Annotated in this window: 61 protein-coding genes and 2 pseudogenes (1 of these 63 running past the window's edge); 14 read left to right on the forward strand and 49 right to left on the reverse strand. The window is 39.6% G+C overall.

Annotation, left to right across the window (positions count from 1 at the left end):
* Together AB5706_RS03905 and AB5706_RS03910 are read left to right on the forward strand one after the other, a co-directional pair.
* Window positions 1-266: hypothetical protein (locus tag AB5706_RS03905; protein WP_368361945.1), on the forward strand; the 266-nt coding region annotated here is incomplete at its 5' end.
* Between the two features lie 81 nt (window positions 267-347).
* The gene (locus AB5706_RS03910) at window positions 348-563 is read left to right on the forward strand and encodes a hypothetical protein (RefSeq protein ID WP_148462095.1); all 216 of its coding nucleotides are present in this window, start codon (window positions 348-350) and stop codon (window positions 561-563) included.
* 293 nt (window positions 564-856) lie between these two features.
* Here AB5706_RS03910 and AB5706_RS03915 read toward each other — a convergent pair whose 3' ends face one another.
* The 4 genes and pseudogenes from AB5706_RS03915 to AB5706_RS03930 all read right to left on the reverse strand — a co-directional run.
* A complete protein-coding gene (locus AB5706_RS03915; protein ID WP_148462094.1) occupies window positions 857-1,195 on the reverse strand; it encodes a TfoX/Sxy family protein in 339 nt (112 codons plus the stop codon).
* Between the two features lie 33 nt (window positions 1,196-1,228).
* A complete protein-coding gene (locus tag AB5706_RS03920) occupies window positions 1,229-1,612 on the reverse strand; it encodes a VOC family protein (protein ID WP_173772009.1) in 384 nt (127 codons plus the stop codon).
* Window positions 1,613-1,929: 317 nt separating this feature from the next.
* Window positions 1,930-2,670 carry an ABC transporter permease gene (locus tag AB5706_RS03925; RefSeq protein ID WP_148462092.1) on the reverse strand — a complete coding sequence of 247 codons (741 nt, stop codon included), beginning with the start codon at window positions 2,668-2,670 and terminating at the stop codon, window positions 1,930-1,932.
* Window positions 2,667-3,119, reverse strand: a pseudogene (locus AB5706_RS03930) (ATP-binding cassette domain-containing protein); the annotation flags it as partial. The gene AB5706_RS03925 and the pseudogene AB5706_RS03930, both read right to left, overlap by 4 nt.
* A 77-nt stretch (window positions 3,120-3,196) precedes the next feature.
* Here AB5706_RS03930 and AB5706_RS03935 point away from each other — a divergent pair.
* A complete protein-coding gene (locus AB5706_RS03935) occupies window positions 3,197-3,718 on the forward strand; it encodes a hypothetical protein (RefSeq protein ID WP_148462090.1) in 522 nt (173 codons plus the stop codon).
* Between the two features lie 83 nt (window positions 3,719-3,801).
* Here AB5706_RS03935 and AB5706_RS03940 read toward each other — a convergent pair whose 3' ends face one another.
* The 5 genes from AB5706_RS03940 to AB5706_RS03960 all read right to left on the reverse strand — a co-directional run bounded on the left by AB5706_RS03940 (window position 3,802) and on the right by AB5706_RS03960 (window position 10,461).
* Window positions 3,802-5,175, reverse strand: a complete 1,374-nt coding sequence (locus AB5706_RS03940) for an MATE family efflux transporter (protein WP_368365907.1) — start codon at window positions 5,173-5,175, stop codon at window positions 3,802-3,804.
* 164 nt (window positions 5,176-5,339) lie between these two features.
* Window positions 5,340-7,367: an alpha-xylosidase gene (gene yicI / locus AB5706_RS03945; protein WP_173736502.1), complete on the reverse strand. Its 2,028-nt coding sequence runs from the start codon at window positions 7,365-7,367 to the stop codon at window positions 5,340-5,342.
* 25 nt (window positions 7,368-7,392) lie between these two features.
* The gene (locus AB5706_RS03950; protein ID WP_118580283.1) at window positions 7,393-8,226 is read right to left on the reverse strand and encodes a carbohydrate ABC transporter permease; all 834 of its coding nucleotides are present in this window, start codon (window positions 8,224-8,226) and stop codon (window positions 7,393-7,395) included.
* Window positions 8,223-9,119, reverse strand: a complete 897-nt coding sequence (locus tag AB5706_RS03955) for a carbohydrate ABC transporter permease (protein ID WP_118580286.1) — start codon at window positions 9,117-9,119, stop codon at window positions 8,223-8,225. Before AB5706_RS03955 ends, AB5706_RS03950 begins: the two co-directional genes overlap by 4 nt.
* A gap of 94 nt (window positions 9,120-9,213) precedes the next feature.
* Window positions 9,214-10,461: an ABC transporter substrate-binding protein gene (locus AB5706_RS03960; protein WP_173717309.1), complete on the reverse strand. Its 1,248-nt coding sequence runs from the start codon at window positions 10,459-10,461 to the stop codon at window positions 9,214-9,216.
* A gap of 209 nt (window positions 10,462-10,670) precedes the next feature.
* Between AB5706_RS03960 and AB5706_RS03965 the strand changes: the two genes are divergently transcribed.
* A complete protein-coding gene (locus tag AB5706_RS03965; RefSeq protein WP_118580292.1) occupies window positions 10,671-12,431 on the forward strand; it encodes a sensor histidine kinase in 1,761 nt (586 codons plus the stop codon).
* On the forward strand, window positions 12,418-13,176 hold the full coding sequence (locus AB5706_RS03970; protein ID WP_118580295.1) for a response regulator transcription factor: 759 nt from the start codon (window positions 12,418-12,420) through the stop codon (window positions 13,174-13,176). The genes AB5706_RS03965 and AB5706_RS03970 overlap by 14 nt, the downstream gene beginning before the upstream one ends.
* On the opposite strand, the gene AB5706_RS03975 is transcribed toward AB5706_RS03970, so the two are convergent.
* From AB5706_RS03975 to AB5706_RS04015, 9 genes are all read right to left on the reverse strand, one after another.
* Window positions 13,169-14,032 (reverse strand): YitT family protein, encoded by an 864-nt coding sequence (locus AB5706_RS03975; protein WP_148462085.1) that lies wholly within the window; start codon window positions 14,030-14,032, stop codon window positions 13,169-13,171. The genes AB5706_RS03970 and AB5706_RS03975 overlap by 8 nt on opposite strands.
* A 231-nt stretch (window positions 14,033-14,263) precedes the next feature.
* On the reverse strand, window positions 14,264-15,259 hold the full coding sequence (locus AB5706_RS03980; RefSeq protein WP_330602695.1) for an ABC transporter ATP-binding protein: 996 nt from the start codon (window positions 15,257-15,259) through the stop codon (window positions 14,264-14,266).
* Between the two features lies 1 nt (window position 15,260).
* Window positions 15,261-16,313: a FecCD family ABC transporter permease gene (locus AB5706_RS03985; RefSeq protein WP_118580301.1), complete on the reverse strand. Its 1,053-nt coding sequence runs from the start codon at window positions 16,311-16,313 to the stop codon at window positions 15,261-15,263.
* Window positions 16,314-16,658: 345 nt separating this feature from the next.
* Complete coding sequence (ltrA, locus tag AB5706_RS03990) at window positions 16,659-17,954, reverse strand: group II intron reverse transcriptase/maturase (RefSeq protein WP_118580340.1); 1,296 nt, start codon at window positions 17,952-17,954, stop codon at window positions 16,659-16,661.
* Window positions 17,955-18,672: 718 nt separating this feature from the next.
* Window positions 18,673-19,965: an IS110 family RNA-guided transposase gene (locus AB5706_RS03995; RefSeq protein ID WP_148462084.1), complete on the reverse strand. Its 1,293-nt coding sequence runs from the start codon at window positions 19,963-19,965 to the stop codon at window positions 18,673-18,675.
* A 100-nt stretch (window positions 19,966-20,065) separates the two neighbouring features.
* Entirely contained in the window at window positions 20,066-20,242 is a 177-nt protein-coding gene (locus AB5706_RS04000) for a hypothetical protein (protein WP_173736147.1), read from the reverse strand.
* A 114-nt stretch (window positions 20,243-20,356) separates the two neighbouring features.
* The gene (locus AB5706_RS04005; RefSeq protein WP_117854347.1) at window positions 20,357-20,920 is read right to left on the reverse strand and encodes a hypothetical protein; all 564 of its coding nucleotides are present in this window, start codon (window positions 20,918-20,920) and stop codon (window positions 20,357-20,359) included.
* The gene (locus AB5706_RS04010) at window positions 20,896-21,069 is read right to left on the reverse strand and encodes a hypothetical protein (RefSeq protein WP_173736148.1); all 174 of its coding nucleotides are present in this window, start codon (window positions 21,067-21,069) and stop codon (window positions 20,896-20,898) included. Before AB5706_RS04010 ends, AB5706_RS04005 begins: the two co-directional genes overlap by 25 nt.
* Before the next feature lie 439 nt (window positions 21,070-21,508).
* Window positions 21,509-22,201 (reverse strand): hypothetical protein, encoded by a 693-nt coding sequence (locus tag AB5706_RS04015; RefSeq protein WP_117854346.1) that lies wholly within the window; start codon window positions 22,199-22,201, stop codon window positions 21,509-21,511.
* Between the two features lie 276 nt (window positions 22,202-22,477).
* Between AB5706_RS04015 and AB5706_RS04020 the strand changes: the two genes are divergently transcribed.
* From AB5706_RS04020 to AB5706_RS04040, 5 genes are all read left to right on the forward strand, one after another.
* Window positions 22,478-23,140: a hypothetical protein gene (locus AB5706_RS04020; protein WP_148462083.1), complete on the forward strand. Its 663-nt coding sequence runs from the start codon at window positions 22,478-22,480 to the stop codon at window positions 23,138-23,140.
* Window positions 23,127-23,492 carry a helix-turn-helix domain-containing protein gene (locus AB5706_RS04025; RefSeq protein WP_117854344.1) on the forward strand — a complete coding sequence of 122 codons (366 nt, stop codon included), beginning with the start codon at window positions 23,127-23,129 and terminating at the stop codon, window positions 23,490-23,492. Before AB5706_RS04020 ends, AB5706_RS04025 begins: the two co-directional genes overlap by 14 nt.
* Window positions 23,493-24,170: 678 nt before the next feature.
* Window positions 24,171-24,767 (forward strand): TIR domain-containing protein, encoded by a 597-nt coding sequence (locus AB5706_RS04030; protein WP_226815536.1) that lies wholly within the window; start codon window positions 24,171-24,173, stop codon window positions 24,765-24,767.
* A gap of 85 nt (window positions 24,768-24,852) precedes the next feature.
* Window positions 24,853-25,359, forward strand: a complete 507-nt coding sequence (locus tag AB5706_RS04035) for an IS66 family transposase (protein WP_237963662.1) — start codon at window positions 24,853-24,855, stop codon at window positions 25,357-25,359.
* Between the two features lie 134 nt (window positions 25,360-25,493).
* Window positions 25,494-26,420 carry a hypothetical protein gene (locus AB5706_RS04040; protein WP_117854342.1) on the forward strand — a complete coding sequence of 309 codons (927 nt, stop codon included), beginning with the start codon at window positions 25,494-25,496 and terminating at the stop codon, window positions 26,418-26,420.
* Window positions 26,421-26,562: 142 nt separating this feature from the next.
* Here the strand turns inward: AB5706_RS04040 and AB5706_RS04045 are convergent, their stop codons facing one another.
* The 15 genes from AB5706_RS04045 to AB5706_RS04115 all read right to left on the reverse strand — a co-directional run bounded on the left by AB5706_RS04045 (window position 26,563) and on the right by AB5706_RS04115 (window position 38,565).
* Window positions 26,563-27,933 (reverse strand): KAP family P-loop NTPase fold protein, encoded by a 1,371-nt coding sequence (locus AB5706_RS04045; protein WP_173717314.1) that lies wholly within the window; start codon window positions 27,931-27,933, stop codon window positions 26,563-26,565.
* Between the two features lie 50 nt (window positions 27,934-27,983).
* The gene (locus AB5706_RS04050; RefSeq protein ID WP_117854339.1) at window positions 27,984-28,847 is read right to left on the reverse strand and encodes an HNH endonuclease; all 864 of its coding nucleotides are present in this window, start codon (window positions 28,845-28,847) and stop codon (window positions 27,984-27,986) included.
* Window positions 28,847-30,364, reverse strand: coding sequence for an AAA family ATPase (locus AB5706_RS04055; RefSeq protein ID WP_368365908.1), 1,518 nt, complete (start codon window positions 30,362-30,364; stop codon window positions 28,847-28,849). The genes AB5706_RS04050 and AB5706_RS04055 overlap by 1 nt, the downstream gene beginning before the upstream one ends.
* Before the next feature lie 204 nt (window positions 30,365-30,568).
* Window positions 30,569-30,751, reverse strand: coding sequence for a helix-turn-helix domain-containing protein (locus AB5706_RS04060; RefSeq protein ID WP_226815537.1), 183 nt, complete (start codon window positions 30,749-30,751; stop codon window positions 30,569-30,571).
* Between the two features lie 906 nt (window positions 30,752-31,657).
* Window positions 31,658-31,834, reverse strand: a complete 177-nt coding sequence (locus tag AB5706_RS04065; protein WP_148462081.1) for a tyrosine-type recombinase/integrase — start codon at window positions 31,832-31,834, stop codon at window positions 31,658-31,660.
* Window positions 31,835-31,890: 56 nt separating this feature from the next.
* Window positions 31,891-32,088 carry a helix-turn-helix domain-containing protein gene (locus AB5706_RS04070; protein ID WP_148462080.1) on the reverse strand — a complete coding sequence of 66 codons (198 nt, stop codon included), beginning with the start codon at window positions 32,086-32,088 and terminating at the stop codon, window positions 31,891-31,893.
* Between the two features lie 30 nt (window positions 32,089-32,118).
* Window positions 32,119-32,661 (reverse strand): hypothetical protein, encoded by a 543-nt coding sequence (locus AB5706_RS04075; protein WP_148462079.1) that lies wholly within the window; start codon window positions 32,659-32,661, stop codon window positions 32,119-32,121.
* A 197-nt stretch (window positions 32,662-32,858) separates the two neighbouring features.
* A complete protein-coding gene (locus AB5706_RS04080) occupies window positions 32,859-33,383 on the reverse strand; it encodes a hypothetical protein (RefSeq protein WP_148462078.1) in 525 nt (174 codons plus the stop codon).
* An 81-nt stretch (window positions 33,384-33,464) separates the two neighbouring features.
* Window positions 33,465-34,526, reverse strand: a complete 1,062-nt coding sequence (locus tag AB5706_RS04085; protein WP_148462077.1) for a DUF4179 domain-containing protein — start codon at window positions 34,524-34,526, stop codon at window positions 33,465-33,467.
* The gene (locus AB5706_RS04090; protein ID WP_148462076.1) at window positions 34,516-35,079 is read right to left on the reverse strand and encodes an RNA polymerase sigma factor; all 564 of its coding nucleotides are present in this window, start codon (window positions 35,077-35,079) and stop codon (window positions 34,516-34,518) included. The genes AB5706_RS04085 and AB5706_RS04090 overlap by 11 nt, the downstream gene beginning before the upstream one ends.
* A gap of 134 nt (window positions 35,080-35,213) precedes the next feature.
* Complete coding sequence (locus AB5706_RS04095) at window positions 35,214-35,492, reverse strand: hypothetical protein (RefSeq protein WP_148462075.1); 279 nt, start codon at window positions 35,490-35,492, stop codon at window positions 35,214-35,216.
* A gap of 20 nt (window positions 35,493-35,512) precedes the next feature.
* A complete protein-coding gene (locus AB5706_RS04100; RefSeq protein ID WP_148462074.1) occupies window positions 35,513-35,977 on the reverse strand; it encodes a hypothetical protein in 465 nt (154 codons plus the stop codon).
* Between the two features lie 165 nt (window positions 35,978-36,142).
* Complete coding sequence (srtB, locus tag AB5706_RS04105; protein ID WP_148462073.1) at window positions 36,143-36,874, reverse strand: class B sortase; 732 nt, start codon at window positions 36,872-36,874, stop codon at window positions 36,143-36,145.
* 68 nt (window positions 36,875-36,942) lie between these two features.
* A complete protein-coding gene (locus tag AB5706_RS04110; protein WP_226815538.1) occupies window positions 36,943-38,046 on the reverse strand; it encodes a cysteine peptidase family C39 domain-containing protein in 1,104 nt (367 codons plus the stop codon).
* Window positions 38,047-38,055: 9 nt separating this feature from the next.
* The gene (locus tag AB5706_RS04115; protein WP_148462072.1) at window positions 38,056-38,565 is read right to left on the reverse strand and encodes a hypothetical protein; all 510 of its coding nucleotides are present in this window, start codon (window positions 38,563-38,565) and stop codon (window positions 38,056-38,058) included.
* Window positions 38,566-38,775: 210 nt separating this feature from the next.
* Between AB5706_RS04115 and AB5706_RS04120 the strand changes: the two genes are divergently transcribed.
* A complete protein-coding gene (locus AB5706_RS04120; RefSeq protein WP_148462071.1) occupies window positions 38,776-38,961 on the forward strand; it encodes a hypothetical protein in 186 nt (61 codons plus the stop codon).
* A 28-nt stretch (window positions 38,962-38,989) separates the two neighbouring features.
* On the opposite strand, the gene AB5706_RS04125 is transcribed toward AB5706_RS04120, so the two are convergent.
* From AB5706_RS04125 to AB5706_RS04140, 4 genes are all read right to left on the reverse strand, one after another.
* A complete protein-coding gene (locus AB5706_RS04125; RefSeq protein ID WP_118330790.1) occupies window positions 38,990-39,979 on the reverse strand; it encodes a phosphatase PAP2 family protein in 990 nt (329 codons plus the stop codon).
* On the reverse strand, window positions 39,969-40,682 hold the full coding sequence (locus AB5706_RS04130) for a DUF975 family protein (RefSeq protein ID WP_117676027.1): 714 nt from the start codon (window positions 40,680-40,682) through the stop codon (window positions 39,969-39,971). The genes AB5706_RS04125 and AB5706_RS04130 overlap by 11 nt, the downstream gene beginning before the upstream one ends.
* Before the next feature lie 131 nt (window positions 40,683-40,813).
* Entirely contained in the window at window positions 40,814-41,317 is a 504-nt protein-coding gene (locus tag AB5706_RS04135; protein WP_226815539.1) for an RNA polymerase sigma factor, read from the reverse strand.
* A complete protein-coding gene (locus AB5706_RS04140; protein ID WP_173736149.1) occupies window positions 41,307-42,245 on the reverse strand; it encodes a hypothetical protein in 939 nt (312 codons plus the stop codon). Before AB5706_RS04140 ends, AB5706_RS04135 begins: the two co-directional genes overlap by 11 nt.
* 279 nt (window positions 42,246-42,524) lie before the next feature.
* On the opposite strand from AB5706_RS04140, the gene AB5706_RS04145 reads away from it, so the two are divergent.
* Together AB5706_RS04145 and AB5706_RS04150 are read left to right on the forward strand one after the other, a co-directional pair.
* Window positions 42,525-43,853 (forward strand): GHKL domain-containing protein, encoded by a 1,329-nt coding sequence (locus tag AB5706_RS04145; protein ID WP_173736150.1) that lies wholly within the window; start codon window positions 42,525-42,527, stop codon window positions 43,851-43,853.
* Between the two features lie 15 nt (window positions 43,854-43,868).
* Window positions 43,869-44,582: a LytR/AlgR family response regulator transcription factor gene (locus AB5706_RS04150; RefSeq protein WP_173718912.1), complete on the forward strand. Its 714-nt coding sequence runs from the start codon at window positions 43,869-43,871 to the stop codon at window positions 44,580-44,582.
* A gap of 46 nt (window positions 44,583-44,628) precedes the next feature.
* Here the strand turns inward: AB5706_RS04150 and AB5706_RS04155 are convergent, their stop codons facing one another.
* Genes AB5706_RS04155 through AB5706_RS04185 form a run of 7 tightly spaced genes read right to left on the reverse strand, consistent with a single transcriptional unit; the run spans window position 44,629 to window position 52,659 of the window.
* On the reverse strand, window positions 44,629-45,972 hold the full coding sequence (locus tag AB5706_RS04155; RefSeq protein WP_148462066.1) for an ATP-grasp domain-containing protein: 1,344 nt from the start codon (window positions 45,970-45,972) through the stop codon (window positions 44,629-44,631).
* Window positions 45,973-45,994: 22 nt separating this feature from the next.
* Window positions 45,995-47,779, reverse strand: coding sequence for an ABC transporter ATP-binding protein (locus tag AB5706_RS04160; RefSeq protein ID WP_148462065.1), 1,785 nt, complete (start codon window positions 47,777-47,779; stop codon window positions 45,995-45,997).
* A complete protein-coding gene (locus tag AB5706_RS04165; protein WP_173717340.1) occupies window positions 47,776-49,518 on the reverse strand; it encodes an ABC transporter ATP-binding protein in 1,743 nt (580 codons plus the stop codon). The genes AB5706_RS04160 and AB5706_RS04165 overlap by 4 nt, the downstream gene beginning before the upstream one ends.
* Complete coding sequence (locus AB5706_RS04170; RefSeq protein ID WP_148462064.1) at window positions 49,515-50,384, reverse strand: ATP-grasp domain-containing protein; 870 nt, start codon at window positions 50,382-50,384, stop codon at window positions 49,515-49,517. The genes AB5706_RS04165 and AB5706_RS04170 overlap by 4 nt, the downstream gene beginning before the upstream one ends.
* Before the next feature lie 35 nt (window positions 50,385-50,419).
* A complete protein-coding gene (locus AB5706_RS04175) occupies window positions 50,420-52,144 on the reverse strand; it encodes a GH3 auxin-responsive promoter family protein (protein ID WP_148462063.1) in 1,725 nt (574 codons plus the stop codon).
* A 27-nt stretch (window positions 52,145-52,171) separates the two neighbouring features.
* Window positions 52,172-52,474 carry an STAS domain-containing protein gene (locus AB5706_RS04180; RefSeq protein ID WP_148462062.1) on the reverse strand — a complete coding sequence of 101 codons (303 nt, stop codon included), beginning with the start codon at window positions 52,472-52,474 and terminating at the stop codon, window positions 52,172-52,174.
* Window positions 52,475-52,494: 20 nt separating this feature from the next.
* On the reverse strand, window positions 52,495-52,659 hold the full coding sequence (locus AB5706_RS04185; RefSeq protein WP_173717341.1) for a hypothetical protein: 165 nt from the start codon (window positions 52,657-52,659) through the stop codon (window positions 52,495-52,497).
* A gap of 691 nt (window positions 52,660-53,350) precedes the next feature.
* On the opposite strand from AB5706_RS04185, the pseudogene AB5706_RS04190 reads away from it, so the two are divergent.
* Window positions 53,351-54,240, forward strand: a pseudogene (locus AB5706_RS04190) (transposase).
* Between the two features lie 157 nt (window positions 54,241-54,397).
* Here the strand turns inward: AB5706_RS04190 and AB5706_RS04195 are convergent.
* The 5 genes from AB5706_RS04195 to AB5706_RS04215 all read right to left on the reverse strand — a co-directional run.
* Window positions 54,398-54,961, reverse strand: a complete 564-nt coding sequence (locus AB5706_RS04195) for a DNA polymerase Y family protein (RefSeq protein WP_306467748.1) — start codon at window positions 54,959-54,961, stop codon at window positions 54,398-54,400.
* 304 nt (window positions 54,962-55,265) lie between these two features.
* Complete coding sequence (locus AB5706_RS04200) at window positions 55,266-55,664, reverse strand: arsenate reductase ArsC (RefSeq protein WP_173718909.1); 399 nt, start codon at window positions 55,662-55,664, stop codon at window positions 55,266-55,268.
* 25 nt (window positions 55,665-55,689) lie between these two features.
* The gene (locus tag AB5706_RS04205; RefSeq protein ID WP_173718908.1) at window positions 55,690-56,346 is read right to left on the reverse strand and encodes a thymidine kinase; all 657 of its coding nucleotides are present in this window, start codon (window positions 56,344-56,346) and stop codon (window positions 55,690-55,692) included.
* Window positions 56,347-56,408: 62 nt separating this feature from the next.
* Window positions 56,409-57,341 carry a DUF1848 domain-containing protein gene (locus AB5706_RS04210; RefSeq protein ID WP_173717344.1) on the reverse strand — a complete coding sequence of 311 codons (933 nt, stop codon included), beginning with the start codon at window positions 57,339-57,341 and terminating at the stop codon, window positions 56,409-56,411.
* Window positions 57,342-57,385: 44 nt separating this feature from the next.
* On the reverse strand, window positions 57,386-57,671 hold the 3' portion of the coding sequence (locus tag AB5706_RS04215) for a pyridoxamine 5'-phosphate oxidase family protein (RefSeq protein ID WP_173772015.1). The gene runs 194 nt beyond the window's last position; only the last 286 of its 480 coding nucleotides appear in the window; its start codon lies off the right edge, out of view; it ends in the stop codon at window positions 57,386-57,388.

The raw sequence follows: 57,671 nt of genomic DNA on the forward strand, positions 1-57,671 counted from the left end.
TATTAGACTCAACTGACGGAACAGCAGGTCTTACACCTTACGGTAAGACAATAAATGTAGTGACTTTCAAGTCACACGAAGCAATTCGCATCACTATGCAATATTATACGTTCCACATCCTTCACATTCTCGAACATTTGTTCTTTCTCGTTTATTATAGCCATTTCAAACCAGAATGTAAAGTGGTAATCTTCACCAGAGCATTTTTACCCCCAAATATCGGGACGAAACTTCCTCTTTTATACTTAAAACTGCCCCAGTTTTAACAAGGAAATTTGCCCCACCTGCTAGAGAACGATACACTTCTCTCTGTATGCACCAATACAAGAGAGGAGGTTTGAAAGAAGGTGTATGATTTGCAAGATTGGGCAGCTGTTCAGCGAGTTTATAAACAGACAAGATCAAAACGAGCAACTGCAAAAATACTTGGAATGTCCAGAAATACTGTTAGGAGTCTTTTAGAAGAAAAAGAGACATCTGTGTATAAACGTCCAGTTTATAATAGCAAGATTGATGATTTCAAAAACAGATCATCGAATGGCGATGCGAACCGTTTCTTTTAAATGGAACACGGATCTTTAGAGAATTGAAAGCAAGAGATTATACAAGAAGCATTAGTCCCGTTTATCGGTATCTGTCGAAAATTGATGAGGATTTCAAAGACCACATCAGTTCCAAAGCTAACTGTTAGACATGCCCTGCTTATGGCAAGACATCTGGGAACAGAACTTAATGCTTGTCCCTGCTACTGACCGCGCAAGAGATAAAAATCAAGAGACCATTCAACTAAATCAAATTTGCTCATTCTTTTTTCTCCTTTTCAGTAGCGGCAGTGTCAAATTTTACTACCCCACAATTACAGAGTATCCATAGATTTCTTTTTATTGTTTGATTTATGAACCGGCAATTCATCATACATTGCCTTGAAGAGTCCAGCCAGGTATTCTTTACTGTCCACGTTTTCTACTAACAGCATCTCTTTTGCCCCTTCATATGGTAATTCATAAATCGCAGTTGTCATATAAGAAACTGCAGATTTTGTCGGTTTCACAAGTAACCTGTCATCGTATATGCCTCCGGCAATTCTGCCCCGATAATATATGATATACTCTCCCATCATTGCACGATAATTAATTTCTTCTAAACCAGATAACTGCTCTAATATAAATTGTAAATATTCTTTGCTAGAAGCCATGTTTTTGTCCTTTCAAATACCTGCATTTTCCCATTATACCGTAATCTCAATTTGATTATCCTCAACCGCAACAATGCAGCTTTCGTAATATCCGTCCCCCGTAGTCCGAGGTCCACTAATAACCTCATAACCATCCGCTTTTAGTTCTGCCGTCAATACATCCACTTTTTCCATACTTCCTACGCTAAAAGCTATATGTGAATATCCAGTACGAGCTAGTTTCTTCGGCAAATCAGCCAGTTTCGGTATATGCATGATTTCAATACGTGCACCATCATCAAATGTAAGAAAATAAGAACAAAAGCCTGTTTTCTGATTATGATATCCATCATTTGATTTTGCTCCCAGATATTCCATAAAGATTTTTTTTGTCTTTTCCAGATCATTTACATAAAGTGCAACATGTTCAATTCTCATGATGATTCCTCCAATTCTGCATTGATAACTTTCCATGCGTCATCAGTAGCGGTATTCTCGTTTATCAAAGTTTTTTTGTCCTCTGAGGTATCCTCACCAGACGAAATCCCCGTATCCGTGGAAGGGATAATCTCAACCGATTCCAACGAATTTTCTATGTTAGAAGTGTTTTGTCCATCTTTATTAGAAGACGGCAATTTTCCACAGGCTGAAAGGGAAAATGACAACATTGCTATGGTAAGTGTTTCTTAATAATATCGCCCCCTTTCATGAGAAATTTTTATTTAACATACAGCTTATCTCTTAGATAAGAATGCTTATTCCCAACGGAAGAAGCACACAGCAAGAATCGTGCACAGTGCGGCAACTCCAACCATTACACAAATTGGTAGTAAGGTGCTTCCCGTACTGATACCCAAAAATGTATTCTTCATTATGGTAAGTCCCTGTGTTAACGGAAAAACACTGACAATCTTCTGCATTGCATTCGGCATGACCTCAATCGGCAGGGTTGTGCCAGAAAAGATCAGCATCGGGAAATAGAGAATCGAAGCAATGACACTGGCCTGCTTGGTATCCTTCGCCACGTCGCCTGCCAGCATACCGATAGATTGCGTTGAAAGCATGGTAAGTGCCCAGCTTCCAAGAAAAGCAAGAAGTGAGCCGCGTAGCCGCACTCCCCACAAAAGCGCTACAACTGACAGTGTTGCAAGAGACACAGCACAGTAGACAATATACATGGACAATTCGACACCCAAAACGAACACCGGGCTGACCGGTGTGACACGTAGCCGTTTAAGAATCTTCATTTCTCGTAAGCCCGATACGGCTAACGGCAGCCCCATCAATCCACTTGCACAAATGGCAATCGCGCTGACTGCTCCGAAAGACTGTTCCAGGAATGTATAGTCTGCACCGTCATAGGCAGGCTTTGTTCCGTAAATGATGCCAAGGATGATAAAGATCACAAGCGGCATAATGACGGCGAAAATCACCATATTCATATCCCGCACGCTGAGCTTCAGCTCCGTTTTAAGATATGTAAAAAAGCGTTTCATGCGTCCACCTCCTCATCCGAAAGTTGCAAATAAGCATCCTCAAAGTGTTCGCAGCCACATTGCTGCTTTGCCTGCTCCACGGTTCCGCGGAAAACGGGCGTACCCTTTTTCAAAATGCAGATTTCATCACACAACGCCTCTACTTCATCCATAAAATGGGAAGTCAAGAAAATCGTAAGCCCCTGTTCTTTCAAGGATTTAAGTGTTTTCCACACACCGCGCCTTGCTTTCGCATCAAGACCAGTAGTCAATTCGTCAAGAAACACAAGATCCGGCTGTGGAATCAGTGCCAGCACGATAAAAAGTCGCTGACGTTCGCCACCCGATAGACCTTTAACCGGCGTGTTTTCCTTATCACCAATACCGAACTGCTCACATAACTTGTGCCAATCGGCAGGATTGCGATAGAGGCTTGCAGTTTCATCGCAAAGCTCGGAAACTCTGATCTCCTTATTGCTTTTAACCAAATATCATTCTATAATGAAAATTATCAATTACCATATATATGTTATGGAGGGTGCGGATTATGAACGAAGAATTATTTAACGAAGCAACGAAATCAAATGTTCTCACGAAGAAACTGATTGACCAGCTTCTGGAGAGCATGACCTACAGCAGCATCTCTTTTATCAACTGGACCATTGAGACCTTGTCACTGATCAAGGCCCGTCTGCAGCGCGGGGACCGGATCACAGACGAAGTCAGCGGGGAAGTTTACACCTTGTATTCTTTCCAGCAGTTTGTGGAGAAGAATTTCTCTTCTTACATAGCAAGCCAGGTGTTTAAAGAGACTTCTAAGCCTGAGAAAATTTACTTCTCACTGAAACCATGTGAAGAAGGCTACTCTCTGATGGCAGCTGACTCAGACAGCAATAAGACATATGCCTGGATTTCCAGCCTGAGCAAACGATTCTCACTGGTAGAAATGATCGCTACCGGAATTGTATATGTGAAAGATACTCGTACCAATACCTATCAGCCATTTATTTCCGGAAAGGGGAAATATTGTAAGTATGATAAGGAAAAGGGAATTCTGGTAGAAATCTAACCAAAATGGACACAGATCACAATGCCATTACTGGAGGTTCAGTAATAAAGACATTGCAGTCTGTGTCCATTTTTCATCAGATCCTATTGTTCAAAAATATCTTCCCGGGTAATATTTTTCGCCCACTCTCCCTTTCGGTAATGATGGAAAACCCAGGGCCATTTCACGAATTCGTCTGTACAGAGCAGAAAGTAAACCCACAACACTGGAAGCTTCAGTACAAAGGCAGCGAAGAAACCTAGCGGCACCGCATATACCCACATATCTACCGTGTCACAGATTAAGCCAAATTTCGTATCGCCCCCTGCCCGAAAGACACCTGCAATCAGCGCAGTATTTACTGCGGATCCCATAATATAGTAGGTGTTAATGAGAAGCATGTATTTCAGATAATGCATAGCGGTGTCATTCAGGGAAGCAAATTTCATCACAAAAGGAGTGATGGCAAGGACGATCAGCCCTCCAAGTGCACCGGTGATCACAGTCAGCTTCAGCATTCTGGAAGCGTATCGTCTGGATTTTTCCAGGTCTCCTTTTCCCATGATCTGCCCAAGAAGAATGGTTCCCGCACTTGCAATGGCAAAACAGAATACAGAGCCAATGTTCCGCACCACAGTAACCAGGGAATTAGCGGCCACCGCGTCAGTGCCAAGGTGTCCCAGGATTACAGAATACATGGAAAAAGCAACGCTCCAGGACAGGTCGTTTCCAAGTGCCGGAAGTGACAAACGGATAAAGTCCTGAAACAATACTTTACTGCGAAGGAACATATATGCCAGATTCAGCTTCACATTTTTACTAAAGGAAGATACAACCACACAGCCAATCAGCTGGATCAGTCTTGATGCAGCGGTGGCGATTGCAACGTCGGTTGCACCAAGCTTCGGAGCACCGAACAGGCCGAAGATAAAAACTGCATTTAGGAATATATTCAGAATAAATGCCAGCATATTCAGCGCCATACTGATGGTTACTCTTCCAATACTTCGAAGAACTGCCAGATAGATCTCCGAGATTCCCCAGCAGATATAGGTAACGCCCATAATGCGGATATAGGAGGAACCAATGGTGATCAGCTCAGGATCATTGGTAAATAGCCTCAGCATCATCTGAGGCGCAGTAAATGCAACCAGGGCAACCAACAGGGAAATCAACACAGAGAAACGAAGTGCGATTCCCTCTACTACATGAATCGCCTGAAAATCCTTTTTACCGGCATATTGGGAGCACAAAAGAGAGGCTCCGGTACCGATGCCATAATACACCATAAATAAAATATTGGAATAATTGGCTGCCAGGGATACCGCCGAAATAGCGGACTGCCCCACGTAATTCAACATGATCACATCCGCTGAATTCACAGCCGCACTGAGCAGATTCTGTATAATAATTGGAACCGCCAGCCGGAAAATCTGCGGATAAAAATCATCTTTTCCAATTGAAAGTATTCTTTTCATTTTCCCTCCTTAGTAAATACCTATATTTAAATAAACTATTTGGTATTATACTGTTTTTCTGTCCCAAAAGCTATCCCTTTTCTGACAGAAAATAACAATATTTTGACATTAAAAAGGCACTGTCTGGGACAAACATGCCAGACAGTGCCTGTAAAATCTTTCTATTAAATAACTTTTAGTAAAGGATCTCCTTCTCTTACATACAATGGCAGACTGAAGTAATCAAAGGTTCCGGTATGCCACTGGTTTCCCTGTGCAGGTTCTTTGGTAAGAAGATGTACCCAGTTTCCTTCTGGAAGATAAAAATCCTGTTTTCCATCTGAGGAAAATACAGGTGCAACCAGAATGCGGTCTCCCAACATATATTGCTGATCCAGATATGCGCAGTTTCTGTCTTTTGGGTATTGCATGTGCATTGGACGCATTACGGGAAGCCCTTTTTCATGGGCAGTCTGTGCAAGGCTGTAAATATAAGGCATAAGCTTCCATTTCAGCTCGGTAAAGTATTTCAGAACCTCACAGGCCTCTTCATCATAATTCCATGGAACACGATAAGAACTGGATCCGTGTAAACGACTGTGGGAAGATAAAAGTCCGAAAGCCACCCACCTTTTGTACAGATCAGCTGAGCCATCATCCTCGAAGCCGCCAATATCGTGGCTCCAGAAGCCAAAGCCGCTGTCCATAAGGGAAAGCCCGCCCCTTAAGGTTTCGGCCATGGAAATATACTGGCTGGTTGAATCTCCGCCCCAGTGTACTGGAAATTTTTGTCCGCCTGGTGCTGCACTTCGTGCAAAAAGAACAGCTTCGCTTTCTCCTTTTTCTTTTTTCAGAAGCTCAAATACGCACTGGTTATAAAGATACGTGTAATAATTATGCATTTTTTCCGGATCAGAGCCGTCGAACCATTTTACATTGGTAGGAACACGTTCTCCGAAATCTGTTTTGAAACAATCCACTCCCACATCCAGAAGTGCTTTCAGCTTACTCTGGTACCAGCTGCATGCATCTGGATTGGTAAAGTCTACCAGTCCCATACCAGCCTGCCACATATCCCACTGCCAAACTCTTCCATTGTCTTTCATCAGAAGATAGCCCTTTTCCATGGCTTCTCCAAACAGAGGCGACTTCTGTGCAATATAGGGATTGATCCAAACACAGATTTTTAAGCCTCGCTTATGAAAACGTTCCAGCATACCTGCCGGATCCGGGAACATATCTTTATCCCAGGTGAAGTTGCACCATTCGAAGCCTTTCATCCAGAAACAGTCAAAATGGAAAACAGAAAGAGGAATATGGCGCTGTTCAAATCCATCAATAAAGCTGTTTACCGTAGCCTCGTCGTAGTTGGTGGTAAAGGATGTGGTAAGCCATAAGCCAAAGGACCACTTAGGCGGCAATGCCGGTCTTCCGGTAAGGGCTGTGTATTTTTCTATAATTTCCAAAGGGGTAGGACCATAAATAACAAAGTATTCCAGTTCCTCATCTTCTACAGAAAACTGTACGGTTTCCACCTTCTCACTACCTACCTCGAAGCTGACACGTCCCGGATGATTGACAAAGACGCCATAGCCTTTGGTCGTATAATAGAACGGAATATTCTTATAGGAAATTTCACTGGCTGTACCGCCATCCTCATTCCAGATATCCACGGTCTGGCCATTTTTTACCATAGGGGTAAACCGTTCCCCAAGGCCATAAACCAGCTCGCCAACACCTAAATTAAGTCCGGAGACCAGATAGTTCATGCCTTGTTTGTGATGCATCATTCCCGTAGTTTTGCTCTTGATACAGGTAAGCTCCCTTCCATCTCCATAAAACTTCATTTCAGGGGAACCAGTTTCAAATTCCAGGGAAAGCTTTCCTGACTTTAACGTCCATTTTTCTTTGCCGGAAGCTTTCTCACATTTACGTTCCGGACTTTTATCTAAATCACCATACAATTCAAATGATGGGCTTTTTACGTAATTTCCAGCGTGATTTACCATGTGGATTCCCAAAATGTCCTTTGCTGGTGCGGTGAAGGTATAGGTCATCATTCCAATGTTTAAGGTATCCCCGCGTCCCTGGATTTGTTTATAGGGGGCAAAAGCCAGGAGTTCGTTTTCCCGCTCTTCTACCTCATAAATGTCTCTTACATAATCAGCCTGAAATTCATCTCTCACAAGCCAGAAGCCATTGGTAAACTTCATCTTCCATTCCTCCTTTGAAAATCGGTCAGCCTTTTACGGCTCCAGCTACAACACCCTTGATAATAGATTTCTGGAAAATCAGATACAGGATCAGCGCTGGGATAATGATCAGGATCGCAGCAGACATAATGTTCTGCCATTCCATTTTGTACTGTCCCATAAAGCTGTAGGCTGCAAGCTGCAGGGTTTTGCTGCTCTTTCTTCCGCCCAGCATAAGAAGGGGAAGAAGAAAGTCATTCCAGATCCACATTACATTGATGATCGTAACCGTCGCAGTACAGGATTTCAGCATTGGAAAAATAATACGGGTAAAAAGCTGAAACTGGTTGCAGCCGTCAATAAGTGCGCTCTCTTCCAGTTCCAGGGGAATGCCCTTGGCAAAGCCCTGATACAGGAAAATACTCATTGGGGCACCAAGCCCCCAGTAAATAATGGCAAGTCCCCATATTTTCCCATTGATATGTAAAGTGGTGGCTACATTTACCAGAGTAAGCATAAAGGACTGGAACGGGATCATCATAGGCGCAATGCAGAACAGGAAACAGAAACGGCTGTAGCGTGTTTTCACACGTGCCATTTTATAGCCTCCCATGGAAGCGATCACGATAATGCCGAGAGTTCCTATTACTGTGGCGATGAGTGTATTCAAAAAAGTAGCTGGATATTTCATATCATGAAATACATTTTTTATATTGTCAAGAGTAAAAGCAGATGGAAGGCTCATAACATCTGTCATGATTTCCTGATAGCTTTTAAAGGCATTGATTCCCACCAGGAAAAGAGGGGAAAGATATAAAAGCAGAAAAAGGATCAGGAATAACTGTATCACACCGTGAAGTGCTTTGCTTTTTTTACTCATGCCTCTACCTCCTTGCCTTTAAAGAAATTAACCTGAATTACGGAGATCACCAGAACGATGATAAAAAGAATTACACTTTTGGCGCTTCCATATCCATAGCGGCTGTTGTTAAATGCAGTGTTGTAAATATCAAGTGCAATTGACGTAGTAGATGTTCCCGGACCGCCGCCTGTCAAGCTGAAGATCAATTCAAACATTTTTAAGGAATTGGCAACAGAATGGAACATGCAGAAGGAAATGGACGGCATGATCAGCGGGATAGTAATTGAGAAAAATCTGCGGACTGCTCCTGCCCCATCCAGGTCTGCGGATTCATTTAGTTCCGTTGGTACTCCCTGCATACCTGCAACGTAGATCAGGATATAAAAGCCAAGGCTCTGCCAAACAGAAACAATGATGGTGGAGAACACAGCCAGTTGGGAGTCTCCCAGCCAGCTAAGACCGAAAATTCCCCATCCGGTTATGGACATAAGTGCTTCAAATACTCTGGTACAGATAAATTTCCAGATAAATCCAATGATAACAAGGCTTATGATATTGGGAATATAAAAAGCGGCTCTGAAAAATCCTCTGCCTTTGATCTTGGATTCCAGAAGTGCGGCAAAAAAAATGGCAAGTACATTTACGATCAGTACTGTTCCAATGGCATAGATAAAGGTATATTTCAGCGCACTGACAAAGGCTGGATCATTGGTAAAAAGCCGGATATAATTTTCGAGTCCGATAAATTCCGATGTTTTTCCAATACCGTTCCATTTACGGAAGGAATAATAAATACACATAACGAAAGGAATTCCTACAAACAGCGTGATGAAGAAAACTGCAGGGGCTACATATCCTGCGAATTCCAATGCTGTTTTTCTGGCCCTTCGTTTCTGGCTGTTTGCCTGCATAAAGAAACCTCCTGTCCTTTTCGGAAAAACAGGGCTGCCGAAATTGTCAGCCGCCCTGTTTTCGTTTTTATTCACGCGATCATTTTATAATAAATTACATTGCATCGTAAGCATCAACAAATAACTGGGTAAGAACCTCTTTTGTCTCGTCGCGGTCTGCATTTCCTGCAACATAGTTCTGGAATGCGGTACCAAATGGCTCTTCTACACCTTCTGGTCCTTTAAAGATCCACCATGGACATGTTACGGAATTATCCTGTGCAGCTGCTGTTTCTGCTGCAAGCTGTGTATCAGGTGCATCTGCTCCGGTAAGTGGGGAGATATCGCCGATAACTGATGGAACCCAGCTTCTTCCATAATCAGAAGTACACATGTAGTTCAGGAAATCAAGAACCGTATCAAGATTTTCGGAATCTTTTGCTACACGGAAGGTAAGGTTGGACTCAACTGCGAGAACTGCTTTTTCGTCCATGCGGGGCATATAAACATAACCCATATCAATATCAGGGGCAATGGCGCGGATACTTGCCTCGTCCCAGGAGCCATTGTGGATCATGGCAACTTTTCCTGTTGCAAAATCGGAGCACTGAAGATCATTGGTGGACTCCATTGGCTTGTCACCGCTGTACTCCTTGATCAGATCCAGAAGATCAAGTGCAAAATCAACCTGCGGAAGCTCGCCGAATTTCAGATCTCCGTTTTTCACATCTTCAAAGAGCTTGTCATAATCGCCGTCATAGGCATCACTCATGGACGGATAAACGGTCTGTGGAAGGATCCACCACTCACCAAATCCGGAGCTGAATGGCTGAATACCTGCATCTGTCAATTTCTCACAAACGGTGCGAAGCTCGTCTAAGGTAGTTGGAAGTTCTGTGATTCCAGCCTGCTCAAATAATGCTTTGTTATAGATAAAGCCATGGGACTGAACCAGGAATGGCATTCCTGTAATATGGCCATCTTCTGTTACAGATGTAAGGGTTGTCTCGGAAAAGTTCTTCATAAACTCTTCGTCATCCAGGTTATAAATATAATCTGCATATAAAGTATTGTCGCTGTATGCACTGGAAAGAAACAGGTCCGGAACCTCACCGGAATTTAATCTGGAACGGAGTACAGTCTGGTAATCATTCTGAAGGACTTCCAGCTCAATGGATACATTTGGATGTTCTTCTGTATAATGATCGATCAGATCATGGTAAGCGTCTGTGTATTCCGGACCATTAAACATGAAATAAAGCTCTACCGGATCATCGTCTGCCATTACGGTTACAGAACCCATTGTAAGAGAACTGACTGTCATTAAACCGGCCATTAATAAAGCGATTTGTTTCTTATGCATATGCATATCCTCCTTCTTTTTGCTGCTGCCCGTTTCGCCCACGGCAGCCTGCTTTGTTTTTGATAATCTAATCATACACTATGCAATATTACAAATAAATAGAAAAAATCAAACTGTTTATGGTAAAAGTTTGATATCTATAACCTGTTCTATTGTGAATGAATACAACAAGTTGTATAATATTGCCATAATAAAAAGGAGCTTTATGTATGAAAAAGAAAATAGAAAATTTATCCATGCAGACGCAGCTGACAGTTGTGATCCTGTCTGTGATCGTTCTTGCATTTGGAATTATTTTATATAGTGGTTATTCTGGTCAGGCAAGGTCTTTTGCAGAGGAATATACTTCTTCCACACAGACTATTCTGGAGATGGATGTGGCAAATCTGGATCAATATATTCAGGGTCTGCGGATCTTTTGCGTACAGCCCTGCCTGAATGTATCTGTCTATAATTCCCTGCTGAAGAGAAAACCTCTTTCCTCTTCTGAGATCAGTGACATAAAACAGGAAATCCAGTCTTCCTATCATAGCAGAACAGATATCCGTTCTTATTCCATTACAGCAATGAATCAGGATTTATGTTTTGAGCGGAATGCAGGGGTTGGGGGACAGCATATTTTATCGACCCCTGTAAAAGATACTGAAATATCCAGACCTTATATTGCCTGTGGAAGCAATGACAAATATGAATATCTGGCGCCCCCGGATTCAGAAGATGTGTTTTTCCGGTATTATCACTACCTGATCCGCCTGAGAAACCGGGAACCAGTCAGTTTGTCTTATGTGGATGTAGATACTACACAGCTGCGGCTGCTTATGAAAAACCATCAGGATTATGGGCAGATCTTATGCCTGTATAATTCAGATGGTGAACTTTTATATTCCAGTTCTGAGGATATCCGAAATCAGGAAGAAAAAGAAAAAAAGCAGCTTTTTGGGCTTCATTCAGATGTTGAAAATGTAAATATCGGTGGAATTTCTTATCTTGCACTTCGCAGGACCAGTGAAGAGACGGGCATTGTCCTGCTTTCCCTGCTTCCTAAAAGCGCCTGGGATGACCGGGCAAGGGACTTTTTGCTTCCTCTGGTAATGCAGATTGCAGTGATCACTATCTGTCTGATCATTATTGTTACGCTCATGATCCGGATGATCACAATTCCATTGAAGAGGCTGTCTTACCAGATGGGAAAAATGGGTGAAGGAGACTTTTCTCCCACAGCTTTTGGCGGAGGCTGTAAGGAAACCTGTGCATTAACAGAAAGCTATAACGACATGGCAGCCCACATTAATGAATTGATCGAGACCAACTATATTTCCAGCATCAATGAGAAAAATTCCAGGCTCCAGGCGTTGGAGGCCCAGCTGAATCCCCATTTTCTCTATAACACTCTTCAGGCGATTGCTACAGAAGCATTGCTTGCAGACTGTCAGGAAATTTATGATATGATTGTGTCTTTGTCTGCAAATCTTCGTTATACCATTAAAGGCGGAGAACTCGTCCGCTTGCAGGAGGAACTTGATTATGTAGACCGGTATATTCTTCTGCAGAAAACAAGACTAGGCGGGCGCCTGGAAGTGACGAAGAAAATTAATCCAAAGGTAAATCTGGCAGTGATTCCAAAAATCAGTATTCAAATGCTGGTAGAAAATGCCATTATACACGGAATGCCGGAGAACGGAGCTGTTCTTCACATTATCATCCGGGTATGTATGGAAAATAACCGGCTGCTCATCAGTGTATATGACGATGGAAAGGGAATTCTCCCAGAAAAAGTGAAAGAACTGAATGATATTTTTTCCGGAAAATCAGCAGATACTGGCAATTCCATCGGACTTCCCAATCTTGCAAGCCGTCTGAAAATACTTTATCAGGGAGAGGCTGGTCTGTTTCTGGAATCACAGGGCGATCAGTTTACAGAAGTAAAAATGGAACTTCCAATCAGAAAGAGGGAAAATGAAAATGTATAAAGTACTGATTATTGACGATGAGGCACCTGCTAGAATTGCAATAAGCAGGCTTGGTCACTGGGCAGATTATCATATTACAGAGCTTTATCAGGAAACCAACGGTGCTGCAGCTTTAAAAACCATGCGGGAAATAAAGCCCCAGATTGTTTTTGTAGATATGCAGATGCCGGTTATGAATGGCATGGAATTTCTGGAAAAGGCTTCCCATGAATTTAGGGATACCTGTTTTATTGTAATCAGTGGGTATGATTATTTTGATTACGCAAAGGCAGCTTTGAAATGTGGTGCCATTGATTATCTGTTAAAACCAATTGCACGGGAAGAATTGAATGCTGCCATTGATAAAGCAGTCCAGACATTGGGAAATACTGGTACCTGTTTAGAAAAAGAAGCGCCAAAGCTTTCCCCTGATGAAGTTGTCGCCAGGATCCGGCAGGACATTGACCAGAACTATCCACAGCCCCTTAAGGTCAGCAGTTATGCGAAGAAGTACTTCTTTACCCAGGAGTATCTCACACGCCTTTTTCGCCAGCATTATGAGATGACCATTCAGGAATACCTCCTTATGGTCAGAATGACCCGGGCGAAAGAACTGCTGGAGAATCCTTCTATTAAGATCCAGGAAGTTGCTGCCCGGGTTGGATATTCCGATAATAACTATTTCAGTAAGGCATTTCGGAATTTCTTTGGAATTACGCCCACAGATTGCAGAAATAAGTGTTTCGTGAGCAGAAATACTAAATAGACCGAAAGCCTTTTCCAATGATCTCACTGCTGTTTACAATGGTAATGAAAGCGTGGGGATCAATCTGTCTTAAATGAATGCGAAGGCGGTTGGTCTCGCTTCTGGTGAGAACAGTCATCAGTACCTTCTGCTCCTGTTTGGTATAAACACCGAAGGCATTTTGCTCAGTTGCAGAACGGTGAAGATCGTTGATAATAAAGTCTTCCACCTGATCTGGGTACTTGCTGATAATGGTACAGACTTTTCGCAGGTTCAGGCTTTCAATGGCACTGTCTACAACGGTACATTTCAAGATCATTCCCAGGATACAGTAAAGTCCGGTCTGTGCACCGTAAAGGTAAGCGGCGATCAGTACGATTCCAAGATCGCTGACCAGAAGGGCGCGTCCAATCTCCAGACTGGTATATTTATGCAGGATCATGGCTACAATATCGGTACCACCAGTGGAAGCGCCTACGTTAAATACCATGGCCGCTCCTACTGCTGGCAGGATAACCGCAAAGCACAGCTCCAGGAATACATCATGTGTCAGCGGGAAACTAAGCGGATAGATCACTTCACAGGCACTTACATAAAAAGACAGGGCAAAGGAGGAATAAATAGTCCAGCCCATAGAACGGATTCCCAGAAAGAAAAATCCGAGTACAACCAGCGCTGCGTTGACGATCCACATGAATGCGCCTACATTCCACTTCGGAAACAGGGTAGACAGGATAATGGACAAACCGGATGTACCGCCAAATGCGAAGTGATTTGGCGTTTTGAAAATGGAAATTCCAACTGCTGTAAAAATTAATCCCAGATTCAGAATTAAAAAGAAAATCAGGTTATCTTTTGTAAAAATCTTCTTTTTCATAAGTTATTTTATCTCCTCCCTTCAGTAAAATTAGTATAGCGCAAAACGTGTGTTCTGTATAGAGCGTTTTTTTCTATTTTTTATATAATGAGCTTAAAATCCCTCACTGCTTTTGATATAGAGTTTTTTCTTTATACAAACTGCACTTTTCTGCTTTTCTTTGCTGCCTCGATAAGCTCTCCCAGCCGCTTATTGCAGCTTCCAACAGGTACGCTTGTACAGATAACCCTGTCACAGCTTTCCATGGCTTTTAAAGCTTTCTGGAAGGTTTCCCCGCTGATTTAAGGGTTTCTCTGTGATCACCTGATCGGCCAGCAGTCTTGCCAGGCGGTAATCCACATCATTGGTGTATAGAACACCTGCAATAAAAGGAGTATGCACCTTCTGAAGCTGCCGGAATACGGGAATACCAGTGCCGTTTCCACAGATCACAAAAGTTTTCGCTTCACCTTCCGGCTTTGGAAGTTCAATGCTCCCAAACAGCGGATCAAAAAAGCCGTTGTTGATTTCATAAAGCTCCCGGATCATATTTTCCTCGAAAATTTCCTCAGGTTTTCCAAAATGGGAAATGGTATCTCCCTTTACACAGATGATCTTATCCGCAATCTTCTGTGCAAGGTCAATTTCATGAAGAGACATGATAACAGTTATCTGCTTTTTCTTCGCCATATCCCGAAGAATAGATAAAAGATCCAGCTTATGTTTAATATCCAGGAATGAAGTAGGCTCATCCAGAATAATAATATCTGGTTCCTGGCAGATCGCGCGTGCAAGAAGCACCCTCTGGCGCTGTCCATCACTGATGTTGTTAAAATCACGGCTGCCAAGAGCTTCTGCATGTACCGCCTTCATAGCTTCTTCTACCTTTTCTTCATCTTCCCTTGTAAGAATGCCAAGCCTTCCTGTATAAGGATAACGGCCGGTTGCTACAATGTCATGGCAGGTCATCAGCTCCGGCTTCATTCTCTCAGTAAGAACTACAGCCATACGGGTAGACAGATCCCGAAAGGTAAAGGACAACAGATTCTGGTTGTCAAAATAGACCTTTCCGCCAATGATCTGCAGCTGTCTTGTAATACTTTTTAAAATAGTAGATTTTCCGGAACCGTTAGGACCAATGAGAGTTACGATCTCTCCCTTTTTTATTCCAATACAGATATCGTGGATCAGTGCCTTTCGATTGTAACCAACAGAAAGGTTGTCCATATGAAAATAATAATTGTCCATTTTAATTTCCTCTCTTCTTTCGCAACATCATGAATATAACTACTGGTGCTCCAAAGATGGAGGTAACGGTGCTGATGTTCAGCTCCAGAGGCGCGAACGCCATTCTGGCGATCAGGTCACACATCATACAGAAAACAGCACCTCCCAGGAAGGTTCCCGGAATGATGATCAGCGGTCTGGATGTACCAAAGCTTCTTTTCATTAGAAATGGAACTGCAATTCCAACAAAGGAAATAGGTCCTGCAAAAGCAGTTACTGTTGCAGACAAAATGCTGGAAAGCAGGATTAATGCAACACGGAAAAACTTAATATTCACACCCATGCTCTGCGCATAAGCTTCTCCCAGCTGATAAGCTCCAATGGGCTTTGACAACAGGAACGTAAGGAGCAGGGTGACACCTATAACTGCACAGGAAATGTAAACATTACTCCAGCTCATACCAGAGAAGCTTCCCTGTGACCATCCATGAAGATTTACAATATTTGAGTCATCTGCAAAGGTTACCACGAAGTCTGTAACTGCGGAACAGATATATCCGATCATGATTCCGGCAACCAGAAGGGTAGCCATGTGCTTGATCCTTTTGGAATTCAAAAGAATAAATCCAATGGAAATCAAGGAACCTATAAAGGCAGCGATGATCAAAGTATAAGAGGTTACATTCTGGGCGATTTCAAGATAGTAGATCATAGTAAGTGCAACTACCATTTTGGCACCGGAGGAAATTCCCAGAACAAAAGGTCCTGCAATGGGATTTTCAAAAAAGGTCTGAAGAAGAAAACCAGATAAAGATAATGCACCTCCAAGGATGGCTGCCATCAGGATCCTGGGAAGACGGATCTTCCAGATGATGCTGTATTCCTTGGTGTCAGTGGCTTTTTTCAAAAGGATATTTACGATCTCAGACAGGGAAATATGAACATTTCCTGTATTGATATTCAAAACTGTGATCAGGCCAAACGCCAGGATCAACAGAACAAAAACCAATGTATAGCGAGATCTTCTCTTAAAGTTCTCCATGTGGAAACTGGTTCCATCGGATTGTCTGTTCATTCTAATTATACTCCTCATATAATTAAGTGTTTTTTATTGAAAATTCAAGGTTTTTCAACCTTTCATATCTCAGTGAATAAGCCACAGCTATGAGCATTTCGATGTATCAGGTACTGAAATAGCGGTTGAATGGTATACGAAATAAAACGTCATTGATTTTCGCTTTACTGGCCTTGTGTATACCCTTCCCTCTATGGCAGCTAACCTCCTATATCCACCAGGATCATCTCTGTCTCCAGAGGTCCTAACTTGTCGGGTAGAAACACCTATTACTAGGTATATCCCCCACAGATCCGTACGTGCCCAATTCAGGCATACGGCTCTTCACGACACTTATGCCTCAGATTATCCATATAGGCTCACATAAATACGTGGTCTTACTATAGGATGCTCCTTCAAAAACTGATTGAATCCATCCCATGTATAACTTTTCCTCTGACTACGCCTATTCATCCAAAAATAAAGAATCTGAATAACTCTCTTACGGAAGTTATCCATCATTTGATAGTTATCACTTATTCCATAATAATGGTAATACCCGATTAAAATCTGATTTACTTTTGCAAGAATATATTTCTTCTTTTCAAATCTCATGTCGCGTATAGTGATATTCATCTGTTTACATTTCTTCCGATATTTCTTATTGGCAGTTTTATGTTTTACTCTGAAATTACCGTTTCGGCTTTTGGAACAATAATGAGTGAATCCTAGGAAGTCAAATGTTTCTGGTTTGTTCCCCTGTCTTTTAAGGTTATCAGCAGCGAATCGACCAAAATAAATTAATCGAGTCTTTGATTCCTCTAAGGACAGTCCGAAGTGATTCATCCTTCTCTTAAGATGTTCATAAAAGAGTTCTGCGTCATTCTTATATTGAAAGCAGCACACAAAATCATCCGCATAGACAACTATGTCTGCATATCCTTTTAGCAGTGGTCTTATTTTCTCATTAAACCACCATACAAGAACATAATGCATATATATGTTCGCAATTATTGGTGAACATACGCTTCCCTGCCCGGCACCGAATTCGTTAACATAAAATTCTCCATTCTTAAGAATACCTGCTTTGAGCATCTTTTCTACCAGTCGGAGCACACTGTTATCTGTAATTCGTGATGAAATAAATTTCATTATCCAGTCATGATTCAAATTATCAAAGAAGCCTTTTATATCGGCATCCAGTATATAATTCGTCTTATGTCCTTCAATCATGTCATTTAGTTTTCTTATAGCTCCATGGCAGTTGCGGTTTGGTCTGAAGCCGCACATATTGCTGTAGAAATGGGGCTCAAAGACCGATTCCAAAACTTTCCTAAGTGCTTCCTGAACCAGTTTATCTTCATATGAATAGATACTAAGAGGTCTGGTTTTACCATTCTCTTTTGGTATTTCCACTTTACGTGCTGGTTTAGGTCGATAACTTTTATTCTTAAGCTTCTCCACTAGCTGTTTTAGATTGTTATCAAGATTTGAGTTATATTCTTCTTTTGAAATGCCATCAATCCCGACCGCTTTTCTGCCATCCATTTTGTAGTGGCATTCTTTAAGCATCTCAATGTTAATCAAATGCCCAATAGAATTAAATTTCATTTCTGGATGTTGTTTTGATAATTCTGAGATTCTCTCAAGTTTTGTTGTCATTATTTGTCCTACCTCTGAGTGTAGATAATGTTTCCCTTTTGATATGATGTCGTGTGGCTGGATATATGTTATCCGTTCTCGACTTCCCTCCAGTGGCATTACCCACCTTCATTAGTACTATTCGGCCATCCGACTACCTATACTCCATTTGATTTCCTTTTCTCATTCGTACGTCATACCTGTTAACACAGGAAAGTATAGGTTCTCCCCAGGTAACATACAGACATTGTAAAACATGGCTGGCTCTCAGACTCCGCCGTAGCATATGCTTCCTAACCCAAACAGAAACATACGTATTGTCTTCCGCCCGAAAGAAAACGTCGACCTACGGGTTACGTAGATTTCGGAGCTCAATCACTTTCAGCCCTATTTCCTAACTGTTTACACTTAGAATACATCGTTACCTCTGTATCCCCCAAACTCGCTACCAGTGGTGCGGCTACACCTTACTGGATGAGATTTCCACTCATTAATCTGTATGCCCTTCTGGGCGTACCCTTCGTCCTGCCTGCCCATAACCAGGGTGTCAGCTATGCTCCTTAACGGGGTCATGTGCCCCATGGTGACTATTTCTGCCGACTACTGGCTCATTCTTTGTATTGTTGATTACTGACTTGCTTCCTGTACCAGCACTGTGAGCAGTGGACGTTATCTGTTACATTCTGCTTGATTCAGTGGCTGTCCACATGACAGCCTCCACTATAGTTACTTGTCTTTCTTACGCAGCCTGTAGATAAACTGCCGGTCTCTTGATGTCACTGACCATTTTTTTCGGATCATAATCCACACCTTTAGTCAGCATCGCATAAAAGACACGTATCAACTTGGCTGCAATCGCCATAAGTGACTGCATTTTTTTCAACGGATTCAGCCTTCTGGTTGTGTAATAATTATGGAGTTCCCTGAACTCCTGGTTCTTCGACACAAGTGACATTGCAACCTCAAAGAGCAGATATCTGAGTCTCTTTCGACCTCGTCTGCTTATTGTTGTCTCGCCTTTGTGCTTTCCCGAACTATTTTCAACCAATGCCAATCCTGCAAGCTTCTGCAGTTCCTTCGGATTATTGAAGCGGCTGATATCACCTACTTCTGCAAGGAACCCTGACACTGTCCTGATTCCCACTCCTTTGATCTCTAACAGCTTTTCAGCCATCGGAATCTTTCTTACCAGTTCTTCAATTAGAACCATAACTTCTTGTAGACGCGTATTTCTGGATTCATAGTCCTCCAGAAGCATTCGGATTTCCATTCTTGCAGACACCGCACCTTCTTTGCTTCCAACGCTGTGCTCTGCAGCTTCTATCAGGGTCTTTGCCCTCGCTTTTCCAACTGCTCTTAACTTCGCATCACGCCAGATTTGGTTCACTCCATCGATACCTAACGTCAGGATATCTTCAGGGAGTGGTGCTGTTTTAAGGATGAGTATTCCGCTCTTGGCATCCGGCTTTCCATATACCGTCTTATATTCAGGAAAATATATATTGAACCAACGACTGATCCTGTTTTGAATTCTTGTAAGTTCCGCCTGTAACTGGAATCTTATGTTTGATGCTGTTCTAAGATCAGCGTAAACACCATCCGGCAGGTATGGGATCATGTAACGTCCCTCTCTAACTAATCCTGCTATAACTTTCGGATCCTTACGGTCATTTTTAGTCGGATTATTGTCGTCGAGTTCTTTTGATTTTTTCACATGGTGAGGATTTACAAGAACCGGTTTCATTTCATTATCATGTAGAAACTTTCCAAGATTGAACCAGTAGTGCCCGGTCGGTTCCATACCTGGAACCACCTTATCCTTCTCATGTCTTTCTTTGAGGTCCAGGATCCATTCCTTAAATGTCACAAATCCAGCCTCTGTGTTGCTAAACTTAAATGGCTTCTTCGAATACTCGATTCCTCTGTAATCAAAAGCTCTGGCATAGTGCGTTTCACTTCCGACATCAATTCCGAGTACCAAAGTTTTTTCTGTAATAGCTTCAATTTTTGCGTTCTGTGTGTTAGACTTCATTGTAAATACCTCTCTGTATAATAAGATTTTTACTAACCTGCCAGTCAGTAGTCTTATTGTACTCTGAGGTATTTTTAATTTTCAACATCCACGTTTTTTATTATACAGGAAGCTCCATATACGAAATTCTTCTATTAGTTGTCCTATAATATTTTCCTTCATACTCAATCACTTCTTCCAATTCCCCTGGCAGTGTATCTAAAATTTCTACTCCAGAATTGAATTCACAGTTTTCTGTTTTCATCTGCTTATTACCGGTATCAACTGAAATAATCATTTGTTTTTTCTCCCTTCAAAACCAAATGTAAAATTACTATACGCCTTGTATGCGTCTCTGCAATTTCACTATAGTGATTTTGGAAAATCTGTGTCAATAGGATTTCTGAAATAGTTATTTTTCTTCATAATCTTTGCATATCAGTTTTAATATGCGCTCGCTTTCCCCTTCATAGCCCCATAATATGCTTCCAACAGCTTCAAAAGCCTGTTCTCTCCAACGGAAGTATGTAGTTCTATGGATTCTGGTATATTGCGGAAAATGAGGCTCCAATTTATCTAATATTTCTTCTACATTTTCCAGTTTTGTTGAGGATAGATAGCTGTAATAGAGCACCCAATAGTATCGCTCGCCTTGCGGATGATACCTTCGCATAAGATCGACTGCTTCATCAATTAAACGTAGATACTGGTTTGATCGGCTGATTGCCTCTACCCGTTCTTTCTCGGATGCTAAATCTCTTTCCACATCCATTCCAGCCTGATAAATGGTGTCTAAGAATTCATCCACATCTGTGCCATACTCCATATGGAATCTTCTTTTTACCTGGCTGATTTTAATTTGCATTTGCCAGTTTACCACCCGGTATATCTTAAATAACTTTATTACATCATGATATGCGGTATTATCTTCCCCCTTATACTCCTTTGAAATTACTCCTGATCTTCCCCTTGCCACAGCTTTGTCTCATCCTTTCTTTTTTCATTTAGTTTTCTAAATGCCTCATCCATCTCATCGTCCATTTTTTCAGCTCTAACAAGGCAGCAATACATTAGTACAATAACCACTGCCAGCAAGGCCAAGAAAAAGAGCCAAAAATGCCACATTTTCGCTTCCTCCGTTTCTGAATTATAGAGTGGTACTATACTCTCCTATTATAAATAATGGAAAAAATTGTCGAAATGTGTAAAAAAATAAAAAAAATTGGGATTTATTTAAGATTTTTTCAATAGAAAAAGAAATTATTATAAGACACTATTGAGATTTCAATTTTATCACAAAAGTTTACTGCGCCATATAAATATAATCACAACAAAGCCAATGCTAAACTTATATCAACATTGCCGAATAGATTTATTTTTCATTTTGCGCAAAAATACGATAAACTATACCATTTACGCAATGCTCATTTTATATATCAGCATAAGATATCCTTGATTTTACTAATATTTCAAGCACTGCAAAGTAAACTTCGGTGAAGTCAGTACATACTCAGTTGCTTTGCAACTTATTTGTGAATAGCCTTTCATGTTCAGAGCAATTCTATCAGACAAAGAAATCCTTCATAAACGCATTCTCTTCACTAAAATTTTGAATCAGCACACTTGACAGATTTTCTAACAAATGCAATGGCTCCTTTTTTTTGTTTAATTCCGGATTTAATCTTTCAATTAAATATGCTTCCATTTCGCTCAAATACCTTTCAGCTCTACTATAAGGCGAAATAAATTCAAGTGGCACATATTCCTTGTCATCACTTAGAAACATAACCGTTCCAAAATATACTCGCTTATTGTAACCATTATAAATGGGATTATGTAATTTTAATGCTGCCAAATGACCATTAGAAAATCGACTTTTTTTAGAATCCGTCTTTCCTATATATACCAGTTTTTCTTCATGTTCATTATAAATAGTAATAAAATAAATATTATAGCAGCCAAATGGAGGTTCACCTATTTCTTGTAACACCCACCACTTTTCTTCCCTATCTAAATCATATCCGTTTTCTTCATCGATACCTGTTAATAAACAGACTTGCTCTATATATTCATGATGTTCATTCCAAGACTTTTTTAAATAACCCGTATCTATAGTATTCGCTTTATACAATTCCACTGCAATATCCAAAGAAATCCAAGCTCCATATTCTAAATTGGGCAATGCATTTGAAAAAAAATTATTTGGTGTTATACTTTCATTTCCTTTTATCCATGGTTTCAGCGGTTGATTTTTCATATTTTCTAATTCCTGTTATCTCACAATTTTTACTCTACTAATATTATATATCTTCCAACTTATTTCAGCAATCCATTTTTAAACCATGGATATATTTCCTAAAATAAAATTGTGTATTCTCTTTCCTCTTTAGTATGCTTAGATTTTCTGTTATAATAAATACACCGAATTATTCCTTCGCATGACCTAATTTTAAAGGCCTTAAATTCAAAAATAGGAGGTGTTTATAAGTAGAGGATAAACGGAATATTCAAAAAAGAGGTGATTATTATTTCAGTGAGTATAAAAAAACCGGATGGCATACAAATAGAATTAGATTCGACCAAGATTGTTGATGCCATCAGCAAATCAATCATTCGTGAAGAAGAAAAGAAGAATGAGAAAAAGTTGCGTAATTTTACAATATTAGCTACTGGAAATGTACGGGCTAGTCGGTATATAAAAGAGCCCAAAATAAACATGTCGAAACTATTCTCTGGTATTTTCACCAGTATATGTTTCTGCAATTTTTTACAAGATTACAATGAGCGCAATATTTCTGTTACCTACATTCCAACGACAGATTACGAAAAAACAATAGTAGTTACGGCAGATTTTGTTGATACTACTATATTCGGTATGCCTGTTACAGTAAAACGTTCAACACAATTTGGTTTATTCTATGATTATTTTCAATATGATTTGAACATAGAGGAACTCTACCACGAATACGAAAGACTACTGCAGCGCAGAAAAGAACTGCGTGAATTAAGAAAATTGAAAATAAAACGTGTCAGTGAGATGATACGAGCTGCATGGTTGAACAGAAATACAAATGTAGGGAGAAGTAATACGGGCAGTGTAACTGATTCGATGCTTCTTTCACTTCCTACTCCTCCGACTTCTACTGCTATTTTTAGCAGTCTGGAGTCCGGGGGTGTTGTGAGTGTTATCGGATGATGAGCTGAAAAGATACCGTGAACTACTTAACGCCCAGAATGATAGTACATATTTCAAAAAAGAAATCGGTGCTAATCTAAAAAATGCGAGGGCTAACACCCCGCTAACCCAAGAAGATGTCGCTGAAATCTTTGACTGCGATCCAAGAAAAATTCGGCGTTATGAAAATGGAGAAGTCATGTGTTCATTAACACAGCTTATTAGCTTCTGTAAGGTTTACAAATGTACGTTGGAAGATTTGATGCCAGCAGAGACTATTTCTTATGTAAGCAGTTTAGCTGGAATGGACACAGAAATGCTGAAATCAATGATGAATGTTTTTAGAAAAACTGTTGGGCTAAAAACTGCGTAAGTAATTACCTATAGTCAGTGGTTGTGCCATTCATGGTATTATCTTCCAAGAGACAAATATTCACTTTCTGTATCCTTACGATATCTTGAGGTACTGTGATTTAAACTGAAAATATATAAGTAACCATACTATGCACAAGCTTAACAAAGAGAAAGAAATCACCCCAAAAGCAAAATCATATTAAGAAAAACTGAAAATATTTTTGAAAAATCGGACATGCCGTGTCCTAGGTAAACAGATAACTACTTCACGGTATGTCTGTTTTTTATTATTTTGGAGCTTGTTAAGCGATGAAATACCCGAAAAAAGCAGGTAAAGAATGAAAATTTAATTACCATGCCATGTCCTGTTAAGGCACATAATTTTGAATTATTATAAGCTTGCCTCAAGGGAACAAAGACATGAGATATCACAATGCCACACACTCTCTAAAAGATGCATTATAACATGCCCTGCCTTGAAGACTAATAATATCTCAAAGTCGGATGCATACGACAGTGGAAGTTTATAACAATTCAGCACTTAGACAGTAAATTACATGATAACAGCAAGTCTGATGAGCGGATTGTGTAGACACCCCTTGTCTGTGTGTTTTTTTCTTATCCAGACTAAAAATCTAAGCCAATGGGTGTCCAATCATAACGACCGCTGTGTATGCGTCCCAGAAAGGACACGAAAATGGATAATAACATAACTATTCAGAACACCATATCAATTGGCATTGAAATCCCCCCTGAAACGTTTATAAATGAAAAAACGATAAACGTTCAAAACTTGATTATTGAATCTAGTAGCACCAATAATGGCACAATTTGTATTCCTGATAATGTTTCTAATAATATTGTTGTTCCAAGTAAAAAGAAAAAAATTTTTATTGTTCATGGGCACGATAATGAAGTAAAGCTTGAAGTTGCCCGCTTCATAGAAAAAATTGGACTTGAGCCTATAATTTTGCACGAACAAGTAAACAGTGGAATGACAGTTATAGAGAAAATTGAAAAATACTCAGATGTAGAATTTGGAATTGTTTTATATACCCCTTGCGACTTGGGATATGTAAAAGGGAAGAAGAAAGAAAAAAAGGCCAGGGCAAGACAAAATGTTGTATTTGAACATGGTTACTTAATTGGTAAATTAGGTAGAAATAATGTGTGTGCATTAGTCAAAGGTGATATTGAATTACCAAATGATATTTCTGGCATTGTTTATATTCAATTAGATAGTAATGGCAGCTGGAAAATTCCTTTAGCAAAAGAACTAAAGCTATGTATTTAAAACCTCTCAAAAGAAGGAATTTGTCCATGGCCATGATATTACCGTTTATAATTATGGAGCGGATCACCAGGAATGTCTTGCCCATGTGCTGCGTTACCTAAAGGACAGTATAGATAATGAGCTTGACCGCACTTGGAACAAAGAGATGCGTTCGCTGTTACAGGATATGATTCATTTCTGCAACGGATGCCAGCCATTTCTGGAACCAGAGCCGGTAAAGATCTCTGAATTAGAAAAAAGGTACCGGGAGGTACTGGAAACAGTCAGAACGGAATATGGAAACGTTCCAGCAAACAAGTATTACAGGGATGGGTATAACTTATTTCTGAGAATGGAGAAATATATGCAGAACAATCTGATGTTCCTGCATGATTCCCGTGTACCTGCCACTAATAATGAAGCCGAAAGGCGTCTAAGAAGCTATAAGCGGAAACAGGCGCAGGCTGTAACATTCAGGAGTTTCGAAAGTATCGATTATCTCTGTCAATGCATGAGCATGTTTGTTTTGATGCGGCTGGAAGAACCAGCGAATAATTGGACAGAGTGTCCGGGATATTCAGATAAGAAAACTGATGGCTTTGACAATTATTAGTCTGCACCTTCGTTTTTCTCAAGTCCAGCTAACTTCTGAGCAGTAACTGACCGATATTTTTTGACATAATTAGAGTTTAAGCTTTATTGTAAATCCGCTTCCATTATGATAATATAATATTAGAAAATATAACTTTGAAAAAGATCCAGTTACTTAACTTGAAAGAAGGTGCCGAAATAAACTTTTCAGCCAATACTCAAAATCATACAAATGAGGAATCTGATCACTATATGAAACAAACTGTAAAAGCCAGTGTTTTTGAAGATTTATTTTCAAATAAGGAATATCTGCTGCAACTTTACCAGGCTTTGCATCCTGAAGATACTACCGTCTTGGAATCAGATCTGGAATATGTCACTCTCCAACAGGTAATGGCCAATAACCCATATAATGATCTTGGATTTAAAGTTGGTTCCCGCTTAATGATTCTCGTAGAAGCACAGTCAACCTGGACAGAAAATATTATTGTCAGATGTATTATGTATCTGGCTCAGACCTGGAAAGATTATTTTATTTCTTCCAAACAAAGCGTTTACGCTTCGACGAAATTGGAATTTCCAGAACCAGAATTATATGTTCTATATACTGGTTCCAAAACAATTAGCAAAACCGAAATTTCTCTTTCTGAAGAATTTTTTGCTGGAAAACCAATTGCAATTGATGCAAAGGTAAAGGTTCTAATAACCGGTAAAAACAACGATATTATTACCCAATACGTTTTATTTACCAAGGTCATTGATGAACAAAGAAACCTGTATAAAAATAATACGCAAACAGCTATTACAGAAACTATTCGTATTTGTAAGGATAAAAATATTTTAAAAGAATATCTTGAAAATCACGAAAAGGAGGTCATTGATATTATGGTAACCTTATATAGTCAGGAAGAAGTTTTACGTGATTATGTTACAAGTGAAAAATTTACCTCAGAGGTAAAAGGCATCGTCGAACTTTCACAGGAACTTGGCCGTTCTTTCGCAGACACAGTTTCCTATGTTGCAAAAAAATGCAACGTTTCCAAAGACATTGCGGAACGGAAAGTGAATTCTTTTTGGAATTGATTGAATGAGTTGAATTCTCCTTGGTCCCTGGAAGCTTATAACCTAGCTGAAAAGTAACCAATAAATCGACACCGAGCAGGAGGCTAATCATTAATTGATTAGCCCCTCTGGTCTACACATAATTTATCTGATACTTATACCTTTATATTTCGTAATTCGCATATTGAGATAACATACTTGCTGCCACCAGAACAAATTTTCTTGAATCAGCATCAAATTCACATTTACCTATTGTTTTTTGGTAATCATTGCCAGAATATTTATTTACAAATATAGCATTATAAATCTCAAGAATTTTTTCTTCAGGTGTAATCAATTTCTTTTTTTCTATTTGAGAAAAAGATTCATCCTCTTTTAAGAAACGACAAAGTAGTCCAGTACTAAATTCTTTAGTGTTTAATATATCAACCATAGGTTTTCCACTTTTTCCAGAAATAAACTGTTCATACATTGATATATCTACCATTTTCAATCCTATAATAATTGGAACTATACAAGATAACATAAATTGTCTAGCTTCTCCATCTGGAAATATACAATTCCATTTTTCATCATCATGTGTAGGAACATAGGCCGCAGTTCGTACCTGCCGATAAAAACGAGTTATTTCTCTTAATTGCATATTATAAACATCAATAATACGTCTAGAAATTATTTCTAAATAGTACCTTCCATTTAACTCTATATTCATGTAAAATTTCTTTTTGTCAACCGGAGGCAAGTTAATTCTTAAATAAAAGAATCGATCTAAATATCTACACGCATCAAATGAATCTCCATAATAATTTTTTATTGTATGCTGCAATTCCTCTGTGTTAATTGATAATACGTATGTAATTCTCTCATCGTGCATGTAATGTTTTATTTGTTCTAATAATCGAACTGTAAAACTGGGTTTACATCTATCCAATTCATCAATAAAAACTACTAATCGATTTCCACGCTCATTCAATGCTTCTGAAAAAAAATCTTTCAATTTTTCTTCTAACGCCTTTTGTTCTTTGAATTTTGAGAGTGGATTATCGCTCTTCAAATTTTCTATAATTCCCTTAAGATTTTTTCCACTAAAAACATCTAAAACTGCACCGCCCAATTTAAAAAAATCTGTATCAGGATCAAATGTATAGGTCATCCCCAACTGCTTCGCGATTTCATATACAAGTGACACAATAGGATCTGTATCATTATCATTTTCCCATGCATCATAATATATAGCAAGATTACAATCATCATAATTATCACTTTCAGTCAAGAATAATTTTGATAGTATCTTCTCTCTTTTTTCTTTTTCAATTATACTTACAGGGTTTTTTGCATTAATCACCATCGTAGATTGTTTTATAAAAAATGTTTTTCCGCTTCCCCATTTTCCATCTACCGCAATAGTACTTGCTCCCTTCTGCGCAAGCAACAGATTATAAAAATATGATAATTGCTGATTTCGCCCCAGCAGATCCGCTTCCAATGTTTTTATTAAATTTTCCTCTGTTGGCAGTATCTCAAAATTTTCCATTTTATCTTTCCTCATCTGAATTTTATTTCTTCCCTTACAAATAGCTGAAATTAGTCCTTTCCTTTACATATTTCTGGCAAATATTCATTCCAGTACCACTCACTATCAATAATTGATTGATATAACGCAGTTTTCCATGAATTAAGTGAAATGGATTTTTCATCTTTAATCAAATCTTGTAAAACTTCAACAGCTAGTTCCTTTTTTCCTTTTTGAAAACATTCTTTTAATCTTGTTTCCCGACTGCAATACTCTTCTGCTGCATGCAATTTATATATATTATTCAAGCAAAATCCTTGTTCAGAAAACGAATGACTTATTCGCTGTCTTTTCTCTTCAGATATATCAATTGGTGGATCTGCATAAAATTGAAATGAAACCGGTTCCATTTCTATAAGTTTTGCCTTCAGCCACACACAGTCATCAAAATTATCATAATATGGATGAAATGGCTCTTCTACACGATTATGAAATGTTGAATCTAACTTTCCAGTATTACAATCTGAACAAGCTGGAATAAGATTATAAGGTGTAACAGTGTAAGCAACATACTTTGATTTTGGCAAAAAATGATCCACTGTTTTTACTAAATTTTGTTGACAATAAGGACATTTTCCATAGGGTGCCAAAGCTAAGATTTTATCATAAAATGCTCTATTCGGTTGATTTTTCGGAACAAATCTTTGCGTATATAGAGCTTCCATATCTTCTTTAGTTGCAATATTGTCAATTGTGTCATGCTCAGGTATTATATGCAATTGTCCATGCTGAGCTAATTCATCATATTCTTCTGTTTTTTTCTTTATTTTTTCCTTAACTAATGTGATTCTCTTTTTTCGAGGATTTTGCATATGAACCAAACAATTATCTATAATCGTTTCCATATCAAACTGTGGCTTTTCTAACTTTTTCATTAAGTGTTTTCCTTATCATACATATACGCTCGAAGTATTGATTTGGCTTCTTTTCCAAGTTCTCCTTGAAACTCGTTGAGAGCTTTTTCATATGAGTTTTTCCTATCAGCAACATTCTTTAGAATTGTATGAAATCCAGTGCTTCCAACATCATAGCCAAAAATCTCTGTAGTTATTTCCCCCAGATTTTCTCCAAAAGTTTCAATTTCTGGATGTTCAAATTTTCGATACTTCCCATGTCCCCTAATTTTCCATACGCATCTTCTAGGCACTTCCTGCACAATAACAGGAGAATGGGTTGCAATAATAGCAACTCCATTTCTGTAACTCATTAACTCTGATAATGCCCGAATAAAAGCTGATACAAGCGGTGGATGTAAATGCTCTTCTGGTTCATCCATGATTACAAGTGTTTTTTCTTCTACAAAATTAACCAAATTTACAACCGTTAACAAAATAATTTTATGTCCTGAACTCAACTTTGAAAACTGATTATTAATAATTTCGCGAAAGAAATTCTTTTCAATATTATTTTTTTCTTCTATTGACTTTTCTGTTGCAAGTATCATTTTCTCTAACTTACTTTTTTCTTGAGATATCCAAGATCCTATATCTAATTCTTTAAACGTCGAATCTGTTTCTAGGATTTTAACAGAGCGTTTCCATAATTCATTTTTGGTAATGCTTTTAATCACATTCCAGTAGCTTTCAAAAAACATATCTGGCAATTGATCATATTTTACATTTCGCTTCCGAATATCATTTTCATAACGTACATCTATCAATCCAATATACTTATAAAATATCATTTTGTCAAAGACATCAACTTCAGTAATGGGATCATCAAACATACTAAAAGAAATATTAACAATATTTGAAAAGTTTCCTCCCCAGCCAGTAATGAATTCTCCATATGTATGCAAATCATTATTACATAATAAAGTTTTAAGCATTTTTTTTATAATTGTAGTTTTCCCTATTCCATTTTTTCCTATAAGGACATAAATATTACTTGGTGGGGTATTATTCTCTCCCTCCACATAAAAATCTAGCTCTAAATTTTCGCCAGTAGTAATGTCTTTATCAGGCAAAATGTATTTAAAATCATAATCTGTCAGGACAGCGCCACCATCCGCAATTCTATGAAACTGTTCTTTGACTGCATAATATGAAAAGTCTCTCATAAGAGAACGCTGAGTAACGCGTTCCTCGCGAACAGTCTCCAATAACTTCAAATCATACGCTATATCATGCAATGCTATTAGAATTTCTACACGTGGAATTCCTTCTCTTTTAAGATTTTTATAATATTCCAAACTTACACCAAGTGAAAAATAATCTGTAGGTAATGTTTCAAATTCGTCTGGAATATCTGGGCGATCTTCTGTTTGTCCAACTCTACCAATTCGTACTCCACCAATATGTTGATTTTTATAATACATTTGGTACATAGTTCGATATTCAAAATAATCATTCCAATTATCATTTGTCAAATAAACGATTTCTGAATTGGTCATCACACAATTTCTACTTACAATGTTAAACTTCATATGTGTTCTTTATTCACTCCCCACTATTATTTTGTAATAAATTCTAACTAATTTTCTTCTACTCGCAGAATTTTCTGATATTTCGCCAAACCATGTCAAATAAATAAAGTGGCGAGATGCTCACTGTAACATCCCGCCAGGCTCCTACTCTGTAAAATATAATTTGTTTGCTTAGATCATGTTTAATCTTTTATACTGATAGCAATTCAGCATTTTTATAGTATCTTCAATCTGTTTTTCATCCATTCCTGCAACATCAGCAATCTGAGCGATTGTATAGCCTTTATCGCACATTTTCATAATCATTTCTCGTTTACCAATTTCAATTCCAGCTTCTTTAATTTTCTGACTCAAATTACATATGGCACTCACATCCTCTCTGAAATCTTTTTCAATCGGAATCTTATATTCATTTTCTATAATATCCAGTTTTTCATCTACAGATAGATCTGAGACAACAGAGCTCCCAGTAATTTATGTAACTCATATTTTTCTTCATGAATAGGAATATCTTCCGATAGACCAATCATTACAATATTGATCAAATCAAGTTTTCCCTTCCAGGCATGTAAATTCACAATGCTTTCTTTTACTAGATGAATATGTTTCAGACTATTTTCAGTCATATTCATACAAACCCAAATAGAATAAACGCATTTAATATCGTTATAGCTTGTCCAGGATGCTTTTCTGACCAAGTAACCTTTTCGCACTTTCATCATATTGTGCGTCTTTATCTGTCGTAAGAATTGAATTTTTAATCTCTGTGTTCAACGGTATTCTCCCTTTCTACAGTATATCAAATCTGTTCTTCGACTATATTGTTATTATACTCTAAAGTTGCAACTGTAACAATAATATTTTTCTATTTTAGCGTCCAAAAAGGACCGAACTTTACATAAATAAATGTAAAATCCGGCCCACTTCTCATGTTCTTATAACCAAACTGTACTCAAGATCTGGTGTTAAAAAATTTTTTCTAGGTTGTTTTACTGCACTGAACACTACACTGTTTTTGAGAATAAACCATGCTATTTACTACTATTTTGTGCCACTCTTAAAAGTCTCCGAGTAATCAAAAAATACCGCAAAATCAAGTGTTTTTAATCTTTTCCATCAATTATACAAAACACCGGTCAAGTATGGGCGACATGTTCATTCTTTTGCCAGAACCCCTTGATTTATCTACATTTGCGCCGCTTTTGGAAGTGTTACTGCACGGTTTCTGCACGGTATTTTCATTTTTTGTTTCATTTGTATTCATCTTATTCTTCTCTTACTATCATCATAAAATATCGTAGTTTTATTAAGTGTTTTGTAAATGCGGATTCGGTGTGCATGAAAATCAATGTCTTCCCACATAAGAGCTGCCAGTTCTCCAATACGCATCCCAGTGTTTAAAATAATATAAAACACCTCATAATATCTGGTTTTCATCCTTTCCCGACCAGATCACAAGTACATCAGAATATTAACACGTTCCAGAAAAATATTCAAGTCTCCTGTTTTTCCAACCATTTCTCAAATTTTTTCTTATGAACAAGGGTTCTTCGCCCAATCCGAACGGTAAAATCATTTTCTGCCATTAAAGTTCGCACTATCCTTTCAGACAATCCGGTAAGTCCGCAAGTTTCTTTTACTGAAAGAAGAAGTTTCTCATTTTCTTCTCGTCCGCCTCTACTTTTCAACATAACTGTTCTCCTTTCGAAATTGTGTTCTGTTTATATGGTTTTTTCAGACTCTCGTTGTGCTAATAGTTTTTCCATAGCTTCCTGTCTTGTGATTTTTTCCCGCTTTGCTTTTATCGCAACATATTCCTGTGCAAGATTATACGCAGTGCAGCAGGCATTGTAGCTTTTATAGATTTCTCTGCGAAATTCAAATTGTTTTTCCAGCTTTTTCTCATAGCAATATACGACAGCTTCTTCAAACATACAGGATGTTTTCTTCATATGATTTTGAACCGACTTTTTGGTTATTCCCAAACCTTTATAACAGCGTTCTTTTGATTCATATTTCTTTCCCAGAACATTAACAGGCTGTGGTTCAAGCATTTTGCCTTTGACAGGAACTTGCTTTTGAGCCTTTTGCAGCTTCTTTTCTTGTTTTCTTTTATAATATCTGACAGCGTCTTGGACAGAAACGCCTTCCTGCAGCATCTTATTGCATACCCAGCGATATGAAACTTTCTGGTCCTCGCAGCACTCACGGAAATCTGTATAGATTCGATCTCCTATTTGAGGAACTTCTTTTACAGACACCACTTGTCTGTCTGCGTAGTAGGTTGCCGCTTCCGTTGTTTCTCTCTCAGTTCACAATATACCGAAAGCTATGATTTTCCATATATCTGTAGATATTATTTATTGAAAAATGCCGTAATTCTGCAACAGCGCAATAATAGAAAAAAACTCCACTCGGTATATGAGTAGAGCTTTTTTATATATTCATTCATACTTAAAAGTCAGTTAATTGTTAATGTTCCATTAGCGGCACATTTTATTGAAAAAGTGCCACCCATTCCTTTTCCTGTTTTCACATGCGTACAATAAAAATATCCCAGTACAGTATTACCTGCTTTTTCAGCTCTATTTGTAATTACATTGTATACATTTGGAACAAATACTTTGCATTCGGTAGTTGCATCTGTGCACTGTGCACTTTTTCCATTGTATTTAAACGTACCCTTTAAAATATAACGTACAAATACAGTATTAGATTTTTTATTTATAATTCTATATGTTCTTGTTCCAGTTTTAGTTTTCCATGAAGATCTTGCAAATGAAGGAATACTTTTTTCATAAGTTGTAATTTCAATCATTGTGTCTTCATCCAGATCATAACATTCTTTTTGAAGCAATGTTGCATTTTCCATATCCTCATATGGAGCAACTTCTCCATCTGCTTTAACAGTTGTCATACTAACCAAAGATATAATTGTTGCAAGCAATACACACAATACATTCTTAATTCTTTTTACTTTTCTCATCGTAAATATCTCCTTTTCTTTTTTTATGTAAATTAGGTAATTACTTATTTCCTCCCTTCTTGTTGCTCTCATTTTTCTAATTCAATTTTGTAAATCTACTGTAAATTCATTTCCTACAGGAACAGCTAATTCTTCTGGTGACTGATTTTCATTGTATTCTTTTCCTATTTCCTCTGCATAAAAATCGCCATAATCTTCTTTTTTATATAAAATATTACTTTCTTCATTCTCTGTGTACTGATATAACTGTAGTGTCAATTTTTTTGCATTCCTCGCACTTCCAGGCTCTGCTAATTCAAATATCAGTTCTGGATTTCGGTAAGAAATGAGATTAAATGAAATTTCATTTCCCACATCATCTTTTCCACGAATCCATAGTTCAGTATTTTCATTCATATCTGGAAGTGTTCCATAAAGAGTACAGCTGAAGAGATTGTATTTTGCTTTTGAAATAGTTACAGTTTGCTTTTCGTCCAATTGTATAAATTGGTCAATGAATACTTCTTTTGTATCTCTTTCAAGTATTTTTGGATCAGCAGTAAAAGAAAAATTATATTTATCTTTTATGTAAAGCTGGTCCCCTTTTGTATTAAAATTACCGATTGTAATTTCAAAATTTTGTTTAGCTGAAGATGCCTTTAGAGAAAATCTTGCTACATAATCTTTTGATTTGGAGTCGGTATTATTATAATTAGAATATTGTCTTTCCAATTCTAATTTGACTCCATCAACACTGGCTTCAATGCTGCTCATAGATACGTCATTATTTCCATTTTCATCTGTCATGGAATATGCTATCCATAAATTCTCATCATCCACTGCTACTTCTTCTAAAGAAACCTTAACTCCATTCTTTGTGATTTTATTTTGAATCTGTTTTATATATTCTCCAGTATCTTCAGAGATTCCCAGAATCTGTCCAATTAGAGAAGTCATTTTCTCCCAGGCTGCTTTTACTTCATTCTGATGTGTCAGTCCCAATCCGACAATCATTACGATTACTGCACATGCAATTACTTTTTTTAATGGCATCTTAAATGTTTTTATTTTATTTTCTTTCCATGGTTTTGAAGCCTGGTATATATAATTATCATTAATGTCTGCAAATGTTGTTAAAAAATCCCAGCCTTTATTATTCTGCATACCCAGCCTCCGTCAATAAATAATAAAGTTTCTTTCTACTACGGGCTAAAATTGACTTAATCCTGCTTTCCCCACAGTTGTGTCTATCCGCTATCCTTTTGATAGAATCCATGTACCAGTATCGCCTTACAAAAATATCCCGGTCACGTTCTGAAAGTGTACCTAAAAAAGCATCAAAAATATCTATGATTTCTTTTTTTCTTAAATACGTTTCAATATCCGAGGCAATTATGTTCCCTATTTTTTCAACTTCACCAGCTATGTCCTCCATATGAGAATCCGTCCGCTTCTGCGCATTCTTCTTACGGTATCGATCAATTGCGGTATTCCTTGTTATTTTAGATACAAAAGAAGCTAAAATGGATGGTCTTTTGGGTGGGATGCTGTTCCAAGTAAAAAACCAGGTATCATTTACGCATTCTTCAGAATCTTCCCGGTTATATAAAATATTATGGGCAACGGAATAACACATGTTTTCATACTTATTTTTTGTTTCAGCAATGGCATTTTCATCTCTTGCAAAATATAAATTTATGATCTGTACATCATCCATTTTTTTAATTTTCTCCTTCTACTTTATATGACGTATTTTATTATAATTGGTCGCATAAAAAATAGAAATAATTTATTATTTTTTTGTCAGCAGAAAAAGAAAACATATCATGCTTTCTTTTCCTGCCCGTTTTTTTATTGCTCCAGTACTTCTGTTACATAACTTCCCTGTTCATCAACAGCAATTACTTTTTCCGGTCCATCTTCCGTCTGAATAATCTGTCCAACATACACTTGATCCTGAGGACCGTCATAATTCAGATCTGGATTTTCTATTGATTCCCATGGATAAATTACTTTTTCACCTTTTTCATTGAAAAATTCATGTAACTCAATACCAGAACTGGCAGCTACGGAAACAGTTCCAATCAGCATACTGGCAATTACACTTATCCATATTTTTTTTCGTTTCATTTTGATATTCCCCCAAATTACTATTTTTTCGTGTATCCACATATTTTACAGGTCTTTTTTAATGCAGGATAAGAATGCTTGCTACAATAAGACCATGGGCTGTACGTTTTTATTCCTATACGATTACATTTTTTACATTTGTTTGATATGATCAATCGTTCTTTATAACATATTCCCGCTGTTCCCACAGTCTGAAAATCTGTTTTTTTACCGCGTGCTTCCAAATATCTCGCTGGATGTTCACAAGGAGTATTCGTTGCGTACGTTCTGATATCATTAATTGGCTCTGTTACAAAAGAACCATCTTCATAAACTCTAATTACTCTTTCCAAAGAACCATTTTCTGGCATATAAACATCCACACCGGATAAAGATTCCTGCGTTTCATTTTTAGAAGCTATAACTGTCGTACCCATTCCAATTACATTTCCCATAAGTGTAACACCTGTCATTAATACTACCATCCATTTTTTTAATCCATTCATAACCTTCCAACTCCTTTTCTTTTTGGCATTTTAAATACTCAGTGTTGCTATCCCCCTTCCTGCATTATTTCATTTTTGTTTCTTACTATATATCACGCAAAAATTTGTTTTCCGTCGCATAAAGGAATTAATATTATTCATCTATTACATCTGATTCATTTCGCACTAATCAAAATCCAATATTTCAATATCTTTTATGTTTTCTTCCGTCATTTCTTCTTCCTCCTGCGGCAGTTCACACCATACCACCAGCCTTTTGGACGAATCAGCACCACAGGTAGACAATAGAAGCTGTGACGTTTCCACTGGCTCTCCCAGCCAGAAAGTATCACTATCCGCTTTTACATATCCACATTTCGTTACCGTATATACCAGTTCTCTATTATCTGGAAGATATAAATATACCTGATTATGTTCTTTTAAATATGATTCCTCTTGAAAGCGGTGCAGTCCTTGGAACATACTGCCATCTTTCATATTGTGTCCGTACAGGATGCTCTTCCGGTTGGAAAAATCAGCTTCATTATCCATATCCAGAAAAATGCTTCCTGCTGCATGCTCCGTCTTTTGAAACGTGTGCTTTAAATAGTAGGCATTGTCTTTTCCTTGTACCACCGGATAATCGATTTTTGTATCCGGAATCCGAATCCAGGCAATGATGTCCGAATTAATTTTCTTTAAGGCTTGAAAATCAACGGTCGTCTTATTTGCCGGTGTCGGAGCTTGCACCTCACTTTCATTCTCTTTTCTTTCTTCCTCTTTTACATATTCCCGTAGGGTCTCGTATTCTTGTTCGCCCTCCCGGTACATAAAAAAGGTACTGACTGCCATGCAGATTCCAAATCCTAACAAAAAAAGACTGACCGATGCAATCAGAATCTCTTTAATCTGCTTCATAACATCCTCCGTTTCTTATTTTTCTGCAAGAAAAAAGGACCGCCACCGAAGTGACAGCCCAGTTTTTCTCAATCGTGATTTTTCCGTTTGGTATACCAGATGATTCCAGCAATTCCTCCTACTGACAGGAGCAGTAAGAAGAACGGCAGCCAGATATTGGTATCATCCTCAGTCTTTGGACTGTTGGAATAGCCGCCTGTTGGAATCCGTTCATTGGTAAGCTCTTTGGTAATCTCAATCTCCTTGGTGTTTCCATCCTCATACGCAAAGATTACGGATTCCTCTTTTTCGCTTCTTACATAGCCTTCCGGTGCCTTGGTCTCTACCAAAACATACTTTGCGATCAAAGTCTCTGCAATCTGATCATTCAGTTTTTGTCTGCCAGCAAGGTCTCCCACCATTCGTTGTGCATAAAAATCCATGGGCAGATGAAGCATATGCCACATAAATGAGGCATTTGATACAATAGCAAGCTTTCCTTTAATTCTGTAAAGATATATCTCATTAAGAAAACCAACAATCATTCGGAATATAGCAGTGAAAAGCATTGCCACCAGAAGCATTTCAAGCCAATGCATATTATGTCCGGGCAAAATCTGATCCGTAAATATTCTGGCAAACACGGGAGTAACCAAGCCTACAAAAGCAACAAGGGCTGCCGTAATCATTACAAAAATCACAGAAGCCGTTGTATTGGCCAGTCTATCCTTCAAAAACTTAAATACACTTTCCGGCTTTCCACCCTTCTCAAAGTTTTCTCCTGGTGTGAACTCAATACATACTCCTGTAAAAGAATGATCAAATTCTTCCATTGTTACCTTGATTGTTCCACGTGCAGGATCATTAATTACAGCTGCATTTTTGGTAAAACCGCATAACACAACAAAATGATTAAAGTTCCAATGAATAATTGCAGGATAAGTAACATTCTCTTTTACTTCGTCTACCCCATATCGATGCGCTTTTACCTCCAGCCCATAACTTCTTCCAGCTTTTGCAATACTGGAAGCTTTGCTTCCATCTCTTGATACTCCACAATCACTACGAACTTGTTCAAGCGGTAACCACTTGCCATGATACGCAAGAATCATAGCAAGACTTGCTGCACCACATTCCAGGGCTTCCATCTGCATAATAACCGGAACTGTAATTCTTTTTTTTCTCTTTTTCATAGCACGCTCCTAATCCAAAATAAATTGAATTGGTTTCATTTCGGCTGTTGTAATGATAACTGTTGCCAGCATATTTGGGGTAATGTCTTCTTCAGCTATAACCCGAACTTCATAAGAATAGTTTCCATCAAGCACATTATCCGCAAACCAGTCTTCTGATATTTCAGCACGAATTTCTTCCTGTGAATAAGGATTCTGACTCACTGCTTCCACTTTGCCACTGATGTTTCTTCCATCAGGCAGTGTAATATTTGCCTTACATCCTATCAGGTTTGTGTTGGCATTTTCTACACATTCATAGCAGTTAATCACATTACCTCCAACAGTAACTCCTTTCACTGTCATCGTCTGTGGAAGACTTCCTACAACGCTCCATACAATCACAGATATTACTGCCACCAGAAGTGCCGCCATAATTAACCAAACCTTCGGATGAGACACCTTAATATATGCATCTAATTGTTCCGGAGATTCAACACGATCAAGACTTTCCCTTCTAAATATATTCTGTTTATCCACTTTTCCATCCTCCAGTATGCAATTTGTTTATCATATCATCTGACTGATGCTGTATTTTTATCATTTGTTTATTGTATCTGGTCTCTGACGCTTTGCATCAAAGATCTCTAGATAAAAATAATTTTTTCTTCATATAATGTGACAAATTCTCTTCTGATGTTTATAAACAGATAGGAAGCATTCGAATTCTTACAGGAAAGGAGAACTATTATGAGCGAAATCAAACAGAACATTACAAACGAATTATCTGAAGAAGAATTAGAAAATGTTGCCGGTGGTTTTGGCCGTCCTACTATGGATGATCCCAGATATAGGGAGCAGATGAGGATAAACAATATGTTAAAACGAGGCATGAATATGGAGGAAATTCAAAAAGCGTTGAAGTCCTATTCGTAAATAACTATATCAATCCTTCCGGGCAGCCTTAGGGCTGCCCCTGTTTTTCTCTGGTCACCTTATCACTTCCACGATTAGTCAGAGTTCCTGCCAGTACCACCGTTCCTGGCACCAGCACCATGATATATATGATTCCAAGCCCAAATCTGAGGAACTTGCCAAGGCTTCGGCTTATTTCTTCTATTATATATGGGCACCCTGTATTTATCCACCAGTACAAAGGAATTAATGCAAAAATACTGATAAACAACCTTAGCTTTTGCGAAATTCTGTCAAAATCTAATTGTCTTTTTTCCAGTATCCTGCAGATGACAAAGGATGCAATAAATCCGACTCCTTCATATGCATCTCCCCGCATTTTAGCAGGATCAACCAGAAGTGATCCATCCGGCAGATAATCAAGTGGATATGGTTTGTATTCATAGTACAGCACAGCAGCAATACAGATCAAAAGCCCTGCCACAAGAATCATGAGGTCTCTTTTTTTTTCTTTTTCACTCCACAATTCCAACCACCCGGTCAGATACATCATAACTGCTGTTGATATAAATCCCACCAGAACATCCTGCGGAGTATGTACTCCCAGATAATTTCGTGAAAACATAGTCAGGAATACCAGCACAAACAACAGACCTGCAACGACACTGTGCTTTTTTTCCATGAACCAAAGTCCACTTCCACCGAACATAGCCGTTGCCCGCGTTGTATGCCCACTTGGAAATGAATATCCGGTAGCTGCTGTTTTAGAATCACCATAGGGTAAAATCCGTGTATCCCGTATCCATGGGCGATAGACACAGAAAGTAAGCTTTAAAAATCCGTTGATAAACAGACCGCCCCCAAGTCCTGCCAGGATTTTTCGTCCCGCCTTCCGGTCAAATGCCCAGTAAATCATACACATCATTGCAATAGGTAAAAATCCTGCGGACAGCTTTGTTACTGCATTCATAAGCGGTGTCAGAATACTGCCAACCGTTTCGCGAAATTGTTGCAGGTACAATAAATACTCAATATCCATAGCTTTCCTCTTTCTGCTGTTCTTTCAGGCGAAAATAAAGCTGTGACTGTGTTAAATACTGATATGGTCCGGCAAAGAATATATTAACCAACCCGAATGTTATAATCCCCAGAAGGCTCCATCCTATAAAAGACAGATCTAATACAAATGCAGCCCACTTATTTCCCTTCATCATCTGACGGCTCTTTTCAAAAGCTTCTTTTCGATTCATCTGTGGATTCTCTGCCAACAAAAACGGAATCATCATATACTCATACTGTTTTATAATTCCCGGAATTATAAACAAAAGACTCCATAAGCTTACAAACAATGTCCGCAAAAACATAATCCAGCCAACATTCTTTCCATCTCTCCTGTTGATCACCGACCAGATACATCTCGTCTCCGCTGTTCCGTATTCACATTGAATAAACAGCTTTTTACATCCCACCTCCAGAGGATTCCAAATCAAAATCGTCATAATAAAGTTAACAAGCAACGCAACTGCCACAATTCCAAGTGCAATTCCTAAAACAAGGCCAAAATCATCAGTTTCTACTGCGCCTATCACTTCATCAAAACTTCCGGAAGAAGACCTTTCTACTACCGAGACCACTCCTGAACCTCCAATCAGGGATAATATAACTCCTGCCAGAACTGCTTTCCAATAATTTATCTTTAAAAGCTGTTTGGCACACTCTTTCAATTCTCTCCTTGTCCACATATACAATTCCCTCCTCTTCAAACTACCCATATGCAAATATCTCATATCTGAAATATGTCATCCGGCTTTCATAATCTATTACAATGCATTATCCCCAGTCAGTTCAGGCAGAGTCTCTGTAGCCTGAACGCCTATTCCCCCTGTTTTTCCATAATCATTCGCAACTTCTCCAGAGCACGTTTCTGTATCATCCTTACATTTCCCGGTGATAAATTCATCTGCCTGCCAAGCTCTGTGGAACTTTTCTGATAATAAAATCTTCCCAGAAGAATTTCCCGTTCTCTGTCAGAAAGCTGCTCCAGACTTTTTCTTAATGTCTCTTCTCTCATAATCTTTGCCACAATCTCTTCCGGCATTTTTTCCCGGGGAATTGTCTGCTGCTTCAGGATTTCCAGAGAATAATGAGTCTTTTTATCCCTATAATAGTTTTTCAGGCGGTTTGCTGTGATTGCATACAACCAGGTAGCTATACTACCTTTTTCTTCATCATAACTGTCCATATTTCTGTAAAAAGACAGAAATACATCTCCAGTCAGTTCTTCCGCTTCATACAGATCAGGAACTCTTTTATGTATAAATGTCAAAATTTTCAGATAATATTCCTGATAAATACGCTCAAACTCCTCATACTTCATCCTCCGCCTCTTCATAAGACTCAATCTCTGCATAGAGATGTGTGTCTTCTTTCACATCTTCCTCTGGCTCGTACAGTTCTTTACACTCCTTATCTGTATACATAATGTAATAAGAATTATCGTCATGAAGCATGATCCATACATGATTATCTGCTGGAACCGTGATTGTATAATCCTTTTCCTGCTCTGTACCAGGAGCTGCAGTAACTGTCACATTACGTACATCACCTTCTGCTTTTTCTGCTTCTTCGTACTTTTCACAGAGATCTGCTACATCCTCAGGCCTGTCCACGCCGTAGGAGAATTCCATCTTCGAAGCTTCTTCCGAAGTGCCGTCCTTATGATTCAGAATCTGAGTATGTTTCAGTGGTCTGTAATCATCCGAAGCAACCACATATTCCATAGAAATCCAGTCTCCCTCTGTGTAGGATTCTCCATCTCCCTGAGAATTCAATGTGCTCTGCGTAAGTTCTTCAGGTACCTTTGTCTGTATAATGATCGTATCACCATCTTCCTTCAGATCCGTCACTTCTTCCTCTATGGTTTCATCTGTGTAAAAGCTTATAAGATCATCTGCATTTCCATCTGCTTCATCAATATACAGACAGGAGAGATACTCATCTCCTTCTTTTCCGTATTTTAATTCGCCATCTTTATAGAGCATCTGGGTAGTACCATACATATCTACATACATCACTTCAGAATCTTCATAGTCATATACCTTTGTATTCTGCAGTATATATTCACAGGTAGCTTCATAGCTTTTATGATTGCTTACAAGACTGTCTGTTTCTCCTGCTTTCATCATCTGTTCCAGTGCATTGTCTTTTGTCAGTTCAGGTAACGTATCCGATGCCTGAACACTCACACATTCTGCTCCCAGAGTTCCCATAATCATTGCCGTCACAATAATCATTCTTTTCTTCATTTTTTAGTCTCCTTTTCTTATATTTTTTCCTTTACGATGCCAGTAAGAGCGAGCTTTCGGGCATTATACCGTATCAAAAGCTCTCCTCATTTTGACAGTTTTCTGTATCTGTATTATTTATGTTATTTGAATTTGACTTTCCTGTCTATATTTTTGCGTGAATAGTCAAAATATGGTGTGAAAAGACCTTCATATGATTTGATTTTGCCTTCTGCCAATGGTATACTTGTTTTTAATAGGTAACCTGACCATTATCTATTTTTATGACAGGAGGTTTTTATGATAGCATTGCGTTATTTCTGCGGATTTTCTCTTCAGATTTTTCCTTATGCATTTTTCTGTTTGTATACATTCCGGGATTGTTTCCGCCTAAGCACAAAAAAGGCAATGCGCATGGCACTGTCCATTTTTATTGTAATGGTCATTCCGTTTTCTCTTATCGCACAGTTCAACATCGGCGGTGATTACAAAGAGCTGATCTCGAATGCTATTTTTTATATTGCCTTGTTACTGTTCGGAATGTTGTACTGCTTTATCATCCAGGCAAAAACAGTAGAAAAACTGTTTGTATTTTTTGTTGTAATGAGCTACGGATTCTTTGTCACAAGTACTGTTACTTTTTTGCACCGTACTTTCCGGTTTCCGTCCGATCATTTTATGTATCCGCCCCTTGCACTGATTCTCACACTTATCATAAATCTGCTTCTTGCGAAACCATTTCTCATGCTGATGGAGCGAATCCGTACTATGATCAACGCTGATCTGGAATCACGTATCTGGAAGATTCTCTGCTCCCTCCCTGCTTTGTTTATTCTAATTGCCAGCATTGCACAATTCTCAAGCATAATAAATCTTTCCACCAATATGGTTGTCCATGCTATGTTTGTATTGTTTGCAGTATTTGCTTTCATAGTATATGCCGTATTCTTTAGTGTCATGGAATACATCCGCAGCAAACAGGAAGAACAGAGAATTTCCGAGCGGATACTGGAAAGCTACCGGAATCAGGCAGAAAACAATGAACATATTCTGGAAATGCACCATGAGATCCGGCATCATATGAATGCCCTGTCCGCCTATCTTAAACAGGAGGACTATGCAGGTGCCAGACAATATACGCAGAAATTTACTGAAGAAGCCGAACAGCTTCCTTTTGTCACCTACACAGCCAATGCTCTGGTCAATTCCATCCTTTTAGAATTTGCAGAACGTGCCAGCCGTTATAAAGCCATAGTGGAGTACAGTATTATCATTGGCAGAAAACTCAACATGGAAGACATTGATTTGTGCCGGATGTTGACAAATATATTGGAAAATGCAGTAGAAGGGTGTCAGAAGGTTTCTGAAGGACAGCGGATCATCCGGCTGAATCTCCATTCAAAGGGAAATTTTCTGTTTATTAAATGTGAAAACTCCTGCAATGAGGATAACTTGAGAATCACGAATGGAAAATATAAATCCAGTAAAAAGAACAGTGACAGACACGGTTACGGTCTTAAGATCATCAATGGAATCGCCGAAAAATACAATGGTATACTGAACGTACAGGTACGTGGTGGCTTTTTTGCTGTAACAACAACGCTTTGTCTTGACGAAAATAACGAATAATAGGAGGCTTTCACTATGTACCATATTGTCATCTGTGATGATGAACCGATTTTTTTAACACAGATATCTGAAATGATCATCGATATTTTAGCATCCATGGGAGAATCCTGCGAGATTCGAAAATATACTTCTATTTCAGAATTAAAAAATACATTGCAGAATACTCCTAAAAGCTGTGACATTCTGATTCTTGATATTATGCTGGGTGAAAACAATGGGATCAGCTTTGCAGAATGTCTCCATGACACTGGAAAACAAATTCCCGTTATCTTCATTTCCAGCAGTAAGGAATTTGTATTCGATGCATATTCTGCTGAACCTGTAGGTTATATCCTCAAGCCGGTCAGCCGTCAAAAACTTGCAGAAGCACTAACCCGTGCAATCCGACATCTGATTCCGAAATCCATTATAATCGACACTCCGTCCAGAACTGTATCCTTTCATATCAAGGATATTACCTATATTGAAATAATCAATAAAGAATTGCAGATTCATCTTCAGGATGGTACTGTCACGAAGATATATAAATCCCTTTCTGCAGTCCGTGAAATTCTGCCGAAAGATATCTTCGTGCAATGTCACAGATGCTACATTGTTTCTCTGTATGCTGTCCGTTCAATCAGACGCTTTGAAATCACACTGAATAATCAGGAAATAATCCCGGTCAGCAAATACAGCTACCGGGATGTCCAGGAACAATTACAGCAATACGCTGCAAAATGGTTTTAATTTCTGCAAACAGCAGAAAACGGCGGTCTTATCGACCGCAGAATTCTCATTGATATTTTGCAACAAGCTCTCCGGCATTTGCTTTCACATCATCGGAAACAAGCCCCGGGAATTCCTCTTCCAGTTCATTCAGGATATTCATAATATCTTCTTTTTCCTGATCGGTGCTGATAACAACCTCGCAATAGTTGATCTTCTCCATACCTGCCACTGAGGTTTCCAGCTGCATAATATAATCCACATGCGGATTCCCATATAATCGGATCAGATCCTCCTGCGACCTTGCTTTCATCTTAAAGTTCAATGCATATTTCAGGTTCCGTTTCATACTGTAATTTTTGTCAGTTCCGAGTATGCTGTCCACAAAAATAGATAGTGGATTTCTTCCCTCCATGGCAGCCGTTGTTGTTGTCATTCCGGACCATCTTGGATTAATTTCGATAATATACCATTCTCCTGCCCGGTAAACCAGATCGACCTGCACCGTTCCTTCAAATTTCAAACTCTGTGCCATATTAAGCAGTTCTTCCTGTACCTTTTCAAAATGATAGGAAGGATCCGTCACCGGACCAAATTTTACAGAGCTTAACGGATCTGTAATGCCCTCTTTTGTTACAGAAAAGGCGATCGGCGGAAGGACACTGTAACGTCCCTCTACACCATGAATTTCCGTTCCGAACTGTTCTCCCTGAATCAGTTCTTCCACCATTATATCTGAATTGTTCCGATCGGAATTAAGAAAGCTCTCTACTTCCTCATAGGAGTTCATGATTTCCACTCCGATTGACCCTGCACCTAATGTATCCTTCACAATGACCGGAAAGTTTATTTCCTTAATCCGATAAAAAACATATTCCTTATATACATTTACACTGACACCCGGATTCTTCTTCTCCGCAAGAAACAGCTCATGGTGAATATAGATTCCCTTTGCCGCTTTGACAAAGCTGCGGAACATGATATTACTACGCCACTTATCAAATGCTGCCACTGACACCAGCGTATTATTGGCAATGGTTGCAATTCCTCTTTTCTGTAATTCCTCAGCAATGAGAGCGGTCTTGATCGGTACCCAGTCAAAGGGAACGGCTCCCGATGCAATTGCTACAGCAATATCCGGTCTCTGCTGTGCAATCAGCTCTGCCGTATCCTCCGCACTCATTCCACTCTCCAAAAGCACGTATTTCACCTTCTCAGGTTTTTTGCAGATTTCCCCATCTGCCACGTCAAAAATGTAAGAACCATTCAGGGGTCCTGCTACAACAAATTCGCAGTCCGGATAAAGCCGGTCCATTTCATCCCAGGTATCTGCCCGGAACGGCTGGTAGGTTGTTTTTGTTGATGAATTGGAATGTGCTGATGTTGACGCACTATAAAATACAATACGCATAATCTCTTCCTCCGCCTATTTTCTATGATTCAAACTGTGCCTGATATAATCTGGCATAGGCTCCGTTTTGTGCTAATAGCTCTTTGTGGCTGCCCTGCTCCACGATATGCCCGTTCTCCATAACCAGGATTACGTCTGCATTGCGAATTGTGGACAGACGGTGGGCAATGACAAAGCTTGTCCGTCCCTCCCGCAGCTTATCAAGTGCCTGATCAATCATGGCTTCGGTTCTGGTATCTACAGAACTTGTTGCCTCATCCAAAATGAGAATATTCGGTTTCACAAGAAATGCCCTGCAGATCGTCAACAACTGCTTTTCTCCGGCAGAAAGGCTTGACATTTCATTGGAAATTACAGTCTGATAACCATCAGGCAGTGTACTTACAAACTGATCCACGAAGGTCTCCCGGCATGCATTCCGGAATTCTTCTTCCGTGATTTCCCGTTTCAAACCATATTTCAGATTGTCTCCGATCGTTCCTTTATACACCCAGGTGTCCTGCAGAACCATTGCAATGTTCTCCCGCAGGCATGCTCTTGTAAGGTCGTGAATTTCTACTTTGTCATCAAAAATAATTTCTCCAATGTTTACTTCATAAAATCGTTCGATCAGATTTACAAGTGTTGTCTTGCCGGCACCAGTTCCTCCAACAATAGCGACCATCTGGCCCGGTTCTACAACAAGGTTCATATGTTCAATCAGCTTCCTCTCAGGTACATAAGAAAAGCTCACATCCCGGAAATCGATCTTTCCCTGCAACCGGTAGCTCTCTCTGGCTTCCGGTTTTTCTTCAGCCTGATCTTCACTATCTAACAGCTCATAGATCCGGTCAAGAGACGCTATTCCGGACTGCAGTGAAGAATACGCCTGGGACAGCTTGGAAAAGGGTGTCTGAAACTGTCTGGTATACTGAATAAATGCCTGCACATCTCCGACCGTCATCTGTCCGGATATTACCCGTAAAGCACCTCCCAATGCCACAATCACATAATTCAGATTCGTAAAGAACCGGGACAATGGTTGAATCAGGTTCGATACGGCCATAGCTTTGAAGGAAGATTCATACAGCAGACGATTCTGCTTCCTGAAAGCTTCCACGAACTTCTCTTCCTGACCATAAAGCTTCACAATATTGTGTCCGTTCACACTCTCTTCCACATTACTGTTAATCATTCCGGTATAATACCACTGCTTCTGATATTCCTTACGCACAAACCTGGAAATCAGGGTCACAATCCAGCCCGAGACCGGAATAATGATCACAGTGATCAATGCCAGCCTCCAGTTAATTGCAGTCATCATGACAATCATCCCGACCAGCTGGAAAATACTGTAAATCGTATCTGCACCGGAAGAATTCAGAGTCGTGACCACATTATCAATATCATTTGTGGTCCGGCTCATGATATCTCCGTGACTGTTTGTATCAAAATAATTTAATGGCAGCGACCATAGCTTTGTCTCTACCTGACTGCGCAATTCTTTCGCCGTATCAGAGATGATCCGTGTGGAAAACCATGCGGACAGCCATTTCGATACGAACTGGATCAGAAAAATCACACTCGATATCCCTGCCCAGAAGAAAAACCGGTCCCAGTGAATGTTACTGCTTACCGGGTTTGACATATCCTGTACAATGGAATCCGTTGCATACCCCAGATACTGCGGTCCCAGCGCTGTAGCAACCGCTGAAATAATAATACTGAACAGCATAAGAGCGGTCAGCATCTTATTTTTAAAGAAGAAGAGCTTTAACAGCCGCTTGAAAGACCCCTTTTGTATGGTCTTTTTCTGCTTTGTACTCATGATGCCACCTCCTTATCTGTGGGCTGGGAAGCCACAATTTCCTGATAAGTCCGGCTGCTTTGCATGAGTTCTTCATGTGTTCCAACCGCTTCAATACGTCCCTGATTCATCACAAGGATCTGGTCAGCATCCTTAATGGTACTGATTCTCTGTGCAACAATAATCACAGCCGCATTCTGTGTAACCGGCTTCAGTGCTCTTCGCAGCTCCTGGTCTGTCCGGTAATCCAGTGCAGAGAACGAATCATCAAACAAATAGATGGAGGGTCTGCGGACAATTGCTCTTGCGATTGCAAGCCGCTGCCGCTGCCCGCCCGAAAAGTTTGTTCCCCCTTCGGAAATCTTCATCTTAAGACCACGTTCGTTTTTCTCCACGAATTCCTTTGCCTGCGCAATCGAAAGAGCCTCCCAGAGTTCTTCCTGTGTTGCATCCGGTTTTCCATCCCGCAGATTGTCCTCCAGCGTCCCCGAAAACAGGAAAGCCTTCTGCGGAACCATGCCGATTGCCTGATCAAGCTCATGCCTTAACAGCTTCCGGACATCCATGCCATCTACGAAGACCGTCCCCTCTGTCACATCTGCAAGACGTGGAATCATATCAAGCAAGGTAGTCTTACCACATCCGGTAGATCCGATAATCGCCGTCGTTTTACCCGGCTGTGCGCAGAAGGAAATGTCCTTCAATACAGGCTCCACCTGCTCATTATCCGGTGCATAGGAATACGTCACATGTTCAAAACATATTTCTCCCCGGAACTGCTCTGGCAAAAAAGCATCCTCTCTGTCCTGAATTTCACTTTCACTGTTTAAAATCTCTTCAATACGTGTAACCGATACCTCGGCTCTTGGCAGCATAATAAAAATCATGGAAGCCATCAGGGTTGCTGTCAGAATAAAGGATATGTAGGTTACGAAGCCGATCACCTGTCCAATCTGTACCTGACCGTTCCCCGCCATACGGCCGCCAAGCCAGATCAGCGAAATATTGGCAAAGCTCATTGTCAGGGTAAAGATTGGCTGCATCAGCCCTGTAATCTTACCGATGCTGGTATTAATCCTTGAAAGATCTCCGTTAATCCGTTCAAAGCGTTCCTTCTCGCCTTGTTCCTTCGTAAAGGCCTTTACCACACGGATACCGGAAATCTGATCCCTGAGTACGGTATTCATCTCATCTATTTTCGTCTGCTGTTCTCTATAATAAGGAAGGATCAGCTTTAAAAATACCACAGAAACCCCAAGCAGCAGAGGTATCGTCACAAGCAATACCACCGAAAGCTTCACGCTTTGGGACAAGGCAAGCACAAGACCTCCGATAAACATCATCGGTGCTGCGATAATCGCGGTAAATAAGAACGTAATAAACTGGATTACCTGCTGTACATCGTTTGTTGCCCTTGTAATCAGCGTAGGAGCTCCCATGCTTCCGATCATCCTGCGTGAAAAATGTATCAGCTTCTCATAAACCTGCTCCCTCAAATCCCGTCCGGTCATCAGTGCCACCTTTGCTCCGAAAATACCAGCCAAGGTTGATAGCAGTAACTGGATAAGAGCTATTCCCAGCATGAGAATTCCCTGATGCATGATATATGCAGCATCCGCATTCGCCACACCATAATCGATCACTCTGGAATTGATTGTTGGCAGATACATGGTTAAAAAGGACTGACCAAGCTGCAGTAAAATGACCAGTATCAAAAGTCCCCTGTATGGGCTTAATACTCTTCGCAAAAATCCGGTCATGCCTGTCCCTCCATAAAATCATCAATAACGGAAGCATATGCATCCATCATCTTACGCCCCGGCATACCCGGAAATGCATTTACCTCTGCCAGCACATACTCTCCATCACCAATCATAAGATCCAGTCCGATAATCGGAAGATCAAATATGGACGCCACCTTTTCACAGAATACCTTTTCTTCTTCGGTAAGAGTCTTCTCCTGTGTAGTTCCACCCACATGTACATTCGAACGGAATTCATCAGGATTCGATGCATGGCGCTCCATCGAAAAATAATATCTGCCATGGAGAACAACAACACGGATGTCTCTTCCTTTGGAAGTAGCAATATATTCCTGTGCCACATAAGCCTGTCCATAGGAAAGAGTTGCAAAGTAATCCTTAAGCTCCTGGCCGTTATGGATCAGTTCTACACCAATCCCGCCAAATCCACTGTCCGGCTTCACAACAAATGGATAACCAAAACGACCAGACAGTGTTTCGGGATCAGAATCTTTGAAAAACACCATCGTATCAGGCACCCGTATTCCATTCTGTGCAAATCTCTGATAAGTTGCAATCTTACTTCTTGCGACCTGAAGCTCACGCAGATTTAAAATAGATGGAATTCCCGCATCCTGAAGCATATTCTCCAGAATAAATCCATCCGTGGATCCAAGTAGTGGCCAGAAATAATCCGGCTTTTCCATTTTTTCGCCCAGACAGGTGATCACAAGTTCCCCGTTCCTGCAAATTTCAATCGTGGAATATTCGCAGAAAAGCACTTCCTTATCTTTACCTATCAGTGCCTGCATCTGCCTTCTTCCATTTGTCTTAACATCTTCCACAGTACTGTCCTGGCTTGCTACTAAAGCTAAAATTTTCATAGGCTTCTCCTTTTATTTTCACAAAGTCCTTCCATTTATTTTACAAGCTCCACCCCGTATTCTGTCTGACTGAAAAAGAATTTCCGCTGCAGTTCATTCCGGATGATGTGCACAGGCTTCAGCTGTGCCGGCGCAATTCCCTTCATTATCATCAGATCACGGTATAAGCTATATGTCTCCGGCTCTAAGATATTTAACTTAGTTGGCGCACAGATTCCTTTTGCCACCTTATCTCCCATGGACGGATTGGCCTTAGCAAGATTCCTCTCCAGAAAAAAACGGATTTCCTTTGCTTTCATCCCCTCCGGAAGGCTTTCGATTTCCATAAAATAAGTATAACGTGGAGGAACATGTTCAACATCCGGATATACTGTAAAATCAATCATGTCAAAGCCAAGCTGCTTTGCTGTATCCTCTGCGGCAGTCCTGAGTGCCACTTCTGTTGTCTTCTCCCCCATAATACTGACTGTCTGATCAATACGTCCGATGAATTCCAGAATCGGCAGATTCTTATATTTTCCTGCAATCTTTACCGCATCACGCATACGATACCGGTAAAAACCGGAAAGATTCGTAACAATCACTTCATATTCTTTACCTGTCTCAAGCTGATCTATCGTTACTATTTTGGAGAAATCATCATCTGCGTCTGTCGGCAGAAATTCATAGAACATACTGTCCGGAACCGGCACGCTCTTCTCATCATTTAACCGGTACGGGACACTGATCATGCCTTCAGATGCATTAATTCCGGTAAAATAACGGGCTATTTTTTCTCCCATATATTTCTCTTTGATCTTATCAGCATAAACCTTAAATCCACCGGAACCGACACCGGTAAGGAACTGTGCATGAGGCCACAGCTTCGGTACAATCGGTTCCTCAAACCCCTGCATGAAAATTCCCCTCAGTTCCTGCGCTCTCTCCGGCATGGGCTGAATTTTCTTTAAGAGACTGGAACGGACTTCCTCTGACATTTTAATACCCAGATCAATCGTTCCCTGTTCAATATCATTAACCAGAAGCTCCCAATGCTGTTCCATATAACGCAATACTTCCAGTAAAAATCCAAGAAAGTTCGCTGCCATATTCGTAAGATCCTGGTCCATCAGTCCGAAACGTGCATGCAGATATCTGGTGTTGGTTTCCGATTCCGGATAAATTGCTTCATCGGGAGATGTAAAACTCATTCCGAGGTAAGGGCGGAATTCACCGATCATTTTTACTGACAAAGCCCCATAAGTAACACCGCTTTTCACGTGCTGGATCTCTGCAATGGATTCCGCAATGGACATATTCCGTCCGTTGATCCAGTCTTCTCCGAGTTCTTTTGCGACCAGACCCATACGGTAGGGACCATTATACTTCTGAAAAACCTGAAAAGCCTCTTCCGTCAACGGTATACGCTTGGGATTTCCAACCGTTCCTGAAGACTTGTTATAATGTACAACCTTACCGGAGGTAATCAGATTCTCCTCCCCATCCTCACTCATTCTTAAAATATAGCCTGCATAATCATCGTATACACTGACCGGAACCTTCTTCTGGTATTCTTCTATGGAATGAATATTCGCAAAGCCATATTTCCTTCCATATTCCGTATCCTTATTTTGTTCCAGAATCCTTAAAAGCAGCTTTTCATTTTCCCCCATGGGATCCTCTGCCATCCGATTCAATGCTTCCACTACCGGTATTCCCAATTTGATCTGTTGCAGATTCCCCTGTCCGGCAGGTGTTAATTTTCTCTCTTCAATTGTCATATTCTTTTCCCCATTTTCATCTGTCTTTTATTGTTCGACTGTCAAAATACTGTCAAATCCGGTTGCTTCAAATACTTCCATAATAATTTCATTGACATGCTTTACAACCATACTTCCCTTTGCTGCATTCATTTTCTTCTGACAGGATAAAAGAACTCTTAATCCGGCACTGGAAAGATACGCAAGATCGGTAAAGTCCAGAACAAGCTCAGTAACTCCATCAAGCTTTTGGAAAATCTCCTTCTCAAATCCCGGTGCTGTTGCAGAGTCCATTCTTCCTTCCAAAGCAACCTCCATTTTCTTTCCCTGTGTTTTAACATCAAATTTCATTGATTTAACCCCCTTGTATTTTATACATATGCGGTAACTATTTTATCTGAATCCGTGCTTTCTTCAGTTCCCTGTTCTTTATCTGAATTTGTGTTTTCTGTATCAGTATTTTTCTCTTGATGATCCTGATCCGTAATATCTGCTTGATCTTCTTTTACAGGTAATTCTGAATCTTGTTCCATCATAAGAATATTGCCTGCATACACGGTTGTTGCTACAATACTTTGACTTAAAGTACTGAACAGCAATACAAAAGATAGCAAACATGCTTTCTCTATTTTTTCTCCTTTCTTCTTTTAACTGTTTTTATATCTATATTATATATATTATTTAAATCTAGTTTCTCTGTCTATATTTTTGCGTGAATAGTCAAAATATAGTGTAAAAAGACATTCATCTGATTTGATTTTGCCGTTTGCAAAGCTCTTCTTTTGATAAAAGATTAACTTCCTGATTTTCTATATTCCGTATTACTGAATTTTGATTTTCACAATTATTAGGCGGCTCATTCTAGTATTGTTCCATACTTTTAAAAGTAAGAAAGCCTGCAATCACTCCGGTTCCCAGAGAAATTAACAGGCTGATCAATAAGGGTTTTTGCTTCATTAAAGAGCTCCCTTTATTTTTAGAATTAATTTATTATATTCTGCTGTCATGGAGACATTCTACTTTTGGCTGCGTTACTGAGAATATTATCTATTGTCTGCTTTATTGGTTTTTCCTGAATCCGTGAAGTTGATTTCCTCACATACTCCTTAAACCCTATAGTTTCATGCTTTTGCAATATTTTTTTCCAATATTGTTATTCACCCACCAGGTGAAAGCAGTCTGTGGTAAAATAGACATAACAAAATCTATGGATTGGAGTCTTTTACCATGAATAACAACCACCGAATCACACTGAACACCAATAAGAACATTATTGTTGAGTTTACAAATGAACGTATTATCCCAGCCAGCGGTCTGGCTGTTGTTGGCGCCCTCCTTGGGAAAAGCGATTTCATCAAAAAACTCAATCGCATGGACGTGACATCCAATCGGTCTCAGCATCAGATTAAAAATGGTGATATTGTACTCACTTACCTTGGAATGCTTTGCATGGGCAAACCTTACTTTGAAGCTTTTTCATTATCAAGCGAAAACTTCGCCGAGAAAGCACGGATGACTGGTTTGAAATGGCAAAGCAGTATTGCCGGAATGTAACCAGTCCCAGAGACGGAAAAACCGTCTATATAGGCAGTGACTGGAAAACCGTTACCAGTAAGCAGTTCAATACAGAGTATACACTCCGTGCCGGATACGAGATTACAGAGCGAACCATTGATAAGTATGGTCAGTTCAACCTTGTTCCCGATATTGAAGTTGAAGCCTGGTGGACAAACCTTGGTGACCCGGATGAGGAAATCATCAGTCTGTATCATGCCCATGGGGAATGTGAGCAGTTTCATAGTGAGGTAAAAACAGACATGGATCTGGAGCGGCTTCCATCCGGAAAGTTCGCGACCAATGCACTGATACTCGAATTAGGGATGATCGCATATAACATTCTCCGTATGATCGGTCAGGGCACAATTGGAGGACGGGCACCCCGTCAGAAGAGGGATGTTAAACGCCGTCGTTTACGCACAGTTATCAGCAACCTGATTATGATGGCAGGACATATAACCATGCATGCACGCCAGTTGATAACCGGCCTCGGAAGAAGCAACATCTGGCGACATATATTTTCTGATATCTGTCAGAAATATGCTGTCACAAACTCATAAGTAACAAAGCAATTTTATAGCAGGCTTATTTCGTGTACCCTTTTTTGCCCAGTGACTGCTTTTGTTCCCGGTGCTGATACAGAAAAAGCCACAGAAGTATGCTCACATCATGAAACAAACTTACCTTTGGAAGATTGGTTCTCTTAAAGAATGAACTTCACGGATTCAGGTTAGTTGCTAAGTCTCTTGGTGTGGTGGTACTGTTACCAATGGACTTAATGGGAGCCGCATAGCCTTCTGGTTCAACAGGAGAATCATCCCAGCCATTTGCAAAGGAATATAAGACCAGTCCCATCTTCCCGAACAGTCGTTCCAGGAAATCTGGATCTGACGTTGCAATTTTCCCAATGGTTTTGATCCCATAACGGTTTAACATCGTTCTGGTAGATCTTCCGACATACAAAAGGTTAGCTGCAGGAAGATTCCAGACGATACTCTGGTAATTTTCTTTATGAAATTGGGTGATCGCATCTGGTTTTTTATAATCGCTTCCAAGCTTAGCAAAAATCTTATTCCACGAAATCCCGATACTGACTGTGATCCCCAATTCCTTTTTTACACGGCTTCTAATCTCATCTGCAATCTTTTTTTCATCCCCTTTTAAGGCGGTACTTCCAGTCACATCCAGCCACGCTTCATCACATCCATAAGGCTCCACCAGATCGGTATACTCTCCATAAATCTCCTGCAGCATGGAAGAAAACTGTAGATAAAGCTCCATTCTGGGCGGAACAACAACCAGATCCGGACAGGCACTTCTTTACCCCCTTTTGCGTAGCAGTATAATTTGCTGTCAGAACAATCCCACGTCTGGATGCCTGATACGCTTTAATCGCAGGCTTGTTCAAAACTCTGGACCAGTACGCAGCGATCTGGTAATGTGCAGACCCACATACAGCCTCCATGTGATATGATTTCTTCTGGTATTCCACACCTTTCCATGATTATTGGCAGACGTCTTGGTATCCAGATTATCAAGCATGCTTCATCTATCTGTTCCTATCAAAATATCGTTTTGCAAGTTATCAAGACGCATTCTTCTTTAATTCAAGGATTTTCTTCCTGATTTCTTCTATAACTAATTTAAACGCCTCATCGTTTTTTCCCGTTGGATCTTCCAGTCCCCAGTTATCGTCAAAAGGCCTGTCAATAAACGGACACCCTACATTGCATCCCATGGAAATCACGATATCAGGAGTTGGAATATCGCGAATCAGTTTGCTGTACTGACCATCTGCTTCCATATCTATTCCATATGACGTTTTCATAATCCGGACTGCATCCTGATTGATCTGCGGTTTTGTCTCTGTGCCGGCAGAATAGCTTTCAAATATATCAGATGCCAGATGCTTTCCAAATGCTTCTGCTATCTGGCTGCGGCATGAATTATGGACACAGATAAAAGCTGCCTTTTTCTTACTCATAGAAGAGTCCCCTTTCTCTTATATCTTACTCCTTTTCCATAATTTTACAGTTCCTCCTGGTGCTCGTTTCATTTTCTGCTCCAGCTTCTTTCCATAATTTTCCTTCTTTGTAGTGCTTCCGGCAAAGCGCCACATAGCTTTCATTGGAGCCAAGCATGATCTGCGCACCCTCCCGTACAATTTCTCCATTTGCATACCGGGTATTACACTGTGCACGTTTTCCACACCAACAGACAGTCGGTACTTCCTCAATGACATCTGCAATCTCCATCAGACGTCTGGAGCCAGGAAATAAGCGGTTGCGGAAATCGGTGCGCAGTCCATAGCAGATCACTGGAATATTATAAAAATCCACAAGGTCGGACAAAGTGTCTATTTCCGCTTCCGAAAGGAACTGCGCTTCATCCACCAGAACTGCATCCACTTTCTTTCCCTGATACCGGTATTCTGTATTTTCTTTTTTCCAGATCGTAGAGATCTCTTTTAAAAATTCATCCACGTATTCTGCTGAAGCAGATAATCCCATACGAGACTGGATCTTGCGTTCTCCATCCCGGCTGTCTGTTCTTGGTTTTAACAAAACGGCATACTGACCGCGCTCTTCGTAGTTATAACGGACCATTAGTATGTTTGCTGATTTCGAGCTTCCCATTGCTCCGTAGCGGAAATATAATTTTGCCATTTTCAGACTCTCCTTATGCTCAGTGTTCTTTCAAAAGCTTTTCCATATAGCTTTTCCTTCTATCAATCAAATTTCAGAACCAGTTGTCCGTCGATCCAGCTTTTCTGATCCGCCTGATGTATTTTATCATCCGCTTTTAAATTTCCAATCAAAAACGGGGATTTCGGATCATGCAAAGCATAATTCTGACGAACCGTTTTGGTATCGTAATTAGCATAACAATATTTGCATCCATGAAGGCAGGTATTATATGCTCCAATATCATTTCCCATAAAACAGGCACATTCTTTCCGTAGTGGCTGCTTTTTCGGTATATCCAGCGTGGTATGGAGGGCTTTTTCGTATGTTTCCTGTGTCATACAGCCATTGCAATCTGCCCCATAACAGGCTAATTCTGTTCCTTCTCCACAGGGATATACTTTCATTCCATGTGCCGCGGCTATCTGTATCATGGTTTTCCCAAGTGACAGACGTTTTTCTTTTGGTACAGCTTGGGCTTCCGGAAAATTTCTTCTCACTTTCTGGTACAGGTCGATGAAACTGATCACGCAGGTATGGGTATAGCCCTCAAGGGCCTGTGCGATCTGTGTAAACTTTTGGATATGGACCTCTGGCGTATAAGTCTCATTCAGGAATATAGGGTCATAACGCCATCCCATGGAATCCGGTCCTGTAATCTCAGCCAGTTGCCGAAATGTATCTATTACCGCTTCTACATCTGGAACCAGAGGCTCTATTTCTTTTCCATAAGGGGTAATGGTAACGAACCAGTACATTCCATATGTTTTCAGTAAATCCATGTGTGAAAGCATAGGCGCCGGATTTTTCGAGCAGAACGCAATCAGATCTACCACAGAAGGCGAAAAGGTATATCTTGTTACCTGCTGCGGCTGATATGGATTCCGAACCATCACGTAGCCCTCTTTTATCCGGTTACACAGCCATTCCGAATAAAACGCCGGGATATCCGTCCGCATACCGGTCTGAATAATCATAAATGTGTTCCCTTCTTTTTTATGTCAGCAAACTCTCTTACATATTATTTCTCATTTACAAGCTTCCCTGTCATATGCTCAATTCTGATTGCAAATAGCTGGACACGGCTTCTTGCAGAACCATTCATTTCTTTTTCTACTTCTTCTACTGTAGGGTAATATTTTTCTGCCAGTTTTCGAAGACGGTCTTCTATAATCTTGATATCTGTGATAAGTTCTGCTTTTCCAAACACAACAACACTTGTGGCATTCCACTCCCAGTGCCCTTCTTTTTTGAAACCCTGGTTCCAGGTTGTCAGACACACTTTATTACATTTCTGGATTGCATCC

This window comes from Ruminococcus sp. RTP21484sp1_RTP21277st1_D2_RTP21277_210401, from assembly GCF_040924225.1.
Lineage (GTDB): Bacteria > Bacillota > Clostridia > Lachnospirales > Lachnospiraceae > Blautia_A > Blautia_A faecis.

Excerpts from the sequence above, each read along its gene's own strand:
- AB5706_RS03915 (WP_148462094.1), bottom strand. The coding sequence starts at position 1,195 with ATGGCTTCTAGCAAAGAATATTTACAATTTATATTAGAGCAGTTATCT.
- AB5706_RS03920 (WP_173772009.1), bottom strand. The coding sequence starts at position 1,612 with ATGAGAATTGAACATGTTGCACTTTATGTAAATGATCTGGAAAAGACA.
- AB5706_RS03925 (WP_148462092.1), bottom strand. The coding sequence starts at position 2,670 with ATGAAACGCTTTTTTACATATCTTAAAACGGAGCTGAAGCTCAGCGTG.
- AB5706_RS03935 (WP_148462090.1), top strand. The coding sequence starts at position 3,197 with ATGAACGAAGAATTATTTAACGAAGCAACGAAATCAAATGTTCTCACG.
- AB5706_RS03940 (WP_368365907.1), bottom strand. The coding sequence starts at position 5,175 with ATGAAAAGAATACTTTCAATTGGAAAAGATGATTTTTATCCGCAGATT.
- yicI (WP_173736502.1), bottom strand. The coding sequence starts at position 7,367 with ATGAAGTTTACCAATGGCTTCTGGCTTGTGAGAGATGAATTTCAGGCT.
- AB5706_RS03950 (WP_118580283.1), bottom strand. The coding sequence starts at position 8,226 with ATGAGTAAAAAAAGCAAAGCACTTCACGGTGTGATACAGTTATTCCTG.
- AB5706_RS03955 (WP_118580286.1), bottom strand. The coding sequence starts at position 9,119 with ATGCAGGCAAACAGCCAGAAACGAAGGGCCAGAAAAACAGCATTGGAA.
- AB5706_RS03960 (WP_173717309.1), bottom strand. The coding sequence starts at position 10,461 with ATGCATAAGAAACAAATCGCTTTATTAATGGCCGGTTTAATGACAGTC.
- AB5706_RS03965 (WP_118580292.1), top strand. The coding sequence starts at position 10,671 with ATGAAAAAGAAAATAGAAAATTTATCCATGCAGACGCAGCTGACAGTT.
- AB5706_RS03970 (WP_118580295.1), top strand. The coding sequence starts at position 12,418 with ATGAAAATGTATAAAGTACTGATTATTGACGATGAGGCACCTGCTAGA.
- AB5706_RS03975 (WP_148462085.1), bottom strand. The coding sequence starts at position 14,032 with ATGAAAAAGAAGATTTTTACAAAAGATAACCTGATTTTCTTTTTAATT.
- AB5706_RS03980 (WP_330602695.1), bottom strand. The coding sequence starts at position 15,259 with ATGGACAATTATTATTTTCATATGGACAACCTTTCTGTTGGTTACAAT.
- AB5706_RS03985 (WP_118580301.1), bottom strand. The coding sequence starts at position 16,313 with ATGAACAGACAATCCGATGGAACCAGTTTCCACATGGAGAACTTTAAG.
- ltrA (WP_118580340.1), bottom strand. The coding sequence starts at position 17,954 with ATGACAACAAAACTTGAGAGAATCTCAGAATTATCAAAACAACATCCA.
- AB5706_RS03995 (WP_148462084.1), bottom strand. The coding sequence starts at position 19,965 with ATGAAGTCTAACACACAGAACGCAAAAATTGAAGCTATTACAGAAAAA.
- AB5706_RS04000 (WP_173736147.1), bottom strand. The coding sequence starts at position 20,242 with ATGATTATTTCAGTTGATACCGGTAATAAGCAGATGAAAACAGAAAAC.
- AB5706_RS04010 (WP_173736148.1), bottom strand. The coding sequence starts at position 21,069 with ATGTGGCATTTTTGGCTCTTTTTCTTGGCCTTGCTGGCAGTGGTTATT.
- AB5706_RS04015 (WP_117854346.1), bottom strand. The coding sequence starts at position 22,201 with ATGAAAAATCAACCGCTGAAACCATGGATAAAAGGAAATGAAAGTATA.
- AB5706_RS04030 (WP_226815536.1), top strand. The coding sequence starts at position 24,171 with ATGGATAATAACATAACTATTCAGAACACCATATCAATTGGCATTGAA.
- AB5706_RS04045 (WP_173717314.1), bottom strand. The coding sequence starts at position 27,933 with ATGGAAAATTTTGAGATACTGCCAACAGAGGAAAATTTAATAAAAACA.
- AB5706_RS04050 (WP_117854339.1), bottom strand. The coding sequence starts at position 28,847 with ATGAAAAAGTTAGAAAAGCCACAGTTTGATATGGAAACGATTATAGAT.
- AB5706_RS04055 (WP_368365908.1), bottom strand. The coding sequence starts at position 30,364 with ATGACCAATTCAGAAATCGTTTATTTGACAAATGATAATTGGAATGAT.
- AB5706_RS04065 (WP_148462081.1), bottom strand. The coding sequence starts at position 31,834 with ATGAAAACCAGATATTATGAGGTGTTTTATATTATTTTAAACACTGGG.
- AB5706_RS04070 (WP_148462080.1), bottom strand. The coding sequence starts at position 32,088 with ATGTTGAAAAGTAGAGGCGGACGAGAAGAAAATGAGAAACTTCTTCTT.
- AB5706_RS04080 (WP_148462078.1), bottom strand. The coding sequence starts at position 33,383 with ATGAGAAAAGTAAAAAGAATTAAGAATGTATTGTGTGTATTGCTTGCA.
- AB5706_RS04085 (WP_148462077.1), bottom strand. The coding sequence starts at position 34,526 with ATGCAGAATAATAAAGGCTGGGATTTTTTAACAACATTTGCAGACATT.
- AB5706_RS04090 (WP_148462076.1), bottom strand. The coding sequence starts at position 35,079 with ATGGATGATGTACAGATCATAAATTTATATTTTGCAAGAGATGAAAAT.
- AB5706_RS04095 (WP_148462075.1), bottom strand. The coding sequence starts at position 35,492 with ATGAAACGAAAAAAAATATGGATAAGTGTAATTGCCAGTATGCTGATT.
- AB5706_RS04100 (WP_148462074.1), bottom strand. The coding sequence starts at position 35,977 with ATGAATGGATTAAAAAAATGGATGGTAGTATTAATGACAGGTGTTACA.
- srtB (WP_148462073.1), bottom strand. The coding sequence starts at position 36,874 with ATGAAGCAGATTAAAGAGATTCTGATTGCATCGGTCAGTCTTTTTTTG.
- AB5706_RS04110 (WP_226815538.1), bottom strand. The coding sequence starts at position 38,046 with ATGAAAAAGAGAAAAAAAAGAATTACAGTTCCGGTTATTATGCAGATG.
- AB5706_RS04120 (WP_148462071.1), top strand. The coding sequence starts at position 38,776 with ATGAGCGAAATCAAACAGAACATTACAAACGAATTATCTGAAGAAGAA.
- AB5706_RS04125 (WP_118330790.1), bottom strand. The coding sequence starts at position 39,979 with ATGGATATTGAGTATTTATTGTACCTGCAACAATTTCGCGAAACGGTT.
- AB5706_RS04130 (WP_117676027.1), bottom strand. The coding sequence starts at position 40,682 with ATGTGGACAAGGAGAGAATTGAAAGAGTGTGCCAAACAGCTTTTAAAG.
- AB5706_RS04135 (WP_226815539.1), bottom strand. The coding sequence starts at position 41,317 with ATGAAGTATGAGGAGTTTGAGCGTATTTATCAGGAATATTATCTGAAA.
- AB5706_RS04140 (WP_173736149.1), bottom strand. The coding sequence starts at position 42,245 with ATGAAGAAAAGAATGATTATTGTGACGGCAATGATTATGGGAACTCTG.
- AB5706_RS04145 (WP_173736150.1), top strand. The coding sequence starts at position 42,525 with ATGATAGCATTGCGTTATTTCTGCGGATTTTCTCTTCAGATTTTTCCT.
- AB5706_RS04150 (WP_173718912.1), top strand. The coding sequence starts at position 43,869 with ATGTACCATATTGTCATCTGTGATGATGAACCGATTTTTTTAACACAG.
- AB5706_RS04155 (WP_148462066.1), bottom strand. The coding sequence starts at position 45,972 with ATGCGTATTGTATTTTATAGTGCGTCAACATCAGCACATTCCAATTCA.
- AB5706_RS04160 (WP_148462065.1), bottom strand. The coding sequence starts at position 47,779 with ATGAGTACAAAGCAGAAAAAGACCATACAAAAGGGGTCTTTCAAGCGG.
- AB5706_RS04165 (WP_173717340.1), bottom strand. The coding sequence starts at position 49,518 with ATGACCGGATTTTTGCGAAGAGTATTAAGCCCATACAGGGGACTTTTG.
- AB5706_RS04170 (WP_148462064.1), bottom strand. The coding sequence starts at position 50,384 with ATGAAAATTTTAGCTTTAGTAGCAAGCCAGGACAGTACTGTGGAAGAT.
- AB5706_RS04175 (WP_148462063.1), bottom strand. The coding sequence starts at position 52,144 with ATGACAATTGAAGAGAGAAAATTAACACCTGCCGGACAGGGGAATCTG.
- AB5706_RS04180 (WP_148462062.1), bottom strand. The coding sequence starts at position 52,474 with ATGAAATTTGATGTTAAAACACAGGGAAAGAAAATGGAGGTTGCTTTG.
- AB5706_RS04185 (WP_173717341.1), bottom strand. The coding sequence starts at position 52,659 with ATGATGGAACAAGATTCAGAATTACCTGTAAAAGAAGATCAAGCAGAT.
- AB5706_RS04195 (WP_306467748.1), bottom strand. The coding sequence starts at position 54,961 with ATGGAGCTTTATCTACAGTTTTCTTCCATGCTGCAGGAGATTTATGGA.
- AB5706_RS04200 (WP_173718909.1), bottom strand. The coding sequence starts at position 55,664 with ATGAGTAAGAAAAAGGCAGCTTTTATCTGTGTCCATAATTCATGCCGC.
- AB5706_RS04205 (WP_173718908.1), bottom strand. The coding sequence starts at position 56,346 with ATGGCAAAATTATATTTCCGCTACGGAGCAATGGGAAGCTCGAAATCA.
- AB5706_RS04210 (WP_173717344.1), bottom strand. The coding sequence starts at position 57,341 with ATGATTATTCAGACCGGTATGCGGACGGATATCCCGGCGTTTTATTCG.